At 63.6% G+C, this 56449-nt stretch carries 55 protein-coding genes (2 of these 55 running past the window's edge); 23 read left to right on the top strand and 32 right to left on the bottom strand.

Annotated elements, in window-relative coordinates; translation table 11 throughout:
- The 5 genes from DXH78_RS16615 to DXH78_RS16595 all read left to right on the top strand — a co-directional run.
- A protein-coding gene (locus tag DXH78_RS16615) for a branched-chain amino acid ABC transporter permease (protein ID WP_115518333.1) crosses the window boundary here: on the top strand, positions 1-686 show its 3' portion. 202 nt of this gene lie to the left of the window's left edge; 686 of the gene's 888 nt are visible here — the last part of the coding sequence; the start codon falls outside the window, past its left edge; the stop codon is at positions 684-686.
- A complete protein-coding gene (locus DXH78_RS16610; RefSeq protein WP_115518332.1) occupies positions 686-1663 on the top strand; it encodes a branched-chain amino acid ABC transporter permease in 978 nt (325 codons plus the stop codon). Before DXH78_RS16615 ends, DXH78_RS16610 begins: the two co-directional genes overlap by 1 nt.
- A gap of 220 nt (positions 1664-1883) precedes the next feature.
- Positions 1884-2150, top strand: a complete 267-nt coding sequence (locus tag DXH78_RS16605; RefSeq protein WP_115518331.1) for a TIGR03809 family protein — start codon at positions 1884-1886, stop codon at positions 2148-2150.
- A 44-nt stretch (positions 2151-2194) separates the two neighbouring features.
- Complete coding sequence (locus DXH78_RS16600; protein WP_245416909.1) at positions 2195-2512, top strand: c-type cytochrome; 318 nt, start codon at positions 2195-2197, stop codon at positions 2510-2512.
- 73 nt (positions 2513-2585) lie between these two features.
- Positions 2586-3683, top strand: coding sequence for an NADH:flavin oxidoreductase/NADH oxidase (locus DXH78_RS16595; protein WP_115518329.1), 1098 nt, complete (start codon positions 2586-2588; stop codon positions 3681-3683).
- A gap of 20 nt (positions 3684-3703) precedes the next feature.
- Here DXH78_RS16595 and DXH78_RS16590 read toward each other — a convergent pair whose 3' ends face one another.
- The 17 genes from DXH78_RS16590 to DXH78_RS16510 form a co-directional block, all read right to left on the bottom strand.
- Positions 3704-4471, bottom strand: coding sequence for a DUF3750 domain-containing protein (locus DXH78_RS16590; RefSeq protein ID WP_115518328.1), 768 nt, complete (start codon positions 4469-4471; stop codon positions 3704-3706).
- 104 nt (positions 4472-4575) lie between these two features.
- Positions 4576-5910, bottom strand: a complete 1335-nt coding sequence (locus DXH78_RS16585) for a TIGR03808 family TAT-translocated repetitive protein (protein ID WP_115518327.1) — start codon at positions 5908-5910, stop codon at positions 4576-4578.
- Between the two features lie 24 nt (positions 5911-5934).
- Entirely contained in the window at positions 5935-6555 is a 621-nt protein-coding gene (locus tag DXH78_RS16580) for a pyroglutamyl-peptidase I (RefSeq protein ID WP_115518326.1), read from the bottom strand.
- Positions 6556-6580: 25 nt separating this feature from the next.
- Complete coding sequence (locus DXH78_RS16575; RefSeq protein ID WP_115518325.1) at positions 6581-8056, bottom strand: methyl-accepting chemotaxis protein; 1476 nt, start codon at positions 8054-8056, stop codon at positions 6581-6583.
- 118 nt (positions 8057-8174) lie between these two features.
- Entirely contained in the window at positions 8175-9161 is a 987-nt protein-coding gene (gene meaB / locus DXH78_RS16570; RefSeq protein WP_115518324.1) for a methylmalonyl Co-A mutase-associated GTPase MeaB, read from the bottom strand.
- An 89-nt stretch (positions 9162-9250) separates the two neighbouring features.
- The gene (locus DXH78_RS16565; protein WP_115518323.1) at positions 9251-10771 is read right to left on the bottom strand and encodes a tripartite tricarboxylate transporter permease; all 1521 of its coding nucleotides are present in this window, start codon (positions 10769-10771) and stop codon (positions 9251-9253) included.
- Between the two features lie 7 nt (positions 10772-10778).
- Entirely contained in the window at positions 10779-11252 is a 474-nt protein-coding gene (locus tag DXH78_RS16560; RefSeq protein ID WP_115518322.1) for a tripartite tricarboxylate transporter TctB family protein, read from the bottom strand.
- A 118-nt stretch (positions 11253-11370) separates the two neighbouring features.
- A complete protein-coding gene (locus tag DXH78_RS16555; protein ID WP_115518321.1) occupies positions 11371-12363 on the bottom strand; it encodes a tripartite tricarboxylate transporter substrate binding protein in 993 nt (330 codons plus the stop codon).
- 169 nt (positions 12364-12532) lie between these two features.
- Positions 12533-13315: an RsiV family protein gene (locus DXH78_RS16550; protein ID WP_115518320.1), complete on the bottom strand. Its 783-nt coding sequence runs from the start codon at positions 13313-13315 to the stop codon at positions 12533-12535.
- Between the two features lie 19 nt (positions 13316-13334).
- Complete coding sequence (scpA, locus tag DXH78_RS16545) at positions 13335-15485, bottom strand: methylmalonyl-CoA mutase (protein WP_115518536.1); 2151 nt, start codon at positions 15483-15485, stop codon at positions 13335-13337.
- 69 nt (positions 15486-15554) lie between these two features.
- Positions 15555-17336 (bottom strand): hypothetical protein, encoded by a 1782-nt coding sequence (locus DXH78_RS16540; RefSeq protein ID WP_115518319.1) that lies wholly within the window; start codon positions 17334-17336, stop codon positions 15555-15557.
- 146 nt (positions 17337-17482) lie between these two features.
- On the bottom strand, positions 17483-19354 hold the full coding sequence (locus DXH78_RS16535; protein ID WP_115518318.1) for a methylmalonyl-CoA mutase family protein: 1872 nt from the start codon (positions 19352-19354) through the stop codon (positions 17483-17485).
- A gap of 74 nt (positions 19355-19428) precedes the next feature.
- Positions 19429-19932: a 2-amino-4-hydroxy-6-hydroxymethyldihydropteridine diphosphokinase gene (gene folK, locus DXH78_RS16530; RefSeq protein WP_115518317.1), complete on the bottom strand. Its 504-nt coding sequence runs from the start codon at positions 19930-19932 to the stop codon at positions 19429-19431.
- A complete protein-coding gene (gene folB, locus DXH78_RS16525) occupies positions 19929-20303 on the bottom strand; it encodes a dihydroneopterin aldolase (protein ID WP_115518316.1) in 375 nt (124 codons plus the stop codon). The genes folK and folB overlap by 4 nt, the downstream gene beginning before the upstream one ends.
- On the bottom strand, positions 20300-21160 hold the full coding sequence (gene folP, locus DXH78_RS16520) for a dihydropteroate synthase (RefSeq protein WP_115518315.1): 861 nt from the start codon (positions 21158-21160) through the stop codon (positions 20300-20302). The genes folB and folP overlap by 4 nt, the downstream gene beginning before the upstream one ends.
- Positions 21161-21226: 66 nt before the next feature.
- A complete protein-coding gene (locus DXH78_RS16515) occupies positions 21227-21640 on the bottom strand; it encodes a DUF4332 domain-containing protein (RefSeq protein WP_115518314.1) in 414 nt (137 codons plus the stop codon).
- Positions 21641-21704: 64 nt separating this feature from the next.
- On the bottom strand, positions 21705-22064 hold the full coding sequence (locus DXH78_RS16510; RefSeq protein WP_115518313.1) for a DUF2780 domain-containing protein: 360 nt from the start codon (positions 22062-22064) through the stop codon (positions 21705-21707).
- A gap of 443 nt (positions 22065-22507) precedes the next feature.
- Here DXH78_RS16510 and DXH78_RS16505 point away from each other — a divergent pair, with 443 nt between their 5' ends.
- The gene (locus DXH78_RS16505) at positions 22508-23893 is read left to right on the top strand and encodes a M20/M25/M40 family metallo-hydrolase (RefSeq protein WP_115518312.1); all 1386 of its coding nucleotides are present in this window, start codon (positions 22508-22510) and stop codon (positions 23891-23893) included.
- A 68-nt stretch (positions 23894-23961) separates the two neighbouring features.
- The gene (gene ppk2, locus DXH78_RS16500; RefSeq protein WP_115518311.1) at positions 23962-24894 is read left to right on the top strand and encodes a polyphosphate kinase 2; all 933 of its coding nucleotides are present in this window, start codon (positions 23962-23964) and stop codon (positions 24892-24894) included.
- A gap of 3 nt (positions 24895-24897) precedes the next feature.
- On the opposite strand, the gene mdoH is transcribed toward ppk2, so the two are convergent.
- The 7 genes from mdoH to DXH78_RS16465 form a co-directional block, all read right to left on the bottom strand.
- Positions 24898-27036, bottom strand: coding sequence for a glucans biosynthesis glucosyltransferase MdoH (gene mdoH, locus DXH78_RS16495; RefSeq protein ID WP_245416908.1), 2139 nt, complete (start codon positions 27034-27036; stop codon positions 24898-24900).
- A gap of 11 nt (positions 27037-27047) precedes the next feature.
- Complete coding sequence (locus tag DXH78_RS16490) at positions 27048-28586, bottom strand: glucan biosynthesis protein G (RefSeq protein ID WP_115518309.1); 1539 nt, start codon at positions 28584-28586, stop codon at positions 27048-27050.
- Between the two features lie 138 nt (positions 28587-28724).
- Positions 28725-29486, bottom strand: coding sequence for an ABC transporter permease (locus DXH78_RS16485; RefSeq protein ID WP_115518308.1), 762 nt, complete (start codon positions 29484-29486; stop codon positions 28725-28727).
- On the bottom strand, positions 29483-30436 hold the full coding sequence (locus DXH78_RS16480; RefSeq protein ID WP_115518307.1) for an ABC transporter ATP-binding protein: 954 nt from the start codon (positions 30434-30436) through the stop codon (positions 29483-29485). The genes DXH78_RS16485 and DXH78_RS16480 overlap by 4 nt, the downstream gene beginning before the upstream one ends.
- Before the next feature lie 87 nt (positions 30437-30523).
- A complete protein-coding gene (locus tag DXH78_RS16475) occupies positions 30524-31183 on the bottom strand; it encodes a haloacid dehalogenase type II (RefSeq protein WP_115518306.1) in 660 nt (219 codons plus the stop codon).
- A 57-nt stretch (positions 31184-31240) separates the two neighbouring features.
- Positions 31241-32491, bottom strand: a complete 1251-nt coding sequence (locus DXH78_RS16470; protein ID WP_115518305.1) for a flavin monoamine oxidase family protein — start codon at positions 32489-32491, stop codon at positions 31241-31243.
- 66 nt (positions 32492-32557) lie between these two features.
- Positions 32558-33160 (bottom strand): superoxide dismutase, encoded by a 603-nt coding sequence (locus DXH78_RS16465; RefSeq protein WP_115518304.1) that lies wholly within the window; start codon positions 33158-33160, stop codon positions 32558-32560.
- A 395-nt stretch (positions 33161-33555) separates the two neighbouring features.
- Here DXH78_RS16465 and DXH78_RS20015 point away from each other — a divergent pair, with 395 nt between their 5' ends.
- The 3 genes from DXH78_RS20015 (at position 33556) to DXH78_RS16450 (ending at position 36133) form a co-directional block, all read left to right on the top strand.
- Positions 33556-34533: a hypothetical protein gene (locus DXH78_RS20015; protein ID WP_210209602.1), complete on the top strand. Its 978-nt coding sequence runs from the start codon at positions 33556-33558 to the stop codon at positions 34531-34533.
- Positions 34534-34869: 336 nt separating this feature from the next.
- Positions 34870-35289: a Ros/MucR family transcriptional regulator gene (locus DXH78_RS16455; RefSeq protein ID WP_115518303.1), complete on the top strand. Its 420-nt coding sequence runs from the start codon at positions 34870-34872 to the stop codon at positions 35287-35289.
- A gap of 247 nt (positions 35290-35536) precedes the next feature.
- Positions 35537-36133: a DUF6456 domain-containing protein gene (locus DXH78_RS16450; protein ID WP_115518302.1), complete on the top strand. Its 597-nt coding sequence runs from the start codon at positions 35537-35539 to the stop codon at positions 36131-36133.
- Between the two features lie 9 nt (positions 36134-36142).
- On the opposite strand, the gene DXH78_RS16445 is transcribed toward DXH78_RS16450, so the two are convergent.
- Together DXH78_RS16445 and DXH78_RS16440 are read right to left on the bottom strand one after the other, a co-directional pair.
- Complete coding sequence (locus DXH78_RS16445; protein ID WP_115518301.1) at positions 36143-36571, bottom strand: SufE family protein; 429 nt, start codon at positions 36569-36571, stop codon at positions 36143-36145.
- A gap of 137 nt (positions 36572-36708) precedes the next feature.
- A complete protein-coding gene (locus DXH78_RS16440; RefSeq protein ID WP_115518300.1) occupies positions 36709-37155 on the bottom strand; it encodes a DUF5330 domain-containing protein in 447 nt (148 codons plus the stop codon).
- A 438-nt stretch (positions 37156-37593) separates the two neighbouring features.
- On the opposite strand from DXH78_RS16440, the gene DXH78_RS16435 reads away from it, so the two are divergent.
- The 3 genes from DXH78_RS16435 to DXH78_RS16425 all read left to right on the top strand — a co-directional run bounded on the left by DXH78_RS16435 (position 37594) and on the right by DXH78_RS16425 (position 40530).
- Positions 37594-39405: a sensor histidine kinase gene (locus DXH78_RS16435; protein WP_115518299.1), complete on the top strand. Its 1812-nt coding sequence runs from the start codon at positions 37594-37596 to the stop codon at positions 39403-39405.
- Positions 39406-39472: 67 nt separating this feature from the next.
- Complete coding sequence (locus DXH78_RS19960) at positions 39473-40141, top strand: peptidoglycan-binding domain-containing protein (protein ID WP_168192872.1); 669 nt, start codon at positions 39473-39475, stop codon at positions 40139-40141.
- 38 nt (positions 40142-40179) lie between these two features.
- On the top strand, positions 40180-40530 hold the full coding sequence (locus DXH78_RS16425) for a DUF1491 family protein (protein ID WP_115518298.1): 351 nt from the start codon (positions 40180-40182) through the stop codon (positions 40528-40530).
- Positions 40531-40538: 8 nt separating this feature from the next.
- Here the strand turns inward: DXH78_RS16425 and DXH78_RS16420 are convergent, their stop codons facing one another.
- On the bottom strand, positions 40539-41483 hold the full coding sequence (locus DXH78_RS16420; protein ID WP_115518297.1) for a DUF2336 domain-containing protein: 945 nt from the start codon (positions 41481-41483) through the stop codon (positions 40539-40541).
- Positions 41484-41686: 203 nt separating this feature from the next.
- Here DXH78_RS16420 and DXH78_RS16415 point away from each other — a divergent pair, with 203 nt between their 5' ends.
- Positions 41687-41884 carry a hypothetical protein gene (locus DXH78_RS16415; RefSeq protein WP_115518296.1) on the top strand — a complete coding sequence of 66 codons (198 nt, stop codon included), beginning with the start codon at positions 41687-41689 and terminating at the stop codon, positions 41882-41884.
- 39 nt (positions 41885-41923) lie between these two features.
- On the top strand, positions 41924-42667 hold the full coding sequence (locus DXH78_RS16410) for a hypothetical protein (protein ID WP_147292664.1): 744 nt from the start codon (positions 41924-41926) through the stop codon (positions 42665-42667).
- 16 nt (positions 42668-42683) lie between these two features.
- On the opposite strand, the gene DXH78_RS16405 is transcribed toward DXH78_RS16410, so the two are convergent.
- The 3 genes from DXH78_RS16405 to DXH78_RS16395 all read right to left on the bottom strand — a co-directional run bounded on the left by DXH78_RS16405 (position 42684) and on the right by DXH78_RS16395 (position 46202).
- The gene (locus DXH78_RS16405) at positions 42684-43259 is read right to left on the bottom strand and encodes a DUF1254 domain-containing protein (protein ID WP_115518294.1); all 576 of its coding nucleotides are present in this window, start codon (positions 43257-43259) and stop codon (positions 42684-42686) included.
- Positions 43256-43858: a DUF1214 domain-containing protein gene (locus tag DXH78_RS16400; RefSeq protein WP_115518293.1), complete on the bottom strand. Its 603-nt coding sequence runs from the start codon at positions 43856-43858 to the stop codon at positions 43256-43258. The genes DXH78_RS16405 and DXH78_RS16400 overlap by 4 nt, the downstream gene beginning before the upstream one ends.
- 76 nt (positions 43859-43934) lie before the next feature.
- Positions 43935-46202, bottom strand: a complete 2268-nt coding sequence (locus DXH78_RS16395) for a transglycosylase domain-containing protein (protein ID WP_115518292.1) — start codon at positions 46200-46202, stop codon at positions 43935-43937.
- Between the two features lie 295 nt (positions 46203-46497).
- On the opposite strand from DXH78_RS16395, the gene DXH78_RS16390 reads away from it, so the two are divergent.
- The 7 genes from DXH78_RS16390 to DXH78_RS16365 all read left to right on the top strand — a co-directional run bounded on the left by DXH78_RS16390 (position 46498) and on the right by DXH78_RS16365 (position 52377).
- The gene (locus DXH78_RS16390; protein ID WP_115518534.1) at positions 46498-46935 is read left to right on the top strand and encodes a very short patch repair endonuclease; all 438 of its coding nucleotides are present in this window, start codon (positions 46498-46500) and stop codon (positions 46933-46935) included.
- The gene (locus DXH78_RS16385) at positions 46919-48238 is read left to right on the top strand and encodes a DNA cytosine methyltransferase (protein WP_245416907.1); all 1320 of its coding nucleotides are present in this window, start codon (positions 46919-46921) and stop codon (positions 48236-48238) included. Before DXH78_RS16390 ends, DXH78_RS16385 begins: the two co-directional genes overlap by 17 nt.
- 4 nt (positions 48239-48242) lie before the next feature.
- Positions 48243-49040, top strand: a complete 798-nt coding sequence (locus DXH78_RS16380) for an endonuclease (protein WP_210209601.1) — start codon at positions 48243-48245, stop codon at positions 49038-49040.
- A 38-nt stretch (positions 49041-49078) separates the two neighbouring features.
- On the top strand, positions 49079-49210 hold the full coding sequence (locus tag DXH78_RS20285) for a hypothetical protein (protein ID WP_283805643.1): 132 nt from the start codon (positions 49079-49081) through the stop codon (positions 49208-49210).
- A 370-nt stretch (positions 49211-49580) separates the two neighbouring features.
- The gene (locus tag DXH78_RS16375; protein WP_115518290.1) at positions 49581-50231 is read left to right on the top strand and encodes a hypothetical protein; all 651 of its coding nucleotides are present in this window, start codon (positions 49581-49583) and stop codon (positions 50229-50231) included.
- A gap of 100 nt (positions 50232-50331) precedes the next feature.
- Positions 50332-50841 (top strand): YcgN family cysteine cluster protein, encoded by a 510-nt coding sequence (locus DXH78_RS16370; RefSeq protein ID WP_115518289.1) that lies wholly within the window; start codon positions 50332-50334, stop codon positions 50839-50841.
- 84 nt (positions 50842-50925) lie between these two features.
- Positions 50926-52377 (top strand): MDR family MFS transporter, encoded by a 1452-nt coding sequence (locus DXH78_RS16365; protein ID WP_115518288.1) that lies wholly within the window; start codon positions 50926-50928, stop codon positions 52375-52377.
- Between the two features lie 8 nt (positions 52378-52385).
- Here DXH78_RS16365 and DXH78_RS16360 read toward each other — a convergent pair whose 3' ends face one another.
- The gene (locus DXH78_RS16360) at positions 52386-55337 is read right to left on the bottom strand and encodes a PAS domain-containing protein (RefSeq protein ID WP_168192871.1); all 2952 of its coding nucleotides are present in this window, start codon (positions 55335-55337) and stop codon (positions 52386-52388) included.
- A gap of 306 nt (positions 55338-55643) precedes the next feature.
- Complete coding sequence (locus tag DXH78_RS16355; protein WP_115518286.1) at positions 55644-56198, bottom strand: NADPH-dependent FMN reductase; 555 nt, start codon at positions 56196-56198, stop codon at positions 55644-55646.
- 52 nt (positions 56199-56250) lie between these two features.
- Here DXH78_RS16355 and DXH78_RS16350 point away from each other — a divergent pair, with 52 nt between their 5' ends.
- On the top strand, positions 56251-56449 hold the start of the coding sequence (locus DXH78_RS16350) for a winged helix-turn-helix transcriptional regulator (RefSeq protein WP_115518285.1). 260 nt of this gene lie beyond the right edge of the window; 199 of the gene's 459 nt are visible here — the first part of the coding sequence; it begins with the start codon at positions 56251-56253; its stop codon lies beyond the right edge, outside the window.

Below are 56449 nucleotides of genomic sequence, written 5' to 3'. Positions count from 1 at the left end.
ACTACTGGGCAGCGCTGATCCTGGCGCCGGTGATCGTCGGTGCCATCGGCATCGTCATCGAGCGCACCTTCCTGCAGTGGTTGTACAAGCTCGATCATCTCTATGGCCTGCTGCTGACCTTCGGTCTGGCGCTGATCATCGAGGGTGTCTCCCGCAACTATCTCGGCTCGGCGGGCCTGCCTTACGCGCTGCCGGACTCGCTGCGCGGCGGCCAGAATCTCGGTTTCATGTTCCTGCCGAATTACCGCGCCTGGGTGATCGCGGTGTCGCTCGTTATCTGCTTCGGCACCTGGTACGCGATCGAGCGTACGCGGCTGGGCGCCTATCTGCGCGCCGCGACGGAGAACCCGACGCTCGTGCGCGCCTTCGGCATCAACGTGCCGGTGATGATCACGCTGACCTATGGTTTCGGCGTGGCGCTTGCGGCCTTCGCCGGCGTCATGGCGGCGCCGATCTATAACGTGTCGCCGCAAATGGGCGCCGAACTGATCATCGTCGTCTTCGCCGTGGTGGTGATCGGCGGCATGGGTTCGATCCTCGGCGCCATTCTCACCGGCTTCGGCCTCGGTGTCGTCGAAGGCCTGACCAAGGTGTTCTTCCCCGAAGCCTCCAACACGGTGATCTTCGTGATCATGGCTATCGTCCTGCTGGTGCGTCCGGCCGGTCTGTTCGGAAGGGGCACCTGATGCAGGCATCATCGTCATCCACGGCCGGCGTGGTTGTCGCGCGCGAGCCGTCATTTCTGCAGCGCCAGGGCGAGGTCATTGGTTTCGTCATTATGGTGGTGGCGCTCATCGTTGCGCCGTTTTTCACCTATCCGCTGTTCCTGATGCAGGCGATGTGCTTTGCGCTCTTCGCCTGCGCCTTCAACCTGCTGATCGGCTATGTCGGGCTGCTGAGCTTCGGCCACGCGCTGTATTTCGGCTGGGCGAGCTATCTGGCTGCGCATGCCGCCAAGGTCTGGGGCTTCAATCCCGAATTCGCGATTCTGACGGGCACGCTGACCGCGGCGGTCTGCGGCTTTCTTGCCGGCTCGCTGGCGATCCGCCGCCAAGGCATCTACTTCGCCATGATCACGCTGGCGCTGGCGCAGATGATGTATTTTGTGGCGCTGCGCATGAAGTTCACCGGCGGTGAGGACGGCATTCAGGCGGTGCCGCGCGGCAAGCTGTTCGGCTTCATCGACCTGTCCAATGACACCACCATGTACATCTTCGTCATGGTGGTTTTCCTGGCCGGCTTCCTGCTGATCTACCGCATCATCCATTCGCCATTCGGCGAGGTGCTGAAGGCGATCCGCGAGAACGAGCCGCGCGCCATCTCGCTCGGCTACAAGACCGACCGCTACAAACTGATCGCCTTCGTCCTGTCGGCGACGCTGGCCGGCGTTGCCGGGTCGACCAAGGCCATCACCCTGCAGATCGCCTCGCTGACCGACGTCAATTGGCCGATGTCGGGTGAGGTAGTGCTGATGACCCTGGTGGGCGGTCTCGGCACGATTTTCGGGCCGGTGGTCGGCGCCTTTGTCATCCTGGCGATGCAGTTCAAGCTATCGTCGGTCGGCGAATGGGTGCTGGTGATCCAGGGCGTGATCTTCGTATCCTGCGTGCTGCTGTTCCGGCGCGGCATCGTGGGCGAGATCGCGGCGCTGTTTAAGCGATAAACGGCAGTTTTATCGGTGGATGACGAGGACCGGCGGCCCGGCAAAATTAAACAAATCGTTAATGGCCGCCGTCGCTATGTTGTTTCAAACGCTGGCGAATCACTTTAAACAACACAGTGTTATCCACATCGTGCCGGAGTCGTCTTAGTCGCATTGTTCGTCGTTACGTTGCACGTAACGATCAGGGGGTAGACGAATCGGCACTTGCCAACGGCCTCCCATGCGGACTTTGCCCGGCAGTACTGATCTGGAGAGGATCGCGCGGCGCTGGCACGATCTCGCCGAACAGCGCCTCGCTTACTATACTGAACTGTACCGCAGCGGCCGCTGGAAGCATTACTACACGCAGGAAAGCTTTGCCGTCCGCATGCTCGACGTGATCGAGGACGCAAAGAAATGGCGTCAGTTGGCTGGCCGGCCCATGGCTCAAGAACCCGCGCAGGGCGAACCCGCGCGCGAGATGTCGGTCGTCCGCTCGGCGGCCTGAGCGCCCCGCGGCGCATCCTTTCCGATATTGCCAAGACTGCCGTTGTGCTTGCCGTTGCGGGGCTTGTCCTGATCGCAGGCGGCCCGGTATCGGCGGCGCCGGACGCCGAGCAGCTCAAGCGCGGCGAGGACCTGCTTATTACCTATTGCGGCAGCTGCCACGCCATCGGCCGCACCGGCGACAGCCGGCGGCCCGACGCGCCGCCGTTTCGGACATTGGGCAAGCGCTATCCCATCGATTCCCTGGAGGAGTCGCTCGGCGAGGGCATCATGTCCGGCCATCCGGACATGCCTGAACTGAGTTTCGACGGCGATGACGTCGGCGCCATTGTCGACTATCTCAAATCCATCCAGGTGCGCTGACTGGCGCATCGCTCTATCCTGCCGGCGAACTCCCGCCATTCGCCAAATCCCACCATTGCCAGCGAGTATTCTCATGAGCAGCGCGCTTTTCTCGTCCCTCCCGGTTGCCGGCGTTACGCTGGCCAACCGTCTCGTGGTTGCGCCGATGTGCCAGTATTCGGCCAATGACGGCTCGGCCTCCGACTGGCACATGATGCATCTCGGCATGCTGGCCAATTCCGGCGCCGGCCTGGTGATCGTCGAGGCGACCCATGTCGAGCGCCACGGCCGCATTACCCATGGCTGCGTCGGGCTCTATTCGGACGCCAACGAACTGGCGCTCGGCCACGTCATCGCCGCGGCGAAGACCTACGGCAAGGCCAAGTTCGGCGTGCAGCTGGCCCATGCCGGCCGCAAGGCGTCGTCGCAGCGGCCCTGGGAGGGCGGCACTTTCCTGCGCCCCAATGAGGATGCATGGGCGACCATCGCGCCGTCAGCTCTTCCTTTCGGCGACGGCTGGCACACGCCGCGCGAAATGACCGAGGCCGACATGGATCGCGTGCGCGACGCCTTCGTCAATTCGGCCAGGCGCGCGCTGCGCGCCGGCTTCGACGAAATCGAACTGCACATGGCGCATGGCTACCTGATGCACACCTTCCTGTCGCCGATCTCCAACAAGCGCACGGACCAGTATGGCGGCTCCCTCGAGAACCGCATGCGCTTCCCGCTATCGGTCGCCCAGGCCGTGCGCGCGGTGGTGCCGCAGGACGTGCCGCTCGGCGCCCGGATCACCGGCTCTGACTGGCAAGAGGGCGGTATCACACCGGATGAAGCCGTCGCCCTTGCCAAGGCGCTGAAGACGGCCGGCGTCGACTTCGTCTGTGTGTCGTCCGGCGGCGTTGCGGGCGGCATTCATAACCCGACGGGGCTCGGTTACAATGTGCCGCTCGCCGAGGCGGTCAAGAAGGGCGCCGGGATCAAGGTGCGCGCCGTCGGCCTCATCACCACGGCGGAGCAGGCCGAAGACATTGTCGCCTCCGGCAAGGCCGATCTTGTCGCCGCGGCGCGGGCCTTCCTCGACGATCCGCATTTCGGCTGGCACGCCGCCCGGACGCTCAATGCCGACGTGGCGATCCCGAACCAGTACCTGCGGGTCGGCCCGAAATTCTGGTCGCCGACGCCGAAGGCGTAACGCTTCACAATGACGGCTTGTTACCCCGCCAGCCCGATCTGTGTTGGCGGGGAAACGCCGATGCGGCCGAAGCCCGGCAGCTTGAGCGCCGGATAGCGCACATCGAAGCCGGCGACGAGGCCGAGCAGATTGACCTCGAAGCCCTCGATCCAGCCGACCTTGAGGCCGGCCAGCCCGTAGGCGGACAGCTCGACACCGGTGCCGGAGTCGGTGCGGCCGGCATAGAAGCCGTCGCGGAAGTCACGGCCGACGGCATTGGCGGGCAAGGTGGCCTTCAGTTCCGGCACGGCGCGCAGCACCGCGGCGGTGAAGCTGTTGGAGTTCGGGCCCGGCCAGATGCGGTAGTCGCCGGCCTGTGCATAGGCATAATCGCGCACCGCGGCCTCGACCTTCGGGATCAGGCGTTCCGCCTCAGCGCCGCCGACGTCGACAATGGCGACCGGCGCGTTGCCGTACCAGCGGCCGTCCGCCGGCCAGCCATTCATGCGCACCGGCGTGCCCCAGCCGACCACGTCGTAGCGCGTCCAGCGCGTCTCGCCGGCGCGCTTGAACACGATCCAGCTATGGACCGAGAAAATGCCCTTCCAGGCGCCGGTGGTGCCGGAGAACACGACCAGCCGCGCCGGCTGGAACTGGCGGGCCGGCGGCAAGGTGCCGGTCGAGGACCAGTCGGCCTCGCGCCAGGAGCGGGCGCCGTCGCCGGCGACGTAAAGGGCGGCGCGCGCAATCAGCGGCACCAGGAAGATTGCGAAGACAAGGAGCATGGTGAGGGCGCGGCGGCTGGGCATGAACGGAAAATAGAAGATGGGGCTTGGGTGAAGCCCTAAGGTGGGTTCGCGGCGCGGATGGAGCAAGGGCTTCGGCCGGCGGCGCCGGGCAGGAACGTCGGCGCTCAGGTCACTTTGTTGTCAGCGATCGTCAGCTGCGGGAACTTCTCCGCGCCGCCACGGGTGAGATCGCCGGTCGCCGCCTTGTCCCAGGCCATGCCGACCACGGCGCCGCGTTTGATGCCGGAAAACACATTGGCCGTGATCTCGGCGCGGCCGGCGCCCTCGACCACCGAGACGCCGACGCCGATCCCGGCGTCGCGCACCGTGTTTGCGGTGACCTTGCAGTCGCGCAGATATTTGCCCGATCCGACCTCGATGCCCATCGTCGGCGCGTTCTCGATGACATTGCCGGACACGGTGGTGTCGGCCTCGACGCCGATGCCGACGCCGGCCGAATCCGGCCCGCCCTGCGGCCGCTTGTTGATCAGATTGCGCACGACATTGCCGCGCACCACGGCGAGATGACCGCCCTGGTCCATGTTGGTGACGGCAATGCCGACCGCGGCGGTGTCGATGGTGTTGTCGACGATGGTGGCATCGACGAAATCGAACTCGGAATAGATCGCGACCTCGCCCAAGGCGAAACACTGATTGTTGCGAATGACGATGTGCGAGGCGGCGTTGCCGCGCACCGCGGTGAAGGCGGCGCGGCGGATGGTGTTGCCGCGCACGATGACGCCCTCGGCGCGATAGACGTTGATGGCGTTGCCGTTCTGGCCGTCGCCGCCGCCGCGCGCCTGCGTGTCCTCGATGGTGTTGTTCTCGATGACGCTGCCGTCATGGCGCTTGGCGCTCTGCCAGACGCGGATGCCGCCATTGCCGGACTTTGCAATCGCGTTGCCGCGGATCATGAGGCGGCCGTCGAGACTGAACAGGGCGTTGTCGGCGCTGTTGGTGATGCTGTTGCCTTCGATGGCGCCGGTGCATCGCGTCAGTGCCACGGCATTGCCGCCGGCATTGACGATAGTGCAATCGGTGAGGCGCAGATCCGGGATCGCGATGAAGCTGATGAGCGCGCTGTCGCCGAGCTTGATGTTGCCGCCGTCGAGGCTCAGCGCCTCGAGCGTCACGGCGCGGGCATCCTGCGCCAGGAACAACGCCGGACCTTGCACAAGCTGAAGGTGAGTGGCGCCGCGCGCGCCGACGATGCGGGCGCCGGAGCCGAGCCGCAGCGGCCCGCTGCGATAACGGCCGGGTGCCAGCCACAAAGGCTGCTGCGCGCGCGTGGCCTCGTCGATGGCTTTCTGCAGCGCGCGCGTCTGGTCGCTGTCGGCATTGGCGCGCACGCCGAAGCGCGCGGCGTCGAGGCCTTTGGGCTCTTGCGCGCGCGCAGCAACGGGCGCGGCAAGCACCGAGGCGACAGAACCGGCGATCAGGTCGCGGCGGGTGAACGGCATGGCACCAGAATGCGCGGGACCGGCTTAGGTCCGGTTAACGGCGGCGTGTAAAGCCACCAGCATTGTCTCGCCAACACGGGCGAGATCGGTCGCAGTGAAGGGCCTGTTCGAGCCCGCCCTGGATGGCCGCGCAAAGCGCGCCACCTTCGGTACGTGGACGAAGGCGGCGAGCCGCACGCCGCTGTCCACCGCACGCCAGCACAGATAGTTGCACAGATAGCGCCCGGCATCACGCGACAGGACAGCAGGCAAGCGCGTCTCGCGCGCCGCGGCAAGCAGGCGTTGCGCCGGCATAGGCATCCTGCGTGCGGACGGAGCTTCCGGTGCGATGACGCCCCGCCCTAGTACCTTGCCGGAGGCGTCCGGCAGCAAGGCGAGCGCGTTGCGCGCCCGCGTCTCGATGCGGATGGCTCGGGCCCGGCCATGCAGCCCGAACATCAGCAACGCATCGGGCTTGTACTCTGCGATCAGCGCCGGCAGGTCGCGATCGACGGCGGCATAGCTGGTCGTGAAAATGTGCGTGACGATGGTCGTGCCCGCCAGCGCCGGTCGCCTCAGGCGGGCCAGCGCGCGCACCAGCTTCACCGTCGGATTATATGGCGCGCCGGGAAAGGGGCCGAAGCCGGTGATGAGGAGGGTGGGCATCAAGGCAGCTTAGCCGAACGCGTCGTTACATCGCCACCTTGATCAGGAAGCGTTCGACTTCGCTCTTCAAATTGGCGCTGGCCTTCTCGACCGCTTCGGAGGCCGTCAGCACCGTCTGCGCCGAATGCTGCGTGCCGCTGGCGGCATCGACCACCTCGCCGAGCACGGTGTCGATGATCTTCGAGCCGCGCGCGGTGCTCGTTACATTGTGCGAGATCGAGCCGGTGGCGCTCGCCTGCTGCTGCACCGACGCCGAGATCGACGTGGTGTGGCTGTTGATTTCGTCGATGCGGTTGGCAATGCGGCCGATGGCCTCGACCGAATCCTGCGTGGATTTCTGGATTTCGAGGATCTGCGCTGAGATATCCTCGGTGGCGCTGGCGGTCTGCACGGCGAGCGCCTTGACCTCGCTGGCGACCACCGCGAAGCCGCGGCCGGCGGCGCCGGAGCGCGCCGCCTCGATGGTGGCGTTTAGGGCCAGCAGGTTGGTCTGTCCGGCAATGTTGCGGATCAGCTTGACCACGTCGCCGATCTTGTCCGCGGCGCGCGCCAGCCGCTTGATGTCTTCATTGGTGACGTAAGCTTCATCGAGCGTGACGCGCACGATCTGCGTGGCGCGCATGAGCCGCTCATCCACTTCCGATGCCGACGCCGACAGTTGCTCCACCGCGGCCGCCACCGTCTCGACATTGGTCACCGCTTCCTGCGACGTGCGCTGGGCATCTTCGGCGCGCAAGGTGGTGCGGCCGGAAGCCTCGAGCAGCGCCGCGGCGGTGGCGTGCATCTCGGTGGCGCTGTCGGCAACGGTTTTCAGCAGCGTCTCGGCGCCCTGACGGAATTCGTTGATCGCCGCTTCGGTGGCGGACCGGCGCCTTTCCTGATGTTCGCTGGCGATGCGGCTCTTCTCGGCGGCGCGGCGTTCGGTGATATCCTCGTGCGTTGTAATCCAGCCGCCGCCCTGGATCGGGTGATTGGTGATGAGGTAGAGGCGGCCCCGGCCGGCGTCGATCTCGGCGGTGGTGGTGCGGCCTTCGCGATAGGCCTTGAGAAACTTCTCGCGGTATTCCTGCGGATCGAGCTTGAACAGGCCTTTGGCAACGCGGCGCGCCAGCACCTGCGACAAGGTGGAGCCGACCTTCACGTCGTCCGGCGACAGGTCGTACATGCTGTAATAGAGCTGATTGCAGACAACGAGTTGTTCGTTGTCATCGAACATGCTCAGGCCATGCGGCATACTGTTGAGCGCGCGGCGGATCTGCTCGCTGGTGCGGCGCTGGCGGCGCGTGAAACGTGCTGCTGTTGCGGTGGCGGTTAATTGTCCGACGACGGCAGCGAGCACTGCGCAAAGGACAATCACGACTTCACGCGATATGCCGACAGGCGGAATGATGGACGCGATGGTCAGTACAAGGGCGAAAGTTGCGCTGAAGGCAACGAGCCCGACGGCCGTAATTTTGGCCAAACCGCTTTTGAGCGCGGCGAAGAAAGTTCCGATCCGCATTGGCTGATCCCGGCTTTCATCGGACCGTAGAGTCCATGCGTTTAAAGGGTGTTAAGCCGGAGTTAATGCGAGTTTATCGAGGGTAGAAAAGCGCCGCATTTCGCACTGCGATAGCGGCTTACAAACCCAGCAGCCCGGCGATTTCCTCGACCGCCAGGGTCGGAGACAGTGCGCCGGCAGCAACCGCGCTTTCGGCCTGGCGGAGTTTGGCGCGCACGGCGGGATCGCTGCGCAGCCGCGCGGTGAGACGCTCCTCGAGCATGGTCCACATCCATTTGACCTGCTGCTCGCGTCGCCGCGCCGCAAACTCGCCCGACGCGGTCATCTTGTTCCGGTAGTCGGTGACATGGTTCCACAACGTGTCGATACCGCCGCCGGTCAGGGCCGAGTAGGTGATGGCCGGCACCGTCCAGGTTGGCGAGCGGGGACTGAGGATGTGCAGCGCGCTGCGCAGGTCCGCAGCGGCGATATTGGCGCGGGCGATGTTGTCGCCGTCGGCCTTGTTGACCGCGATCATGTCGGCGAGTTCGACAATGCCCTTCTTGATGCCCTGCAGTTCGTCGCCGGTTCCGGCGACCATCAGCACCAGGAAGAAGTCGGTCATGTCGGCGACCGCGGTCTCGGACTGGCCGACGCCGACGGTCTCGACAATGACGACGTCGTAGCCGGCGGCCTCGCAGAGCAGCATGGTCTCGCGGGTCTTGGCCGCGACTCCGCCGAGGGTGCCCGAGGACGGCGAGGGGCGGATGAAGGCGTTGGCGTCGATGGCGAGCCGCGCCATGCGCGTCTTGTCGCCGAGGATCGAACCGCCGGTGCGCGACGACGACGGATCGACCGCCAGCACCGCAACCTTGTGGCCTTGTCCGGTGAGGTAGCTGCCGAGCGCGTCGATGGTGGTCGATTTGCCGGCGCCCGGCGCGCCGGTAATGCCAAGGCGGATGGCCTTTCCGGTCGACGGCAGCAGCTCCTGCACCAGCCGATGCGCCGTCTGCCGGTGGTCGGCGCGCGTGCTCTCGACCAGCGTGATGGCGCGGGCGAGCGTGGCGCGGTCGCCGGCGCGGATCGCTGTGGATAGGACTTTGGAATCAAGGCTGCGGGCGGACATGCGCCCTTTTTATAGCGTTTTCGCGCGACGGGGGTACCGGCGGCGCGAAGAAAACGGTCGGGACTGAAGACGTAGCCGAGGGCGCCGCCTCACGTCCCCGGCGTCGGGTCCGGCTCCGTCGGCGCCAGGGTCGCCTTGCGCCCCATCATGCCGCGCCAGATCATCGTCCCCCAGATCAGGGCGGTGACGACGCCAAGCACGCCGGCGATCGGCCGCTCGAAGAATATCATCGCGTTGCCGTCGGCCTTGATCATCGAGGTCATGAAGTTCTGCTCCAGCATCTCGCCGAGCACGAGGCCGAGAATTGCCGGCGCGATCGGGAAGCCGTTCTCCTCCATCAGCCAGCCGATCAGGCCGAGCACCAGCATGACGATGATGCCGTAGGGCGAGTTGGTCATGGCGTAGGCGCCGACCACACAGAACAGCAGGATGATCGGCAGCAGCACGTTGCGCGGCACGCGCAGGATCTGCTTGGCCGATTTGATCGCGGCCCAGCCGAGCGGCAGCATCAGGATATTGGCGAGCACGAAGATGATGAACACCGCATAGATGAATTGCGGGTTCTGCAGGAACACGGTCGGCCCCGGGTTCATGCCCTTCATATACAGCACGCCGATGACGATGGCGGTGATCGAGTCGCCGGGAATGCCGAACACCAGCGCCGGAATCCAGGCGCCGCCGAGCGCCGAATTGTTGGCCGAGGTGGCGTCGACAATGCCTTCGATGTGGCCGGTGCCGAATTTCTCCGGCGTCTTGGAGAAGCGCTTGGAGACGGCGAACGAAATCCAGGCGGCGATGTCGGCGCCGGCGCCCGGCAGGGCGCCGATGGCGACACCGAGCGCCGAGCCGCGCAGGAAGTTGAACCAGTATTTCTTGAAAACGGCCCAGACGCCGGTGAAAATGTTGCCAATCTTCTGCGCCAGCACCGCGCCCTGCTGATCGACGCTGACCGCGCCGCGCAGCAGTTCCGACAGTGCGAACATGCCGATCATTGCCGGGATGAAGCTGATGCCCTGCAACAGCTCGACGCTGCCGAAGGTGAAGCGCGGATGGCCGGCGGTCGGGTCGATGCCGATGCAGTTGATGAGCAGCCCGAAGATCAGCGACGTCAGCCCCTTCAAGGGGTCGCCCGCCGTCATGAAGATCGCGCAGGTGAGGCCAAGCAGCGCCAGCCAGAAATATTCGAACGACGAGAAGTTGATCGCCGCTTCGGCGAGGATGGGCGCGCAGAAAATGAGAATAACGACGCCGATCAGGCCGCCGAGTACGGAGAAGACGAGGTTGACGCCGAGATTGAGGTCGAGCTCGCCCTTCTTCGACATCGCATAGCTTTCGTCGGTGTAGGCGGCGGAAGCCGGCGTGCCAGGAATGCGCAGCATTGCGGCGGGAATGTCGCCGGCGAAGATCGCCATCGCCGTCGCGGTGACGATGGCGCCGAGCGCCGGCACCGGCGCCATGAAGAAAGTGACCGGCACCAGAAGCGCGGTCGCCATCGTGGCGGTCAGCCCCGGCATGGCGCCGACGAACATGCCGAAGGCGGCGGAGGCGACGATGACCCAGAGCACACTCGGATCGAAAACGAGGCCCGCGGCGGTGATCAATGCGTCCATGGCGGCCTCACAGAATTCGGTCGAGCAGGCCGCGCGGCAGCGGCACGCGCAGCAGCGTGGCGAAGAACCAGTGGATCAGAAGCGTGGCGACTACGGCGGTGACGATCGCCACCACCGGCCGCACGCCGAACCACAGAAACAGCGCCAGCAACATAACGAAGGCGGTCGGGATGAAGCCGATGGTCTCGGCAAACAGGATGTAGGCAATGAGCGAGACGATCATGAGGAAGAAGCTGCCGACGCGCCACGGATCGCGCGTCCACGGCGCCATCTCGACCCAGCGCGCGCCGGCGAGGCGCGCGGCGAGCCCGCGCCACATCAGCAGCGCGCCGCAAATGACCAGCAGCGTGGCGAGAACGCGGGGAAACAGTGAGGGGCCGTATGGCTGACCGGGAAAGGCCGGAAAGGTCGCCGTCATGGCGAACATCGCGACCGAGAGAAGAATGAGGATCAGTCCGTTGATCGCGTCATTCGCACGCATTGCAACTCCAGAGAACTTGCGGGATTTCAGGTCAGGCCAAAAATTTTGCCGGCCGCCTTGCACGGCCGGCGACAACGGCGCGCGGGGCGTAACACCCCGCGCGCCGTGATGCTTCCTGTCAGCTCTTGGCGAGGCCGGCGGCTTTCATCGCCGTGCCCATCTGCTTGTCCGACTTGTCCATGAAGTCGGCATAGCCCTTGGCATCGGCCCAGACCACGCCGAAGCCGCGCGAGCTCATGAAGTCGTTGTACTCCTTGGAGTCGTAGATCTTCTTGAGCGAGGCGGTGAGCTTGGTGGCCATGTCGGCCGGCAGGCCCTTCGGCCCGACGAAGCCGCGCCAGGCGCCGGTGGTGAAGTCGATGCCCATCGCTTCCTTCAGCGTCGGGATGTCCTTGAAGGCGGCCGCGCGCTGCGGCGCCATCAAGGCGAGGCTGCGCGCCTTGCCGGCCTCGATCATGGCGCGGGCTTCCGGCACCGAGCAGGTGGTGAAGTCGATGCCGCCGGCGGCGAGATCCTGCATGGCCGGCGCCGCGCCGTTGGACGGCACCCATGTCACATGATTGGCGGGCAGGCCGAGCGCCTGCAGCCAGCCGACCAGGGCCAGATGCCAGATGCCGCCCTGGCCGGTGCCGGAGGCCTTGAACTTGCCGGCCGGCGCCTTCTTGACGGCCTCGGCGAGGTCCTTGACGGTCTTGTACTCGCTGTCGGCCTTGACCTGGATGCCCGGCGGGTCCTCGTTCATCAGGGCCAGCGGCGTGAAGTCCTTCGGCGTGAGCTGGGTAAGGCCCTGCCAGTGCATCATCGCGATTTCGACGGTGATGATGCCGAGCGTGTAGCCGTCCGGCGCCGCGGTGGCGATCGCCGAGTGGCCGACGACGCCGGACCCGCCGGTGCGGTTGACGACGTTGATCGGCTGGCCGAGGTCCTTTTCAAGCAGGGCGGCGACGATGCGCGCGGTCGCGTCGGTGCCGCCGCCGGCACCCCACGGGCAGATCATCTGGATCGGACGGTTCGGATAATTCTGCGCGAAAGAGGGCTTGGCTCCGGCCGCCAGTCCGGCGCCGGCGATGGCTGTTGCAGCCATGAAGTCGCGTCGTGTCAGCTTCGTCATGCGTGTCGCTCCCTGTTCGCCGGTCTATGCGCCGGCTTTGTATGATGATGTGATGTTAGGGCCGCGCGCGCCGCCCGGTCAATCGCGGAGGCGCGCCGCATATGGTGCGATGCAAACGGACTATTTCTTGGCTGCGTTGTCGCCCGAGCGCGCCGCAGGACGCGACGCGCTAACGCTCGTCGAAGGCTTCGTCGCTCTTGGGTCGCGTGCCGCCGAACAAGGCCAACCCCGCCGGCGACAGCGCCGATTGAAATGCGGTGTACGGAATGAAAACGATGAATTCGCCCTCGGCATAAGGTCCGACGGCGTAGGGCGAGAAATAGACAACGAAACCGGAACTCCTGCCGGCCTCGGTTGACGGCGCCAGAGCGATACCGCCGATATCGGTAATCTTCGGCTTGACCGCCGAGATCCATTGATCCGTGTCGGGATTGGCAACCTCGATGTCACGCGCCTTCTTCTCGACGGCCAGCGCGGCGCGGATCAGACGCGCGAGGCGTTCGAGCGTCGGCCCGCCATCCGTCATTTCCTTGAAGAACGGTTTGATGTTGACGAAGCGCGCTGCCTTCATGTCCCAGAGAAGCGTATCGATCACATGGTTGGGATGGGCGCCGCCCTCAAAGGTGTCATCGCTGCGCAGGACACTGATGTAGGAGCCGATGGCGCTGCGGAGCTTGTCGGTGCGCCTGTAGAAGAACTTGCGGCCATCGCCGAACAGGTCGGGCGTCGATTTGAATTCCGCCGCCGCCCCGGCGCGCGCCTTGTCGTATTCGCGCTTGCCGCTGGCGAGCAGCTTGTCGTAAAGCGCCGGATAAGACTTCAACGCCGGATCGATGACGACGCTCGCCTCGATGGTCTTGTCGTCCGTGGCGATGACCGGTTTCGGTTCGTCGGCCGCCATCGCGGCGCCGGCGAAAACGAGAAAGCCGAGAAGCGCAAGATGCGTTCTCATCAGAAACCTTGTCTTCAATTTATTCCGCCGCCTGCTGGTCGTGGCCGAGGCGGTGGTGCAGCGTCTTCAGCAGCTTCAGCGCCGCTTCGGAGATCACCGTGCCCGGCGGGAAGATGGCTTCGCAGCCCGACTTCATCAGCGCGTCGTAATCCTGCGGCGGCACCACGCCGCCGACCACGATCATGATGTCCTCGCGGCCTTGGGCCGCGAGCGCCTTCTTGAGTTCCGGCACCAAAGTGAGATGCGCGGCGGCCAGCGACGACACGCCGAGAATGTGGACGTCGTTCTCCACCGCCTGACGGGCGGCTTCATCGGGCGTCGCGAACAGCGGCCCGATATCGACGTCGAAGCCGAGATCGGCGAAGGCCGAGGCGATGACCTTCTGGCCGCGGTCGTGGCCGTCCTGGCCGATCTTGGCAACGAGCAGGCGAGGGCGGCGGCCTTCCGCGGCCTCGAACCGTTCGACGGCTTCGCGCACCTTATCGACTGTCGGGGTCATGCCGACCTCCCGCTTGTAGACGCCGGTGATCGACTTGATCGACGCAACGTGCCGGCCAAAGACTTTTTCCAGTGCGTCCGAAATCTCGCCGACCGTGGCCTTGGCGCGGGCGGCATCGACGGCTAGCTCCAGGAGGTTGCCGTTGCCGGTGGCGGCGCGGGTGAGCGCATCGAGCGCGTCCTTGAGAGCGACCGGATCGCGTTCGGCTTTCAGGCGCGCCAGCTTCTCGAGTTGCTTCTGGCGAACCTCGGAGTTGTTGACCTTGAGAACCTCGATCGGGTCTTCGTCGACCGGCTGGTACTTGTTGACGCCGATCACGGACTGCACGCCGGCGTCGATGCGGGCCTGCGTTTTGGCCGAGGCCTCCTCAATGCGCAGCTTGGGGATGCCGGCTTCGATGGCCTTCGCCATGCCGCCCAGGCTTTCGACTTCCTCGATATGCGCCCAGGCCTTGGCGGCAAGATCGGCGGTCAGCTTCTCGATGTAATAGGAGCCGCCCCACGGATCGACGATGCGCGTGGTGCCGCTTTCCTGTTGCAGCAGGATCTGCGTGTTGCGGGCGATGCGCGCCGAGAAGTCGGTCGGCAGCGCGAGGGCCTCATCCAGCGAGTTGGTGTGCAGCGACTGGGTGTGTCCCTGCGTCGCCGCCATGGCCTCGATCATGGTGCGGGCGACGTTGTTGAATACGTCCTGAGCCGCAAGCGACCAGCCCGAGGTCTGCGAATGCGTGCGCAAGGACAGCGAGCGGGCATCTTCCGGCTTGAACGGCTTCATCAGCTTCGCCCAGATCATGCGCGCGGCACGCAGCTTGGCGATCTCCATGAAGTAGTTCATGCCGATCGCCCAGAAGAACGACACGCGCGGCGCGAACTGGTCGATGGTCAGACCGGCCTTGATGCCGGCGCGAACATATTCGAGACCGTCGGCGAGGGTGTAGGCAAGCTCAAGGTCCTGCGTCGCGCCGGCTTCCTGCATGTGATAGCCGGACACCGAGATCGAATTGAACTTCGGCATCTCGGCCGAGGTGTAAGCGAAGATGTCGGAGATGATGCGCAGCGAGGGGCCCGGCGGGTAGATATAGGTGTTGCGCACCATGAATTCTTTGAGGATGTCGTTCTGGATCGTGCCCGACAATTTGTTGTGCGGCACGCCCTGTTCCTCGGCGGCGACGATATAGAGCGCGAGCACCGGCAGCACCGCGCCGTTCATGGTCATCGACACGCTCATCTGGTCGAGCGGAATGCCGGAGAACAGCGTGCGCATGTCGTAGATGGAGTCGATGGCGACGCCCGCCATGCCGACGTCGCCGGCAACACGCGGATGATCCGAGTCATAGCCGCGATGGGTGGCGAGATCGAAGGCGATGGAGAGGCCCTTCTGGCCGGCGGCGAGGTTGCGCCGGTAGAAGGCATTGGAATCCTCGGCGGTCGAGAAGCCGGCATATTGCCGGATGGTCCAGGGCTGCGCCGCGTACATCGCAGGATAAGGCCCGCGCAGGAACGGCGCCTTGCCGGGATAGGTGTCGAGGAAGTCGAGGCCCGCGACATCCTTCTCGCCATAGACCGGCGATACCGGAATGCCTTCCGGGGTCATCCACGGCGCGGCAGAACTGTGGACCTCAATAGGCGTTTCTGTGAAGGGGGCCGTCGAGAAGTTGGGGATACCGGTCATCGGCGCTGCCTGAAAATTGTAGTGCAGTGCACAAGATACCATGTGGAGTCTGGCTTCCGCTAGAGCGGCCTACAAGAAATCCCTGCAGCGGTTAGGCGTAAAATTTGCTTCGAAGGTGTCAAGACGCTTTTGAGCATTGTCTTGATCTCTGGTGAGGAGGCGCGCGAGCGCCTCCAAGGCGAGCGTTTTCTTTCCGAAGCGCACCAAAGCCAGAATCAACTTTCGATCGTCATCGTGAAGTTTGTCGCTCGGCTTAGATTCGGCCAGGTGCGCTAGAGCAATTGGTTCAAGTGTTGCCCAAGCGTCTACGCCAGCCCGACAAACAGCAAGCGCTGCGAAGCGGCGCACGTCGCTTGATTTCGACTTGAGCTGCTCCTCGATGCGAGCCGTAGCATCACTTATCCCAAGTTCACCGACGCGTGCCAGCAACGGTCCAGTAGTGCCGTTCTGCTCATTGTCTAGTATCCGAAGAATTTGTTCGCGGTGCGGGCGCAGCGCTTCAGCAGGGAAGGCTAACAACGACCAAGCCAATGCACCTCGGTATTGGCCGGTACTCTGCAAGGCCGGCGTCTCAATTCTGTCGAGCATCAAAGGAATAGCTAGCGTGAATCGCGCGGGTTCGTCCCGAATGGCGCCCTGGATGGCAGCGCCGATTGGCAACTCGCTGATCCGAGAGTCCTGCAGTATCCGCATGACAAAGTCGATGTCGGCTGATGTCAGTCTGAACTTCCTGACTCTGTCTTTCAGGTCGTCCGCCAGAACTTGCTGCTGTTGCGATGAAAGTGCAGGGTTTGTGTCAGGTGGCAGAGAAAGAATACGATCTGTCAACTTTGCCACGTCGTCTTTCGAAAACGGCTGTATGGGAGCAACGATAAAGCCGAATGTCTCGCGCAGGATCAACGCCATGTCGCTGGAGTTATGGGTTATCTCTACGCGCCCGAGAACTGGTCCGTTGTAGCCGCCTTGCATGTGAAACTCGGAGCCGATGTAAAACGGCAATGCGATCGGATTGGCAGTCGTCTGCGTGCGGATCAGAACAGGCGTAGGACTGCTGCTTTCTTCGACTCGCAATTCTTTGACGGATTCTATGGTGCTTGGCCGGTCGGTAACTGGACGTCGGGGGTGCTCCTGCTTCCTGTAAAGGGTGAGGAAGCTCATTGTGACGTCCGGTTTCGCCGCGCCGGCGACATCCATAACGATGCAATCGCCGCCAGCCACGCGATCGCGCACCGCTTTGTCGATGTCGGTACCGGTCGGATAGAGTTGCGGGCAGGATTCGCGATGCTCAAGCCGGTAGTCGACTTGAAAAGTGGGGCCGTGGCGTCGGCCGGCATCGACTTGCGGAACGGATGTCATCCGAACCCATTCGACCTCGCCACCGAACAGCAGGCGGCGGCATATCTCTGGGCAGGGTGCGCGCTTGTCGCCGACTTCTTCGCCGTATTTGTACAAACCTGAACTGATGTCGCCGATCAACTCGATTGTCTTGGGTTTTGACTTGGCATTGCCAATGATGTCGTTGGCGCTTACTTTGTCGGCAAAGTTCTTCACGTCCCATCGCGTCTTCAGTCCGGGTCCGACAGCGAGCGCGATCGCTGCCAGTACAACAATCGAAATTGCCACGTAATTGCGCTTTGGCTCGGTGGCGGCAACGAACACGGCGAACGCAGCCGTCGAGTATATGAAAATTGTCGGCGCAGCGGCCGTGAGCAGGCCGGGAATGCCAAACAACGGCAGACCCATCATTGTCACAATCAGCATGAGCAGCGTGCCGCCGGGGATAATGGCGATCAACGCCAGCATGCCAATAACGATAAAATACGCGGCAATGAATTTCTGAAAGCGCTGCATGGCCCGACCTCTGAACTCGAGCCTAGCGGTAAAGTTGTGCGATGAGATTAATTCGATCGGAACATTTGAAGCAGTGATATCATGGTGAAGATTTGCCGAACGTCGTTTTTTTTTGGTGCTCTCGCGCGGGGCGGGCTGTCGGCTCGTTAAGATGCGAGGCTGCTATAGGTGGCCTCCAGTATCGAAAGCACGTCGCAGCCGACATAAATAAACGTCGTTACGCCCGCGTCTTTGAGCGCGGCCTCAAGATCGCCCGGGCGGCCGGCGAGATGCACGATGGCGCCGGCGGCGATGAGATCCTTCGCGGCCTCGACAGCTTCCGCCTCATAGACCTTGTCCGTCGAACAGAGGCAGGCGAGCTTCGTTCCCGATTTCCTGAACGCGGCGAGCATCTCGGCGCGATCCTTGAAACCATCCGCCGCGATCGCCTCGATGCCGCCGGCCTCAAAAAAATTCTTGGCAAAGCCGGCGCGGGCGGAGAACTCGGATAGTTTGCCGAGCGTCGCCAGAAACACTTTCGGCCGCGAGCCGGTCTTGCGGGCAAGATCGTCGGACTTGTCGCGCAGCGCCTCGAACGGCGCGGCAAGGCGCATCGCCTCCAGGGCGTCAAAAGTGAGCGCGGCCGGCAGCGGCGCGATCTTGACGCGCGGCACGGCGAGCACCTTCACCTCGGCCTCGCCGAGATTGGGGAATTCGCTGGCGCCGGTGAGCGGGTCCTTGCGGCGCGCAACATTGGCTTGCCGCGCCTTGCGCGTCTCGGCGACTTTTTTCTGGATGACGCCCTGCGCGATGGCGTCGGCCGCGCCGCCGGCCTTTTCGATCTCCTGGAACAGCGCCCAAGCGGTCTGCGCCAGTTGCGTCGTCAGCGTCTCGATGCCGCCGGCGCCGGCCGCCGGATCGGCAACGCGATAGAGGTTGGACTCTTCGAGCAGGATGAGTTGCTGGTTGCGCGCGACGCGGCGGGCAAAGGCGTCGGGCAGGCCGCGTGCGGCGGTGAACGGCAGCACCGTAATCGCGTCCGCGCCGCCGACACCGGCAGCGGTAATGGCAATCGTCGTGCGCAGCATGTTCACGTAAGGGTCGCGCTGCGTCATCATGCGCCACGCCGTTTCGGCGGAGACGAAGGCGGGCTTTGCCGTCAGGCCGCTGGCTTCCTCGACCCGCGCCCACAATTTCCGCAGGGCGCGGAATTTAGCGATGGTCATGAATTCGTCGGCGTCGGCTGCGAGGCGGAAGAAGATCAGCGCGCGCGCCTGATCGAGCGGCACACCGCTGTCCGCGAACATGCGCAGATAGGTCACGGCATTGCCAAGCGCGAAGGCCAGCTCCTGCGCTTCCGAGCCGCCAGCGGCATGGACGGCGCGGCCGTCGGCCACCGCGAACGGTCCCTTGAAACCCTGCGCCGCCAGATCGGCGGCAAAGCCGGCGAGCATTTTGGCGGTCTCGGCCCAGGGCCGCGGCGCGGCGCCATTGCGCGCCATCAGCCCAAGCGGGTCGTGGGCAAAGCGGATCTGCGTCTTGGCCGGCTCGATGCCGCGCGCCTTCACGGCCTTGGCGAGGTTCAGCCCGGCTTCCTTTTCCTGCGCGCTGAAATCGGTTTCGATCGCCACGGCGTCGAGCCAGACATTGTCGAGCGCGCGGGCGATTGTTTGTTCCGAACCGCTGAGGCCGTAGCCGTAGCCGCCGATCGAGCCGGCAAACACCAGCGACAGGGCGGTGGCGCCGTTCTCGAGGTCGGTCAGCGCCTGATTGTTCGCCTCGACGGCGTCGGGATGGTCAACCCGCTGCACCACCTGCCACGGCGCGCCGGGGGCGCGGCCGGCAACGGGACGAGCGTCTCGTGCGCGCGGATAAAGCGGCTCGACGCGCAGGTCGTCATAAGTCCGGGTGACGAGGCGCTTGTCGAAATCGGCGCCTTTGAGGGCCGCATCGACCAGTTTGCGCCACTCGGCGGCGTCGGTCGGCGGGAATTCGGCGGCGAGGGACAGGGTCTTGGTGTTGGGATTGGCGGTGCTCATGGGCGGCAAACTGCCATAGAAGAAGCCATCTCGCTATTGCGATATGACAAGCCAGGGCAGGCCTCGCCGGCCGGTCAGGACCGCCGTGGCAGGCGCTCGATCCCGGCGGTATCGACGCCCTGTAGCGCCTCCTGGAGGTCGCGGCCGGCGATCCGGCGGCGGCCGGCGATCTCGGCCAGCGGCATGAGCACGAAGGCGCGCTCGAACAGGCGCGGATGCGGCAGCACCAGCCCGGGCTCGTCCAGGCTCAGGTCGCCATAGGCGATGATGTCGATGTCGACGGTGCGCGGCCCCCAGCGCTGCTCCTTGGCCCGGTCGCGGCCGAGCGCCCGCTCGATCTCCTGCCCACGCGCGAGCAGGTCCAGCGGCGCCAGCGTTGTGTCGATCCCGACGCAGAGATTGATGAAAGGCGCCTGGTCGGTCACGCCCCAGGGCGGCGTCTTGTAGTCGGACGAGCGGGCCGCGAGCCTCACGCCCGGTGTCTCCGCCAGCATCGCCACGGCGCGGTCGAGCGTGGCGCGGCTGTCGCCGACATTGCCGCCGAAGGCGAGGAAGGCGCGCGTCGGGTCGGTCGTCATTTGGCCTTGGCGCGGCTGCGCGTCAGCGTGACGCCGACATCGCTGAAAGTCGCGGCGATCGGCGCATGCGGCTTGTGGATCGTCACCGCGATCGAAAGCACCCGCGGAAACGCGGCCAGCACGGCATCGGCCACCGTACCGCCGGCCGCTTCAATGAGCCGGAAGCGCTGGCCGGTGAAGGCCTTCTCCACGCACTGCGCGACGTCGGCGTAGGAGACCGTGTCCTTGACCTTGTCGGAGCGGGCGGCGTCCGACAGGTCGACGTCGAGATCGAGGTCGAGCGTGAAGGTCTGGCCGACCTTGCCCTCGTGCGGCATCACGCCGTGATAGGCGTGCAGCGCCAGCCCGCGAATGAAAATACGATCGGTCACAGCGCGCTTCCTTTCTCGATGGCGGCGAGCACACGCAGCGCCTGCACCGTCTCCGCGACATCATGCACGCGCACGATCGCCGCGCCCTGCTGCACGGCGTAGACGTGGCTGGTGATGGAGCCGCCAATGCGCTCGGTCGGCGGCGCCGGGCTCACCGAATTGATGAAGCGCTTGCGCGAGGCGCCGACCAGCAGCGGCAGCCCGAAGCTGCGGAACGCGGCGGTATGCGCCAAAGTGATGATGCTCTGTTCCGGCGTCTTGCCGAAGCCGATGCCGGGATCGAGCACGATATTGTCGCGGGTGATGCCGGCTTCGGAGGCGATGGCGATCGAGCGCGCGAAGAAGGCTTCGACGTCGGCGACGATGTCGATCCGGGGATCGGCCTCGTCGCGGTTGTGCATGACGATGACCGGAACGCCGCGCGCCGCCACCACCTCGGCCATGTGGGCGTCGCGCTGCAGGCCCCAGACGTCGTTGGCGATGGTGGCGCCGTTGTCGAGCGCCCAGGCCGCCACTTCCGATTTGAGCGAGTCGATGGAAATCGGCACGCCCAGTTGCGCGACGGCGGGCAGCACGGGCTTGAGCCGCGCCATTTCGTCGGCGGCCGTGACCGGCTGCATGCCGTCATAGGGCCGTGTCGACTCCGCGCCGATGTCGATGATGTCGGCGCCCTGCGCCACCATCTGTTCGGCATGGGCGATGGCGCGCCGCGGATCGAGAAACCTGCCGCCGTCGGAGAAGGAGTCCGGCGTGACGTTGAGAATGCCCATGACCAGGGGCCGGCCGTGCTTCAGCAGCGCGGAAAGAGAATCCGGTGCCGTGGGTGTGGCCGGAGCGGCGGTGCTGGCGTGCGTCATAGCGCTTGGCATGGCGCGGCCCACGGCAGGCTGTCAAGCAGGCGGGGTGAGATTGGGAGGCTCAGTCTAGCGCCGATAGGAAATCTTCAGCGGCAGCTTCTTGGCGTGCTCGATCCAGCGCTCGACCACCTTCTCGGAAGGCAGGAACCGCACGATCTGATGCTCTTCATTGGCCTTGACCATCGCTGCCGTGAGATTCCGGGCGTTGCGGTGCGCCAGTTCCTTGACGGTATCGACGCCGGCGTGATGCAGCAGCGCCGCATATTCCTTGCTGACACCCTTGATCCGCATGCGGTCGGCGACGTTTGCCCAGCACAAGAGCTGCTTCTCGTCGAACCGGGTCTTCTCGGCCAACAGCTTGCGGCCTTTTACGGTGCTGGCTTTGTCGAGTAGCGCTCCGGTTGAGCGGATCCCCGCCGACTTGAGGGCGGCGGCAATGTCGCCGTCGACCCCATGTATGTCGGTGATGGGATAGGACATGCGAAACTCCGGACTTCGAACGAAATGTGCTTGGTGTGTGGATGCGAGGAGAGGGCAGATAGCCTCAGACGAACTGGCCGAGGCCAGGGATCGTGCCGACGATTTCGCCGATAGCGTCCTCGCCGATCTTCTCGCGGGCGAAGGAGATGGTTTCCTTCGTAACCGACTGCACCTGACCCATGCTCAGACCCGCCGCCATCATGCGGCTGCCGGCGCCCATGAGGCCGCCCATGGAAAACAGACCGCCGCCGCCTTGCTCCGCCTTCAACAGCGCATCGGCGCCGGGAAGACTGTCGATCAAGGCCTGGACCTTGTCGGCTGGTCCTTCTTTTTGCAGGAAGTCGAGAATGATGCCGACGGCTTTCTCGGCGGTCGCCTGGTCGATACCGACATTGGCGACAAGACGTGCAACCAGATCGTTCATGGTCCCCTCACTCTCCACACAAAAGGTGGAGTTGAAAAATCATATTGAACGTTTTGCCGACGTTGACAAGCATGATGCGTTGTCCGCGATGCGAATGTCGTTGCGACGCGCGGTGGTAAAACAGATAGGCTACAGACTATCGGAGCGATGTGACGCCCATCACATCAGCGCTGTGTGCGCGTTGACGGGTATTTGCCTCAAATCCGATGCAACATCGAGGCTTTGCAGTGGCTTCGTGGCGCCCATGGCAGCATCATTTTGTCCGATACGGATTTTTTATGTGACGCGCCTTCGCGCGGGACGCACGTCTTGACCGACATCACTTAAGAGTATCTGAATGTCGCGCCGCAAAGGCTTGGCGACGAATGTCGTAGGCCTAAATTTTTTGCAGCCCGCCCGTCCCGGTGCGATGACCGATCAAATGGCTTAAAAGGAATGTATCGATGAGCACGCTCGACGCCGTTCTGGCCCATATCGACCGGGATATCGACCATAGCGTCGAGCGGCTGTTCGCGTTGTTGCGCATCGCCTCGGTATCGACCGATCCGGCCTTTGCGGGTCAGTGCCGCGCCGCGGCGGAACATGTGGCCGCCGACCTTGGAACTATCGGTTTTGACGCCAGCGTCCGGCCGACGGCGGGCCATCCGGTTGTCGTCGGCAAGTCGAACGGGGTGAAGGCCCCGCATGTGCTGTTTTACGGCCACTACGACGTTCAGCCGGTCGACCCGCTCAACCTCTGGAAGACGCCGCCTTTCGAACCGCGCATCGACACGCTGCCCGACGGCCGCAAGATCATCGTTGCGCGCGGTTCCTGCGACGACAAAGGCCAGTTCATGACCTTTATCGAGGCGTGCCGCGCCTACAAGACCGTCACCGGCAAGTTGCCGCTCAACGTCACCGCCATGATAGAGGGCGAGGAGGAGTGCGGTTCGAAAAACCTGCCCGGTTTCGTCCGCGACAACGCTGCCGAACTCAAGGCGGACCTCGCGCTCGTGTGCGATACGGCGATGTGGGACGCTAATACGCCGGCCATCACCACCTCGCTGCGTGGCCTCATCTATGAAGAGGTCAAGATCACCTGCGCCGATCGCGACCTGCATTCGGGCCAGTTCGGCGGCGCGGCACAGAACCCGATTCGCCTGCTTGCCAAGGTGCTGGGCGCGATGTGGGACGACAACAACCGCGTCACCATCCCGGGCTTCTACGACGGCGTCGACGATCTGCCGGCGGACATTAAGGCCGACCTCGCCGCGCTTGGCCTCACGGAAGAGACGTTCCTTGGTCCGATCGGCCTCAAGCATTCGGCCGGCGAAAAGGGTCGCCTGCTGATCGAGCAGATCACGACGCGGCCGACTGCGGAGATCAACGGTATCATCGGCGGCTATACCGGCGAGGGCGCCAAGACCGTCATTCCGGGCGAAGCCTCGGCCAAGGTTTCTTTCCGTCTCGTCGGACGGCAGGACCCCGGCAAGATCAAGGAGGCCTTCCGCCAATTTGTCCGCGCCCGGCTGCCCGACGACTGCAAGGTCGAGTTCGGCAATTTCGGCGCCGGCGCGGCGCTGCAACTGTCGTTCGACAATCCGGCGCTGACCAAGGCGCGCGAGGTGCTGGGCGAGGAGTGGGGCAAGAAGGCAGTGACCGTCGGCGCCGGCGGCTCGATCCCGATCGTCTCCGACTTCAAGAGTGTGCTCGGCATGGACGCGCTGATGGTCGGCTTCGCGCTGGACGACGACCGCGTGCATTCGCCGAACGAGAAGTTCGACCTCAAGTGCTTCCACAAGGGCATTCGCTCCTGGGCCCGTATTATCGACGCACTGGCGCAAGGCTAAAAGCCCTGCGGCGCAAAGCCCCACCGCCGTCATGAAACTGTCGTAAGGCGACGGCATTGTCCGCCGCCATGACGGACAAAAATGAACCCGATGCCCCCAGCCACGGCAGCGATTCTTGGCTGGAGGCCGAACTCGCCGATACGCTCGATGAAGACTTCGAGCTTGAGTTATCCGAGCCGGCGCTGACCGACGAATTGCGCAAGGTCTACAAGGGCACGCACCCGCCCGGGATCGACCGCCGCTATTATTTCCAGAACTTGCTGCGCCTGCAGGGTGAGCTGATCAAGCTGCAGGACTGGGTAGTCGCCACCAAAAAGAAGATCGTCGTGGTCTTCGAGGGCCGCGATTCAGCCGGCAAGGGCGGCGTCATTAAACGCATCACCCAGCGGCTCAATCCGCGTGTCTGCCGCACCGTGGCTCTGCCGGCGCCGACCGACCGCGAGAAGACTCAGTGGTATTTCCAGCGCTATGTGCCGCATCTGCCGGCGGCTGGCGAGATCGTGCTGTTCGATCGCTCCTGGTACAATCGTGCCGGCGTCGAGCGCGTCATGGACTTCGCTTTGGCCGATCAGGTCGAGCAGTTCTTCCAGGACGTGCCGGAGTTCGAGCGGATGCTCGTCCGCTCCGGCATCACACTCGTCAAATACTGGTTCTCCATCACCGACGAAGAGCAGCAGATGCGCTTCCTCATGCGCATTCACGATCCGCTCAAGCAGTGGAAGCTGTCGCCGATGGACCTGCAATCGCGCGTGCGCTGGGAGGACTATACCAAGGCGAAGGAAGATATGTTCGCGCGCACCAATATTGAGGAAGCCCCGTGGTACATCGTCGAAGGCAACGACAAGAAGCGGGCGCGGCTCAATTGCATCGACCACCTGCTGTCGCTCATTCCCTACGAGCCCGTGCCGCATAAGGGCATCTCCTTGCCGGAGCGCGTCTTCAACCCGGACTACGAGCGCAAGACGCTGCCGGTGGAGCTGTATGTGCCGGAGAAATACTGAGCGCTATTTGCGCGCCAGCGCCATCAGGCTGCGAAAAGCGTCTGGGTCGGACAGGATCGAGCGCTTTTCGCGCGCGCTGAGCAGGGCCATTGCCTGATCGAGGCTGTCGAACTCGGCGAGCCGGGCCTTGGCGATAACGAGGTCGCGGTCGATATCGCCCGGCCGGTGTGGCGGCGGTGGCGCCAACTGGCTGAGATGCGCGTCGGTGACCTCGGTGCGCCGGCGCAGCATCTCGGCAATCGGCGTTTCGGTCGCGCCAAGCTCGGTTGCCAGCGTATTGGCGCGAACCAGCACGGCGGGCGGCGTACGCTCTTCCGGCGCCACCATGACGGGACCGAGGCCCTTGCGTGCGGTGAGGGCCGCTAGCGGCATCGCGAGCGACAAACCGATCGTCACCGGCGTCATCCAGAGAAACAACGAGAACGACACCGCGTATGCGGCAGCAGCTAGGATCAGTCCTACCAAAGTCAGCGGACCATAGCGGTGCATCAGTTCGGCGAAGGGCAGGCTGCCGTCGTCACGGCGCTGCACCTGCCAGCCGGAGTCGCGGCCGGCGAGCACGCTGAACACTGCGGATGACTGGAACACCATCATCGATGGTGCGATCAGTGCGGAGAGAACGATCTCGACGATGACGCCGGCGATCAGGCGGATGCCTCCGCCGAAGCTGCGGCGTTCGCCGCCGCGGACCAGCGTCGCGATCATCGCCAGCAGTTTCGGCAGGATCAGCATGCCCATGGTGGCGCCGAACACGTAAGCGGCGCGGATCGGATCTTCCGCCGGCCACACCGGGAACAGCGTGAAGCCCTTCGGGAAGTACTCTGGCCGGATGAAATGCGCCTGCAGCGAAATCAAAATGCCGATGATCAGGAACACGAGCCACATCGGCGCGGTGATGTAGGCGCCGATGCCGATGAGGAAATGCAGCCGCGACACGGGGTGCAGGCCGCGCGCTGGCAGCACTTTGAGATGCTGCAAATTGCCCTGACACCAGCGCCGGTCGCGCGCAGCGAATTCGGTGATCGACGGCGGCGTTTCCTCGTAGGAGCCCGGCAGGCTCGGAGCCATGACGACGGCCCAGCCGCCCCGGCGCATCAGCGCCGCTTCGACGAAGTCATGCGACAGGATATGGCCCCCGAACGGCTTGCGGCCGGTCAGTTCGGGCAGGCCGGCATGGGCGGCGAAGGCCTTGACGCGGATCGCGGCGTTGTGGCCCCAGTAATTGCTCTCGGTACCGAACCACCAGGCGATGCCGCGCGCCAGCATCGGGCCGTACAGCCTTCCGGCGAACTGCTGCAGCCGCGCGAATACGCTGGTGCCATTGACGATCACCGGCAGCGTTTGCACCAGCGCCACCTCCGGGTGCCGCTCGAGCGCTGACGCGAGCCTCACGACGGCGTCGCCGGTCATCAGGCTGTCGGCGTCGAGGATGACCATGCTCTCATAGGCGCCGCCGAAGCGTGTCACCCAGTCGCCGATATTGCCGGCCTTGCGCGCGACATTGTCGCGGCGGTGGCGATAGAAGATGCGGCCGCTTGGTATGCGCGCGATCAGCGCGAGATACTGTTCTTCCTCATTGATCCAGATCGCCGGATCGGTGGTGTCACTGAGCACGAAAACGTCGAAGCCATTGCCCTGTCGGGTGTCGGCAATCGACTCCCATGTCGCCTGCAGCCGTGCGAACAGCCGCGCCGGGTTCTCGTTATAGGTCGGCACCAGCAGCGCGTGACGATGATGTAATTCGGGCAGCGGCGCGCGCGGATCGATGCCAAGCGACGTGTCCGGGCCGGACAAAGTCAGGACGAAGCCCGTGAAAGCATTGGCGAAGGAGAACGCGATCCAGGCGAACATCGCCACGAATAGCACGAGGATGGCGCCTTCCAGCAGCGTCAGCGACGACACCGACAGCACCAGGTACATCTGATCGGCGGCGATCGCGGTCATTGCCAGCGTGGCAAGCAGGATGAAAGCGCGGCGCAACAGAAGGTAACGAGGCCGCGATGCCTCGGGCGGGTCTTTGCGCGCATCGCCCTTGAGCGCCTGACCCGGCATGTCGAGCCGCGACTCGCGCGGCAGGAACGGCGGCGCGGATGGCGGCATCTCGGTGCCTGGCGAAAGCGGCGGCGCGTTGCGCCTCGGCATGTCCGCGCCGCTCACGGCGTCCATCGATAAACCCAGATTTCGGACAGCGGCGTGTCGCCATCGAACAGGCTGGCACGCAATTCCACCACCGGGGCCTTTTCAGGGTCGAGGTTGAACGACAGTCGCCAGCCGCCGGTCTCCTTGTTCGGCTGGCTCACGACATTGCTGATTTTGCCGAAATTGGCGCTGACGTTGCCGCGCACCGCGTCGGGCTTGATGTCCTTGAGCTTGTCGCCGGCGATATCGAGCACGAATAGCCGGCCGCTGCCGGCGGCACCTGTTGCTGTCTTGACGAAGCGCGCGAGCCCGGCGCCGGGCTTTCCTTCGCCCCAGTGCAGACGGTAGGTGAAGTTGTATTCGCCCTTGGCTTTCAGTGGATCTTTCGGCCGCCAGAAGGCGACGATGTTGTCGTGCACTTCCTCGCGCGTCGGGATTTCGATCAGCCGCACCTCGCCGCTGCTCCAGTCACCGATCGGCTCGACCCGCAGGCTCGGCCGCGTTTGGAAATGCGACTCCAGGTCTTGATAGGCGGCAAAGTCGCGCTGGCGCTGGATCAGTCCGAAGTTGCGCGGATTGGTGTCGAAGAAACTCGAGATCTGCAGATCGATCGGATTGGTGAGGACCCGCCACAGCTGCTCGCCACGGCCGTTGAGGATGGCGAGGCCGTCGGAATCGTGTACGGCCGGGCGGAAGTCGTCGACGCCGTCGCGGTCGTTAGGACCGAAGAAGAACATGCTCGTCATCGGCGCAATGCCGGGCTCGGCGATATCGACGCGCGGATAGACCGCCATTTCCACGTCGTAGATCGTCGCCTCGCCGGGCCTGATGGTGAAGCGATAAGCCGCAGCCGCGCTTTTCGAATCGAGCAGGGCATGCACCACGATCGAGGTCGCATGCTTCTGCGGCTTTTCGATCCAGAAGGAACGGAAGGCAGGGAATTCCTCACCCTTCGGATCGGCCGTGTTGATGGCGAGCCCGCGTGCCGACAGGCCATAGGTCTCGCCCTTGGCGACAGCGCGGAAGTAGCTGGCGCCGAGGAAAACGCTGACTTCGTCGTAATAGTCCGGCCGGTTGATCGGCGCGTGAATCCGGAAGCCTGCAAAGCCGAGATCGGAGCCGGGATCCGGCGGCTTCACGTCTTCAAAGGTAAACAGGTCCGGCGCATAGACGATGGCACTGGCTTTGCCGTCGACGACTTCGTGGAGATCGACGCGCCCGCTGTACATGAAACCGCGGTGGAACATCTGCAGTTGGAACGGCAAGCCCTCATTGCGCCACAGGGCGCGGTCTGGAGCGAAGCGGATCTTGCGATAGCCGTCATAGCCGATGTCCTTGAGCCCCGCCGGAATGTTCTGGTCCTGCGCGGTAAATGGCTTTTGCGCCAGATCCTTGGCCATCTGCCGCACGCTCGAAGGATCGAACGGCACCGGCCCGCGTTTCGGCGGCGCCGCAGCCGAGGGCTGCGGCGCGCCGCTCGCAACATGACGCAAGGGCAGGGCGGCCGCCGCCGAAACGATGGCTGTTGTCGCCAGAAATTGCCGACGATTCACGAAACACTCTCTCCCAATGTGGAGGCGCGCGGTCCCGGCAGGGGGCGCCTGAGGCCACAATCCAGGACGTTCAATGCCGGGGAAAGGCTAGAGTTCCATCCGACCTTGGTCGTGGAACAGGCGAAATTTCCGGTGCGGCTACTTCTTCAGTCGGTATCCGGTTCTGAATATCCACCAGATGATCGCAAGACAGGCGACGAGAAATACCAGCGTCATGCCGAGGCTGATTGCCGGACTGACATCGGCGACTTCAAAGAAGCTCCAGCGGAAGCCGCTGACGAGATAGACCACGGGGTTCAGCAGCGCGATCTTCTGCCAGAGCGGCGGCAGTACATGCGTCGAATAGAACGTACCGCCGAGGAAGGTCAGCGGCATGATGATGAGCATGGGCACGATCTGGAGCTGTTCGAAGCCGTCCGCCCAGATACCGATAATGAAGCCGAGCAGGCTGAAGGTGACGGCGGTGAGCACCAGGAAGCCGATCATCCATAGCGGATGCGCGATCTGGATCGGCACGAACAGCCAGGACGTGGCGAGAATGATGAGGCCGAGAATGATCGACTTGGTCGCCGCCGCGCCGACATAGCCGCAGGCAATCTCGAAGGCCGACACCGGCGCCGACAGAATTTCGTAGATCGTCCCGGTGAAGCGGGGGAAGTAGATGCCGAACGAGGCGTTCATCGTGCTTTGCGTGAGGAGCGTCAGCATGATGAGGCCGGGCACGATGAAGGCGCCATAGGCGACGCCCTCGATCTCGGTGATGCGCGAGCCGATGGCGGCGCCGAACACCACGAAATAGAGCGAGGTCGAAATGACCGGCGAGACGATGCTCTGCCAGACGGTACGGAAGGTGCGTGCCATCTCGAATTTGTAGATCGCCAGAATCGCGTGGACGTTCATGACCGGGCTCCCGCGGCGGCGCTCTCGCTTTGCTTTACCAGGTCGATGAAAATCTCTTCGAGCGAACTCTGCGTTGTCTGCAAATCGCGCAGCCGGATGTCGAGCCGGTTGAGGTCGGCGAGCAGGCCGGTGACGCCCGTGCGCTCGCCCTGGGTGTCATAGGTGAAGATCAGATCCTTGCCGTCATTGCCGAGCACTAGATTGCGATCGCCGGCAAGATCGGCAGGAATGGCGGCGAGCGGCTTCTGCAGATGCAGCACGAGCTGCTTCTTGCCGAGCTTGCGCATCAGCTCTGCCTTGCGCTCGACCAGGATGATCTCGCCTTTGCTGATCACGCCGATGCGATCGGCCATATCCTCAGCTTCTTCGATGTAATGCGTGGTCAGGATGATGGTGACGCCGGAGGCGCGCAGATCGCGGACTACCTGCCACATGTCCTTGCGCAATTCGACATCGACGCCCGCGGTCGGTTCGTCGAGGAACAAGACCTGCGGCTCATGCGACAGCGCCTTGGCGATCAGCACGCGGCGCTTCATGCCACCCGACAGGGTGCGGATCTTGTCGTCCTTCTTGTCCCACAGCGACAGATCCTTGAGGACTTTCTCGATATGGGCGGGATTGGCCGGTTTGCCGAACAGGCCGCGGGTGAAGCTCACCGTGTCCCAGACCGATTCGAAGGCATCGGTGGTGAGCTCCTGCGGCACCAGCCCGATCATGGCGCGCGCGGCGCGAAAATCCTTAACGATGTCATGGCCGCCGACGGTCACCGTGCCGGTCGAGGCATTGAGGATGCCGCAGATGATCCCGATCAGAGTCGTCTTGCCGGCGCCGTTCGGGCCGAGCAGCGCAAAGATTTCGCCGCGTTCGATGTCGAGATTGATGGTCTTGAGCGCGGTGAAGCCCGACGCATAAGTCTTGGACAGATTAGTGATGGAAATGATCGACGGCATGAATGAGTCGCGCGCGGAGGGAAGGGGACGATAGCGGATATAGGAGCATGGAATTGTTTGCGCCAGCCCTCGCGGGGCAAATAGTTCTCAGGTCAGCGCCGCCAAATCCGAGAGACTGCTTAAAATCTTCTGCGGCGGAAAGTCGGGATACTCGTCCGGCATGCGCGTGCGGTTGATCCACAAGCCGCGGAATCCAACCGACACACCGGCCATCACGTCCCAGCGATTCGAGGATACGAAGGTGACGTCGCCTGGCTTGCACCGAAAGTGGTCGGTCACTAGGCCATAGACCTCGGGACGCGGCTTGAACATCTTGAGAGCATCGACCGACAGCACGGCATCGAGTTCGCCGCCCAGCTTCGCGCCGTCGACCGCGCCGTCGAGCATCTTCGGCGAGCCGTTCGAGAGAATGCCGGTCTTGTGACCGGCGGCCTTGAGTGCCTGCAGCGCAAGCCGCGCATCGGGAAAAGCGTCGAGCTGGAAGTAGGAGTCCATCAGCCGCGGCTTCAGCGCCTTGGGCACATTCGGCACGCGCGCCAGTGCATAGTCGAGCGCTCGCTCGGTCAGCATCCAGAACTCGGTGTAGTGGCCGGCGAGCGTTAGCGTCCAGGTGTATTCGAGCTGCTTGGTGCGCCAGATGTCGGACAGACGCGCGATGTCGGGACCTGCTTCTTTTTCAAAGCGCGCGATACAGGCATGGACGTCGAACAACGTGCCATAGGCATCGAAGATGAAAAGGCCCGGCATCGTCCACCTCCGTTTGCTGCGCGATCGTGCAAACCATACCCGACGCGCCAGGCAAAATCACGATTTGCGGCGCGCAGCGAGAATGCGTTCGGCGGCCTCGTGGCCCGTGACATAGGCGCCGTGGGCGGTCGAAAAATCGAATCGTGAACAGGCCTCGCCGGCAAAGAACAGCCGGTTGTCGACCGGAGCGGCGAGCGCGGCGCGCTGATCGGCAGCGCCGGGCACGGCGTAGGAATAGGCGCCGCCGGCGAAAGGATCTGCGCCCCACAAATGGATGCCGATCGGCTTGAGGCGGCGCGCAAAGGCCGAGCCGAACAGGCCGGTCAATTCCGTCACGGCGAAGTCGAAGAAGGCTGCCTCGCCACCGGCTTCGAGTTCGCGGGCGCAAGCGCCGCCGAAATAGGCTTCGATCATCGGCCGGTCGAAGGGGCGGAATTGGTAGCTTGCTGTCGCACTGGTATCGAGGCGGCCGAGTACCCGGCTGTCGCTGCCGAACTCCTCAGCACCTTCAAGCGCGAGGAACAGTTTGTCGTCGAGCCCGAGCGGAAGGCGCCGCGCGATGGCGGTCTTGTCGGGCAGAGCGGGCAGGAACAGGTCGGCGCGTTCGCCAAGAATGCTGGTCGGCAACGTGACGATTGCTTGGTCTGCTTCGATGACGCCTTTCTTGGTTTCGATGCGCAGCCGCTTGCCGCGATGGTCGATGCGCGTGACCTCGCAATCGAGCGCAACGGGAATTCCATGGCCGTGCGACGCAATGAGGGTGCCGTAGCCATCGAATAGCCGCCAGTCCACTTCACTGTCGCTTTCGCCGTAGCGATCGAAGTCGACCGCCGACATGTGCTCGAGCTCGACGCCCGAGATGAAGGTCGCAACGGCGTTGAGCGTGCCGTTCCATTTATTGCCGGGTTCGAGAAATTCGGAGGCCGCGGCGTCGTGTCCGGCATTGGCGGCTTCCGCCATGCGCCCGAACAGGGCGTTCATTGCGCGTGCGTAGTCCTCTTGCACGGCGAGAGGCACGACATGCGTCATCATCGGCCGGTCCCACGGCGGTGGTGCCTTGTTGAAGGCGCGACCTTGAGCCGTGGCAATGGCAGTCCAGGGATTGCGGTCAGCGGAATGCAACCAGCCGCAACCCATGTCGAGGGCATGGCCTGCAGGATGGCTCAACAAGGTGTATGCGCGCCCGCCAAGGCGGTCGCGCGCTTCCACGATCAGGCAATCGATCCCGTGCTTGGTGAGTTTGCGCGCGGCGGCGATGCCGGCGGCGCCGCCACCAATGACGGCCACTTCAACACTGTTGCTGCTCATAAGTCTGCACCCAAAGGAAAAGGGCGGCGCCTGTGTTGCGCCGCCCCTTGTGTCATTCGCCGCGCCTTACTTGGTGGCGGCGGTGTACATTTCTTCGACGTATTCCCAGTTCACGAGGTGGTCGAGGAACGCCTTGAGATAGTCGGGACGACGGTTGCGATAGTCGATGTAGTAGGAGTGTTCCCACACGTCGCAGCCGAGGATCGGCGACGCGCCATTGACCAGCGGGTTTTCGCCGTTCGGGGTCTTCGAGATGGCGAGCTTGCCGCCTTTAACCTCGATCCAGGCCCAGCCCGAACCGAACTGGGTGGCGCCGGCCTGGGCGAAATCGGCCTTCATCTTCTCGAGACCACCAAGGTCGCTGTCGATCGCGGCTTTCAGTTTGCCGGGAAGCTTGTCGCCGCCGCCGTTCGGCTTCATCCACTTCCAGAAATGGATGTGGTTGTAGTGCTGGCCGGCATTGTTGAAGAGGCCGGCATTCTTGCCGTGCGAACCTTTCACGACGTCTTCGAGCGACTTGCCCTCAAGGCCCGAGCCCTCGAGCAGCTTGTTGCCGTTATCGACATAGGCCTTGTGGTGCTTGTCGTGGTGATATTCGAGCGTTTCGCGCGACATGTAAGGCGCCAGCGCATCGTAGGAATAGGGCAGTTCGGGCAGCGTGAATGACATCAAATCCTCCTCGGTCCACGACGTTTGAACGCGGAATTTTTAGCCGGTTCCAGGGTGGCAACCGGTTTGTCCCGTTCGAGTTCCTCAATGGGGTTAATTAGGCCGGGTCGCGGTCCGGGGCAACGCCTGCGGTTCGATCATTTGTGCAGACGGGTCATGAAGCGGGCATGACGGTTAGCAGGGGCGGCCATGAGCGAGCTTGGGAGAACAGGATTATTTTAACATTCGATCTTGCCGTTGCCCGCTAAAAAGGTCAGAATTCCTCATCAGTTGAATAGTTTAGCTAGAATTGAAGCGGTCGCTCATCGGAGGGCCGCGTTTTTCGAGGATCGCAGCCGGCCATGTCGATTCTGCTTTACGTTGCAGGTGCCCTCGTTGTCGCGGCGGGCGCGGCCTTGATCGGCTTCGGCGTTCCGATCAGTGAATTCAGTTTCGGGAATACGCTGATTATTGCCGGCACCGTCGCCATGGTCGGCGGCCTGATCGTGCTCGCGCTCGGCGTTGTGGTGCGCGAACTGCAGCATCTGGCCGACGTGTCTGGCCGGTCTGGCACGCGGAACGCGCGCCCCCCCGAGACAGACGCCCAGGTGCCGACACGTCCTGTGCCAGCAACTGCCGCGGCTCGGGTGCCGTTTCCGCCGAAGCCAAAAGTCGCGCCCCCGGCTGACACCATGCCGCGCGAGGCCAGCCAGCCCTTGGCACACGAGGCACCGGATGAACTGCCGCCGGCGTTCACAATGCGCAGGCCGATACGCGCCCCGGTAACGTCGCCGATGGTTACGCAGGCGTCATCGCCGCGACCGGAGGAAGAGCTTTTCGGAGCGCCGACGCTGCCCAATCCGGACGAAGAGCCCGCATTCGATCGGGACGAGACGCCCACAAAGACCGCCGCTGCAGCCCCCCGCGATGTCCCCGAAGTGGCGCAGAAGACAGAAAGCACGGAGTGGGAGAAGGCTGAAGCCGAAGAGTGGGATGACGCCGCAAAGGCAGATGAAACGGTTCGGGTGTCTGAAGGCGCAGATAGGGCTGACGAGTCTGAGCTGTTCGGGAAGGTGGCTGTGACCCGCGCGCCGCGGGCGCTAGCGCCTTCGGCCGAAAAAGCGGAGCGCAGCTATTTCGACGCGATGTGGCCAGTTGAATCAGAATCCGCAAAGCCGGCGGAGATAACTTCGGCCCCACTGGAGGAGCCGGATATCGATCGCGAACCGCCGATCGAAGAGCCTCGCACGGTGCCGATCCTCAAATCGGGGGTGGTCGATGGCATGGGCTATACGCTCTATGTCGACGGCTCGATCGAGGCCGAATTGCCGCAAGGCACCTTGCGCTTTGCCTCGATCAACGAATTGCGCGCCCATCTTGAGCGGACCGCCTGATCGCGGTCCGGCTGCTCCGTGAACTTATTTCTTCTATAGGTTGTGGACGGAATAAGGGCCGCGTCTCTCCGTTCCGCCGCTGCGGGAGGTAATAATCCTGCATATATTCAATAACATCGCGGCGAAGACTTGGTTCTATTAGCTGGTCGGGCTGATCGACTTGCAATGCTTGGGGCCAGCTAGTAGATACTAAATATACAAAAAATAGCCCGAAATGGGTGCGATCCGAGGGACGGGGGTCCGAAACACTCTCGTTATGTCTGTTGCCGGCTTGTTTAGGGATAAGCGGCGAGTGGAGTGGCGGCGAGCGCCACGCGCGGGGGTGAGACATCGACCATGAGCGAAACGAGCAATCCCGGTAACTTCATCGAGCTGACGGCCTCGATTGTTTCAGCGTATGTAAGCAACAACAGCGTCGCCGCTGCCGATATTCCCGCGCTGATCAATCAGGTGCATGCCGCGTTGTCGGGTGTGTCGGGCAAAGCTGGCGAAGCGCCTGCCGAGCCTCTGAAACCGGCGGTTTCGGTAAAGAAGTCGATCACGCCCGAGCACATCGTGTGCCTCGAAGACGGCAAGAAGTTCAAGTCGCTCAAGCGTCACCTGCGCACGCAGTACAACATGACCCCGGAGCAGTATCGCGAGAAGTGGGGTCTTGGGCCGGACTATCCGATGGTGGCGCCGAACTACGCTGCCGCGCGCTCTCAACTGGCGAAGGACATGGGCCTCGGCCAGCAGCGCCGGCGCCGCACCAAATAGTGTGCGCACTTGTTTTGGCCGGCCGGATCACCGGTCCTGAGTGAAAATTCAAAGTGCACAGACCCGCGGACTACACCGCGGGTTTTTGTTTGCACGCATATAAGAAGATAATCCTTGCGTCATTTGGTGCGTCCAGGTATGGGTAAAGTATCCTAGAGAGGGCGCCATGGCCAACCCGGCACCAAACCCACCAATCAACGGAACCTCAAAGTCATCCAGGCCGGATGCCGATAAAGCGGCCGGCACAATGCGAGCCGACGCAGCGGCGAATGGGCCCAGTGTCGGGCCGTTGCGGGCGCAGCACATGGAGCTCGGCGAGCGTGTTATTGATACGCCGACTGGTATGCGGCGCGTCACCGTGGACGAATCGGAAAGCCCACTGACCTGGCTGGCGCGGCGCCGGGGGCGCGACGGACGGGCGCTGATTGCCCCACATCAGTTGCAGGCCGGCGAGCGCCTGCGAGTCGATTTCACGCGGGCGCAATTGATGCCGCGGACTACCGCGGATTGGTCGAGCCCGATGTCGTCGGGCCGTCGCGGGCCTTCGGGCGGTGCGGCCGCCGCGACCGATGGCACTATCGCGGCGCGCCAGCGCGTCAACGCGGCGCTGGAGGCCGTGGGGCCGGAGTTTTCCGGCCTGCTGGTCGACCTATGCTGCTTTCTCAAAGGCCTTGAAGATCTCGAACGCGCCCGCGGCTGGCCGGCACGCTCGGCCAAGGTGGTGCTGCAACTCGCGCTCGACCGGCTGGCGCGTCATTATGGATTTATGGCGCAAGTCCGGGGTCGCAGCCATACGCCGGTTCGCGCCTGGCTGGCCGAAGATGCAACCTTTCGCGTCGAATGATGCCGTGGCCTAAGCCGCGGCAAGCGCCGCGCCCGCCTCGGCGCGGACGCGTTCCACCATGGAGCGCAGGCCGTTGGAGCGCTGTGGCGTCAGATTCTCACGCAAGCCAATACGATCGAACAAGGCCAAGGCATCAGTCGCGAGAATGTCGCGTGCGGACTTGCCTGAATAAAGCGCGATCAGGATGGCGACGAGACCGCGCACGATATGAGCATCACTGTCGCCCTGGAAGGTCAGGATCGGCCCCTCGGCGCCATCGGTCGCGACTTTGGTCGTGAGCCAGACCTGACTGGCGCAGCCTTGGACCTTGTTGGTCTCGGTGCGATCCGCCTCGGCCATCGGCGGCAATTCGCGGCCAAGCTCGATGACATAGCGATAGCGGTCGTCCCACTCGTCGAGCAGGCCGAAATTCTCAACAATGTCGTCGATCTTGCTCATGATCCGCGATCGGCTTCGACCGCACGGGTTTTCGATGCGGTTCCTCGCGCCCGGTATATAGGCTTGCGGAGCCAAAGGCCAAACGGGGCGGCACGACGTTGCGTACCACCCCGCCGAAGATTGGACCGAACGTGGCTCTATGCCGCCGGGCGACCGGCGCGGGCTTCACGGCGCGGCGGCAGCGGCACCGGTGCGTGCCAGCCCGGCTTCATGTCGGAGGCCGTCAGCGTGCCGTGGCTGGCCGGCGTGCCGAGCGCGCCGGTGGCCGAGACGCCGACGACACGGGCCGGTTCGTCGGCAGGCGCCGGCTTATTGTCAGCCATCTTGTTGCTGACGAAATCGATGATGGTGCGGGCGCCGGCCTCGGCGCGATGGCCGATCGCGGTCGCGACCTTACCGCCGGCGACGCAGGCGTTCGGATTGCGGTCGCAGAAACCGCGCATGTCGGATACCGCGGCGCTTGCGAGCGTCACTGCTTGCACCGCATCGAGCTGCGCTTCAGGCGACTGCGACTTTTCGCCGGTTCCCGGCAAAAGCACGCATACGATCGTCAGCCAGAAGGCCATCCGCAAGAGGAAGAACATGACCCACCTATTATCGTCCCCGACGGCTTTTGCGCCGCCTTGTATTCAAATTTAGCAGACAGGCTTGAACCTGTCCTTGGCGTTGAAGCACGCATTTAGGGCAAACTTTACGAGAGTTCGACTCGAATTTGATGAAACTTGTAATGATCCGGATTTGACTAAAGTTTTAGAGAATTGCGATCGGTGTCGATTGCGCAGCATTTAGCGAAAATCCCGCATGGTTACCGCGCCGGTAACAATTGGATCGCCAAACGCGGCTTTGAGCCCTCGCGGCAACCGAAATTTCACCATGAGAGCCGAATGGCGGTGATGTCCGTGCCGTAGCACCGGCGTGAAAACGCTCCGGGGCGGTTCCCTTAGCTTTCGCTTAAGCGACCGCCGCCTAAGGTCGCAGCTCGAAAAAGGGGCGCGTTCTTCAAAGGGCGTGTGGCAGGGACGGTGAGCCTTCTCACTCCACTGTGGCAGTATGTTGATGCGTTGGTGTATCCGGCCGCCCGGCAGGACGCGCTGACGGCCGCGCGCCACCGTGCCTTCATTGCGCCGCGCCTCATCGGCAGCTTCGTGGCACTGGCGAGCTTTCCCGTCTTCATCGCATTCCGCGGCGTGCCGAGCGCGCTTGAGCTCGGAGTGTTTGCCTGGCTCGTGGCGCCGATCCTGATCGCCTATTTCCTGTCGCGCACGGGGCGCTACGAAGCCGCGCATGTGTTGTCGTCGCTCGCTTTGACGGGCTTGGTGACGGCGGTCGCGCTCTTTAATGGCGGCATCGCCTCTTTCGCTGCGATCTGGCTCGTCGTGGTACCGCTCGAGGCGTCGCTGTCGGCGTCGCGTCGTGTGGTCGCGCTCGCCTCGATATTCGCACTCAGCGCAGCCGGATTGATGCTGCTCGCCAATGCCTACAATCTGCTGCCGCCGGCGGCTTCTGCAAGCGAGCCCGGCGCGCTGGCCGCGCTGGGCGTGGTCTCCGCCGCGCTTTACGCCACCGGTCTTGCGCTCGGTGCCGAACAGCTGGCGCGAACCAGCGTCTGGCTGCGCTATGCCGAAGAGGACCGCTACCGGTTGCTCGCGCGCAACATGACCGACGTCATCGCACGCCATGACCGGAACGGCGCCGTGCTGTTCATCTCGCCCGCGGCCGAGACATTGTTTGGCACGCCGTCCGGCGCGTTGATCGGCCACGGCTTGTTCGATCATGTCCATGTCGCCGACCGCCCCGCATTCCTGACAGCGCTTGCCGACGCGTCCGCCCACGGCGATGATCGCTCGGTGGAATTCCGCATCCGCCGTGGTGGCGATGTCAATCAGGGCACCCGCTTCATCTGGGTTGAAATGCGCTGCCGTCCGCTGGACGAAGCGAATGAGACACCCGCCGCCGAGCGCGAAGTCGTTGCCGTGATGCGCGACATCAGCGAGCGCAAGGTTCACGAACAAGCGATGGAGATGGCGCGGGCCGAGCAGGAACGCGCCAGCCTGTCCAAGAGCCGCTTCCTGGCCACGATGAGCCATGAGTTGCGCACGCCGCTCAATGCGATCATTGGCTTTTCCGAAATGCTGACCCGGCAGGATCTGGTGGTCCAGCCGGAGCGGCAGATTGAATATGCGCGGTTGATCAACGAGTCCGGCCACCACCTCCTGTCGGTGGTCAATGGCATCCTCGACATGTCCAAGATGGAGACCGGCAATTTCGAGATCACGCCGGAGCCCTTCGCGCCGGCGCCGGTCGTGACCGGCTGTTGCGACCTCTTGGCGCTCAAGGCGCGCGATGCCGGTGTGGAAATCCGCGCGAAGCTTGCGGTCGATCTGCCGGAAATTGTTGGCGACCGTCGCGCCTTCAATCAGATCCTGATCAATCTGGTGTCGAACGCCATCAAGTTCACGCCGCGCGGCGGCAGCGTCACCATCAGCGCGCAACGCGACGGTACCAACATCGCCGTGGCGGTCGAAGATACCGGTGTCGGGATCGGAGAAGCCGACCTGCCGCGTCTTGGCGAAGCTTTTTTCCAGGCGCGCGGCACTTATGACCGCCGCCACGACGGTACCGGCCTCGGCCTGTCGATCGTCAAGGGGCTGGTCAAGCTGCACAACGGTGACATCGAAATTCGCAGCCGGCTCGGTGAAGGTACGCGCGTCACTGTGCGTCTGCCGATCGATTGCGAAGGGCATAGAACGCCGGCCGATCCGATTCGGCTGGTCACAGAGCGGGCGGGCGATCTTGCCACGGCCGCCAAAGTACTGGTGAAGAAAAGTGCGTAAGCGGAAAAGCCGGGCGGCCGTGGCCGCCATCGAAGAACCTGGGTCCAGTGGCATCGGCCGCCTGATTATGTCGCATCCGCGTGAGTTCGTGGGCGTGCTGCTCGGCGGCACCGCGACTGTCATTATCTTCTTCAACGCGCTGGTTATGCAGAAGGGCCCGCATCCCGCGCCGTTTTTTGCAGCGCGGCCGACTTTGGTTGTGGCAGCGCCTGCGCCGGTCGTCGCCCAGCCAACCCGTGTGCCCGCCGTGCAGGCCCTGCCGCCAGTTGCGCAGTCGGGGGCGCCGGCGCTCAATCGCGTGCAGACGATTGCCGAAATTCAGCGTGAGCTAACAAGGCGCGGTTTTTACGAAGGCACAGCCGACGGCATCTGGGGTGCCAAGACCGATGCCGGCGCGCGCGACTTCGCGCAGGCCGCCGGCGTGAAAGTCGATCCCAACGCGCCGGAGGAACTGCTGCGCATCATGCAGGCTTCGGCTGCCACGGTGTCATCGCCGCAACCGGCTCGCCGCGATCCCATCGCCGAACTGATTGCGCCGTCGCCGCGCGTGCTGGCCATCCAGCGGGCGCTGGCTGATTTCGGCTACGGCCAGATCAAACCGACCGGTAATTTCGACGCGGCGACGCGCGTGGCGATCGAGAAGTTCGAGCGCGACCGTAAACTGCCGGTGACCGGGCAGATATCGGAGCGCTTCGTGCGGGAGCTGTCGGCGATGACGGGCAGGCCGCTGGAATAACGGTCGATTGTTCGCGCCGTGGCGTGGTAGTCAGGCGTATGCGGCTGAAATCGAGCATCTGGGTCGCGGCTTACGTGCGCCGCTGCAACATCGAGGGTGCCTTCGCCGTCGTGCGCAAGCGCGGCGCCGAAGAGGCAGGCGCGATTTTCATCGTTGTCAATCGGCTGGACGGCACCGCAACGCTGTACGGCCCGGCGCCGCAAACCGTTTTTACCGACGATACGCCGGCCGACCGCGCCTTCAGCATCGCCGTCGGCCGCGATGGCCCGGCACCGGAAGCGGATATCGACGCCAGGCTGCAGAAGGAAATGCGCTTCGATCCCGACCTCTGGATCGTCGAAAGCGAGGACCGCGCCGGACGGCACTTTCTTGATAAGATCGTCGCCTGATCGCGACGTCAGCGCGTCGCCTTGTAGGGCATGGTGGATTCGCGCGTATCCGTGCGGCGGTTCTCGCGCCCCGACGGGCGGCGTACCGTGCGGGCGTCTTCCTGATAGACTGGTTCGTGGCGAGCCTTTTGCTGTGCCTGCGCGGCCGGCGCATCGTGCCGCCACAGCGTGACCATGTGGCAGGCGGTGGCCAGCGAAATCTCGTCATGGAGCATGGCGAGATCGAACACGCGTTCAACCGACCGGCCGATGGCGGGATTGAGGAACAGCAGAATTCGCTGAAGGACGGCGGCCTTGATGCCGAGCGCGCGCGCCATAATGACGATGGGCTCGCCCGAAGAGTCTTCGGTGATGCGATGGGCAAGGTCGCGGTTGACGCCGAGCGCGTTTTCGATGACGCGGGCAAATGTAGCGGGCTCGCGTTTGAATGCGGCCTGCTCCAGACGTTCGGCCGTGTCGTTCGATGCCGGCGACACGAGCGCTGCCGGATCGGCCACGATATCGAGATTGGCCAGGATCAGCCGGCGGTCGGCAGCCGGTGCGTCAAAGAAGACGTCGGTCAGGGTGCCGATGGCGACCGGTTCCGCCGCCACCGGTTCGGGGGCAGGGACAAGGGGCGGCGCTGCAGTTTCAGGCACGAAGGCGATTTCGGGCAGGGGCGCGTGCGCGGCCGGTGCATTGTCCGCCAAACCGAGCTTTGCGAGGACGGCGGTCGGTGCGGCCGGATAGTGCGACAGGCTGGCGGCGACCGCGGCCTTAGTGGCGCTGTCGACCGTATCGATCAGGCCGAGCGCCAGTTCGACATATTGCGTGGTTTCGTCGGCGCTGTGCACCGGCTTCTGCACGTAGAGGTCCGTGAGGACGCGCAACAGGGTCGGGCGCACGTCGACCCCATCGCGGCAGGCGAGGTCGACGAGGCCGTCGATCGGAGAAATGCTAGGCGGCTTTATCATGATACTTGAGACAAACTCGGCGGCTGGGCCGGACATTAGAACGACCGCGTTAGCAGACCGTTAACCTTGCAGCCTCTTTAATCATAAGCACCGACCCGGCAGGTCCGTGGGTATCAAGTATCGTTTGGTGAGCGAGGTTTTGGGTTCGACAGCACATTGATGCCGTAGCGAGACGGTAGGCCGGGACGGAATAGGGGACTGCAATGGGCGAAGTCATCCGTTTTCCCGAAGACGCCGGCCAAGGCCGCAACTTTGGCCGGGGCCGTTACATCGACGCGAGCTCGGAACCTGCAACGGTCATCATTCTGCCGGTCATCCGGATTGAGCGAGCACCGGACGGGCTGGAGCCCGACCAGGGCAACAGTTCGGGCCGCCGCCGGCGCCGCCGGTTGGCGCGCTGAACCGTTTCGATTTTTTTTCAAAGGGTTGCGATGCGCGCAATGCCACGGACGCTGCCGCTTGTCGTCGCGCTTCTGATCGCGCCCGCGCTGGCGGGTTGCGGCCTCGGCGGCGACTTCGATGAAATCAATCCAAGCCTCGTTCGCGACAATATTCACGACTGGGTCGGCCGCGACAACGCCAAGGGCGAACCGATCTCCCCGTCGACGTTTGAAATGACCGATGAGGAGCGCCGCCTACGCGACCTCGCTTATCCGTTGATCGAGCCGCCTTATCTGCGGCACAAGTTCTATTCAGTGGCCAACGAATACGGATTGAATCCGGCCATTCAGAAGCAGATGGTGAACCCGGCCGCTTATTACGAGCACATGATGGACGACAAGGTGCGGTCACCCACCTCGCGCTATGCACAGCTCACCCAGGATATTCGTAACGACAGTGAGCGGCTGCCGGGGTTCTTTTCGACGGCCACGCGCGTGATCGATCTCGACTCCAAGCGCAACAAGAGCCTTGCCTTCATTCCCGGCCTCACACAGGCCGAGCGCATCAACACAGTCAACCGCATCAAGGAAAACGATCGCGTCATTGCACAAGTGCGCACGAGCCTCGGGCGGCGCGTCGCCAATTACCGATATGCGCTGGAGCGACTGGTAATATCGTCACCGTCGCAGGAGGCGGTAACAGTGGAGCAGGTACTCAACCGGCTGCATGCCGAAGTGTCGCATTATCGCGTCCAGACCGCGCCACCTTACGAGCGCGGCCCTAGCCTCGCTTTCCAGCGATAAATATCGATCCTGATAGTCAGCGCCGCCCGCCTGCCGGCGTAGTCGACGCCATTTGCACGACGCAGCGCGCATTAGCGATGGTGGCCTGCGCCATCGGCATCAGGCCAGGCTCAGGTGCCAGCGCACGAATGGCGATAAGACCCGATACGGTCGGCGATTCCACAATCAACCGGTCGGCGGCGGTGACGTCCTCTTCTTCCGGCATCGCACTCTTTTGCTCTGGTGTCATCAGATCGAGTTCGATGACGCGCCGGCCGGCGGCGCGGTCGTTGATGGCGTAGTAGGCGACGTCGTAGCGCGTGTAGAACGACACCGAGGTATAGGCGAGGCTGACCGGGACCGTCAGCTTGAGCGGCCCGCTCGACAGGTCGTAGCGGCAAATGCCGGCGGCGAAGGCCGGGTCCATGAAGGGCATCGCCGCCTTTTCCGGTCGCGGCTGCGGCAGCGCGGCAACGGTATTAATCGGAGTATCATTCGTAAGGCGCGCAAAGGCGTCTTGCGTCGCGGTGCGTGGGAGTATGATGATGGTGGCAAGATGGACGACGCCGCCGAGCAGCGCGCCGCCAAGTAGCAGGAGCAACCAGCGGATCATGGTTTGCTCCGTGTCGGGTCTTCAGGGCAGGTGCGCGTTTCGATGGCGGGCATCGGCACTTCGCGGCCAGCCTTGGTGGCGACGCCGACCGCAGTGTCATAAAGGCGCAGCACAAGCGTATAGTGATCAATGCCACCGGTCGGCAGCCAATTGCCGGAATTGGCGCGCGGCGACACGGTGATTTCGAAACTGCCATCGGCGCGCCGCAGGATCTCCTGGCTCGAGAAGCCGTAGCGGTCGACCGAATTGGCGATCAGTTCGCCGTCATTATTGTAGAGCGAGAGGGTCCAGAACCGGGCCGCCGGCGTCACGCCGGACAGAACGACATCGCAGCGGCCGTCGAGGGGCTTGCCTGTGTCATCGTTCTTGGCCGTGAAGGAGACGCCGTCGCCGAGCGCGACGGGCAATTGCCCGGTGCGTGCGATGCTGGCGCGTGCATAAGGATCGGCATCTGCCGTGCCGGTTTTCGGCCAGGCAGTCCAGCTGCCGATCGTCAGCGCACCAAAGGCAGCGCCGCGCGTCAGCGCAAAATAGGTCAGCCCGAGGCCAACCGCGCCGGCGATGATCAGAGCAAAAAGAGTGGAAGTCAGAAGCCGCACGGCAAATCCGCTGGCAGGGGAGGACAGTTGAGTCGCATGAGGCCGGAGATTACGCCGCCGAAGGCGCGGCGGCTATTCAGTTGCGGACGCCGAGCGCCTCGTTTTCCAGGACGGCGGCCAGCGAGCCGCCAGATCCAACAGGCGCCGGCGGGCCGCTATCAGCACGTTTTCCGGCGTCATTGGCGACGGTGGGGCGCAGCGGCGTCATGGCGCGGCTGGCCTCATCCATGAGCTTTTCCACCCGCACCAGCGCTTCGGCGCCGCGCTTCGACAGCAGCGTGGGGCGCCGTGCCGCCGGGGCCTTGTCATTGGTCCGTGTCGTACGCGCTGCGACCTGTTGCGGCCGCTCCGGCACTGCAACCCCCGGCAGTTGCCGCAGTTCGATGCCCTGATGCGCGTAATCCATGATCGTATGCCAGGTTATGGCTGGCAGCGCACCGCCGGTCATGCGATTGGTCGAGGTATAATCGTCGTTGCCGAACCAGACACCGCAGACGAAGTTTCCAGTGTAGCCCATGAACCAGGCATCGCGATAATCGTTGGTTGTGCCGGTCTTGCCGGCTGCGGCGATGCCGTCGAGACGTGCGCGCCGGGCAGTGCCGTTCTCGACGACGCTGTTCATCATCTTGATCATGCCGGCGGCCACATTGGCCGGCAGCGCGCGCCTTGGCTTCGGCCCGTCGCGGTCGAAACGCCAGATCAGGTTGCCATCGCCGGTACGTACTTCGAGGATGGCATGCGGCTTCACCGCCATGCCGAGGTTAGGGAATGTCGCATAGGCGCCGACATGTTCCAACATCGTCACGGCATCGGAGCCGATCGGCAATGACGGCGTATCTGGGAGCGGGGTGGTTATTCCCATCTTGCGCGCAGTTTCGACGATGCGGTTGCGGCCGAGTTTCGGGTTGCCATCGCCGACGGCGATGGATAGGCGTACGGCGATCGTGTTGATCGAGCGGGTCAACGCCGAGATCAGCGTCATCGAGCCTGAGTAGCCACCGCCGTAATTGCGCGGACACCAGTTACCGAGACAGATCGGCGCATCGACCACGATCGATTCCGGCTTGAAGCCATGTTCGAGTGCGGTGGCGTAGACATAAGGCTTGAACGATGAGCCGGGCTGGCGCATCGCATCGGTGGCGCGGTTGAACTGGCTGGCGCCATAGTCGCGGCCGCCAACCATGGCGCGCACGGCGCCATCGACTTCCATGACCACAGTGTTGGCCTGTCCGGCGTGATATTCTTGGCCGTATTGCCGCAGAATGGATTCGACGGCCTGATCGGCGACCGACTGGATGCCGGTGTCGAGCGCGGTGCGCACGATGAACACGCGCTCCGTCATCGACTTGGGAAACGTGTCGACAAGCTTCTTCATCTCGTCGAACGCCCAATCGAGATAATAATTCGGCGCGTGCTCGGCGCGGCGGTCGACGGCCGTGGCGGGGTGGCGGCGGGCGCCGAACACCTGACCCTCGGTCATGAATCCGGCCTCGACGAGATTGTCGAGCACGACGTTGGCGCGGGCGCGCGCCGCCGGCAAATTGACGTGCGGGGCGAACTTGGTCGGCGCCTTGAACAGGCCGGCCAGCATCGCCGCTTCCGACAGGTTCACGTCGCGCGCCGACTTGTTGAAATAATACTGCGCCGCCGCGTCCACGCCGAAGGCGCCGCCGCCCATATAGGCGCGGTCGAGATACAGCTTCAGAATCTCGTTCTTGGTGAGGCGCGACTCCAGCCACATCGCCAGGAACGCTTCCTTGATCTTGCGGTCGAGCGTGCGCTCGTTCGACAGGAACAGGTTCTTGGCGAGCTGCTGCGACAGCGACGAGCCGCCCTGGACGACGCCGCCGGCGCGCGCATTGGTCACCACGGCGCGCAAGGTGCCGCCGATATCGATGCCGAAATGCTCGTAGAAGCGGCGGTCTTCGGTGGCGAGCACGGCCTTGATCAGGTGATCGGGGAACTGGTCGAGCGGGATGGAGTCGTTGTGGCGGATGCCGCGGGTGCCGACCTCGTTGCCGTAGCGGTCGAGGAAGGTGACGGCGAGCTCGGATTTCTTGAGCCAGTCGTCGTCCTGCGTCATCTGGAAGGCGGGGACGGCGAGCGCCAGCATGAGGACGCCGCCGGCGAGCCCGAGCGTGGCGCCCTCGGAGGCGAATTCGACGCCCCAGCGCCGCCAGCCGGCGACATGGAAGCGGTCCATGAAGGTGGAAAAGCGCTCGTAGCTTTCGCGGATGCCGGCGGCCGAGCGGAACACGCTGAAATCGACCCAGGCGTCGATCGCCAGCATGGCGCGCCGGAGCTTCTGGCGCGGGGTCTCGGGAGGCAGGTCGTCGAGAGCCATAAGATCAGACTTTTCAAACGGTTACGGGCATCGTGCCGGCCGGCGCCCGGGCCGGCTGCGGGCCGGGCCGGCGGCCGCGGCCGGATGCGCCGCTGCGCGCCCGTACCAATTTAGTGCATCGGGGCCGGTTTCTCTATCCAAACGAGGCGGTTATCGGGCCGAAAGGTGAACGGGAATTGGGGCAGGAATGGGGGGGGGTCTCTGTTGACTTTTGGAACAAATAGAGAACAATAGGCTTGTGAATGATCTGCGCTTTGGTGTGGACCTTTGTGGCTTAGCACTCTGTATTGCCTCGATGGACACCCGCTCAAAGGCCCAGCGCAGTTTCATCATGAAAAGCGTTCGGAGCCGAAATACCGGCCCTGAGCTGGTCGTTCGCAGAACGCTTCACGCTTTAGGGTATCGCTACGGTTTGCATCGGAAGGATCTGCCCGGTCGTCCAGATATCGTAATGCCGAAGCACAAGGCTGTGGTCTTCGTTCACGGTTGTTTCTGGCACGGTCATGGCTGCCCAAAAGGGCGATTGCCGAAGAGCCGGCTCGATTTTTGGGTGCCTAAGATCGACAGAAATCGGCAGCGGGATCGAGAATCTGTCAGGTTGCTAAGAAAGAGCGGCTGGCGAGTGCTGACGATTTGGCAATGCCAAACGAAGGACGTCGAAAGTCTAAGTCGCAAACTTGCGAAGTTTCTGACTTTGCGGAATAGGAAGAATTCTCGTGGCTCGCACCAATAAGAAAAGCGGCGCAGTTCGCCCGATTGCCGTCGATTTGTTCTCGGGCGCGGGCGGAATGAGCCTCGGTTTCGAGCAAGCCGGTTTCGACGTCGTTGCGGCGGTTGAAGTCGATCCAGTCCATGCGGCCGTCCACGAATTTAATTTCCCAACCTGCGCAACGTTGTGCCGAGACATTTCAAAATTGTCAGGTGCAGAGATCCGAGCCGCAGCCGGAATTGGGCGCCGCAAGGTCGATTTGGTAGTCGGCGGGGCACCCTGTCAGGGATTTTCCTTGATAGGCCATCGCGTGCTTGACGATCCCAGAAATTCACTCGTTCTCGATTTTGTACGGATTGTTTGCGAGCTAGATGCGAACTACTTCGTCTTCGAAAATGTCAAAGGACTTACTGTCGGCAAACATAAGGTGTTTCTTGAGGAGCTTGTTTCTACGTTCCAACATAAAGGATATGATGTTCGGATACCGTGGCAGGTTCTGAACGCAGCGGATTTCGGCGTGCCGCAAAGCCGAGAGCGGTTGATTTTATTAGGCGCAAAAAAGGGGCTTCGTATTCCAGATTACCCGCTTCCCGCGGTTGCTACGCCGACGTGCGAAGATGCTTTAGGCGATCTACCGAATGCCGACGATTTTCCCGGTTTGACCGAAAGCGACGAAATTCGCTTGCCGGCTCGAGCTTGGAAATACCCGTCGTCCTATGGACGAGAGATGCGATGTCAGTCTAACGACGCTTGGCATTTCGGTTACATTCGGGAGTGGGACCCAAGCATTCTGACCTCCAGTATGCGCACGGGACATTCCGATATTTCCAAAAGACGGTTCGCTGCGACCGAATGTGGCGACGTTGAGCCGATTTCGCGTTTCTTCAAGCTTTCTCCCGGCGGGATTTCGAATACGCTGCGCGCCGGTACGGATGCTGCGCGCGGTGCGTTCACGTCCCCGCGTCCGATACATTTTCGCTATCCAAGGTGTGTGACGGTTAGGGAAATGGCTCGGCTTCACGGTTTCCCCGATTGGTTTCGTTTTCAAGAGACGAAGTGGCATGGTGCGCGACAAATTGGAAATGCGGTACCTCCGCCGATGGCAAGGGCGGTCGGTGCAGCTGTGATTGCGGCCATCGGCTGCGTGCCGGAGCGCGTCGGTAAGGCTATTAAACTAGGCGACCCGTCTTTGCTAAAGATGGATGTTAGTGCTGCGTCTAGTTATTGGGGTATTCAGCGCCCAAGTGGGAAGCGTGATCGTAAAAGCGGCGCGAGAAAACGCTCCCAGGCTGAAACGGAGGCTTTGCGGTTATCGGCTGGGGGCTAGCTTCGTGGCAAAGACTCAAGATGTGTCCAACCGTTATTTGGCGCTTATAGAGAAGATTTTCGAAACTCACTTTCGCAAGGGCTCTTCTCGCTTCGAATTTGAGCGCGATGAGCTTGTCGACATTGCCAATAAGCTTGAAATCCCTGTTCCGAAAAATCTTGGCGATATAATTTATTCTCTTCGATATCGCACGGCAATGCCGGCAGTTGTTTTGAAGAACCAACCCTCCGGGATGGAGTGGATCATTGAGGGGGCTGGGCGTGCGAAATACGCGTTCGTTTTGGTCAAGCTCAATCGGATTGTCCCGCGAGAGAATTTGCTCACGATTGCTATTCCGGATGCAACCCCGGAGATTATTCGCGCCTATAAGTTGGATGACGAGCAGGCGTTGCTGGCTATCGTTCGCTATAATCGTCTCCTCGACACTTTTCTTAGTCTTACGACTTACTCAATTCAGAACCATTTGAGGACAACGGTTAAGGGTGTCGGTCAGATAGAGATCGATGAATTGTATTTTGGTATTGATACTCGGGGGTGCCACTATGTCATACCGGTTCAAGCGAAGGGTGGTAACGATCAGATTAGCGTTGTGCAGACAAAACAAGATATAGCGTGGTGCGATCAGCGTTATCCAGGCATGAGGTGTCGCGCGATTTCAGCGCAATTCATGTCCGACGACCGTGTGGCGATGTTTGAACTGTCGGTCCAAGGGGATATGGTCAAAGTGGTTGAGGAAAGGCATTACAAACTCGTTCCGGCAGCCTCGCTGGACGCGGCCGCGGTCAGAAATTATTCGGATTGATGGAGCGCAGGCACACGGGCTTTCCTCGGGAGGCTGACATGAACCATGTCGAGCTTTGGTCCATCCTCTGGATTCCGGTGTCGTTGACGCTCGTTGTGCTGTTTGCCTTCAATGTCGAGCGCATCGAAGGCTTCATCGCTAGACGCAAGCGTCACCGCCCCGCCGAATAAGCCAAGCTTATGGAATATAATCCTTGACAGCGTGACGCTGCTCCGCTAGCTTTCCGGCATTCTCCACACTTGCATCTCTCAATCACGGGGTCCGGCCATGACGCCGCGGACATCCCTGCGCGCGGCGGCGCGCCGGCATTATCTCGCCATGCGCGGGCGCGAACTGGTGTTTGATTTGGCGCCGGAGGCGGGGCAGGGCCTGCCGAGGAAAGTGGATGTCGCGGGAGTGAATGACTCTTTGGCTCAGGGTCCCCCTCTCCCTAACCCTCTCCCCCCTAGCTCGCCGGACGGCGAGCGTCCGCTCGCCTATGGGGAGAGGGAACAAGCAGAGCAAGGGGAGCGGGGATCTGCCGCGTTTGCGGAGCCGGCCATGCCAGACAATACCGCCGAAGCCCCCGACCTCATGGCCCGCGTGCGCGCGCTCTATGAGGACAGCGCCGTGCCGGTGCGCGAGATTGCGCGGCTCTGCGGCGTCACCGAGCGCACCTTGTACAAATATGTCCGGCGCGGCGCGTGGAAGCGGCGTTACGTCCGCGCGCCGGCGGATGATGCATCGACAGGTTCCGTCTCCGGGGCCGAGCGGGGCGCGCGCTGGCTGCGCGCGTCCGGCCGGGAGCCGGTCAAGGGCGCCGGCGGCCGCTTCATCCCGCGCGACGAGGCGGGGCGGCCGGTCGCGCAAGGAATCGCACAAGAAATCGCACAAGGGATCAAGGCGCTCGATCCCGCCGCGCGGCAGCGGGCGGCCACGGCCTGCGCCGCCGCAGCGGCGCGTGCCGCCAGAGCGCGCGCCAAGGCCGATGCCGCGCAGGTCTGGGAGGCGCGCCGGCGCGCCATCGATTCGGTGTCCGCCGCCATGGCGGCCTACAGCCGCTGGCGTCTGGGCCGCGCCCGGCGCGCCGCCAAGTTCTTCTACGAAGGCGGGCCGAACCATGCCGAGCGGGCCGACGATGCCCGCACGGAAGCGCTGTATGTCGCGCAGATCGAGGCGGCGATGGCCTGCCTGCGCCAGCTCAAGCGGTGAGGCGGCCGCATCTTGTGCGGCCTCCGGGCCATCGCCTTTCGAAGAACGAGTTTCCAAGAATGCCTCTTGTGCCGGCCGCGCCAATGCGGGAATGAGGGACATGCCCGACGACAAGACCTTGAAGGATACGGCGCTTCCCTTCTGGCGCACCAAGAAGATGAGCGAGATGACCCCGCGCGAGTGGGAAAGTCTCTGCGACGGCTGCGGCCGCTGCTGCCTCAACAAGCTCACCGACATCGACAGCGGCGAGACGGTCTATACCGATGTCGGCTGCAAGCTGCTCGACACCGCGAGCTGCCGCTGCGCCGACTACAAGAACCGGCAGAAGAAGGTTCACGATTGCGTGCGGCTGTCCTGGCGCAACATCCGCCGCCTGACCTGGCTGCCGCCGACCTGCGGCTATGTGCTGGTGGCCGAGGGCAAGGACCTGCCGTGGTGGCATCCCTTGATCTCGGGCCGGGCGGACACCGTGCACGAGGCCGGCATTTCGGTGCGCGGCAAGGTTTCGGCCAATGAGGTCGATGTGCCGGACCGCGATCTCGTCGATTACATCGTCAAGTGGCCGGTGCGCTGGCCGAAGGGTTCGCGCGGCAAGGTGCCGCCGAAATAGGAACGCCCGCCGGGCCGGGAACATGGCACCCCAGCACAGGCAACGCTTGCGCTTTGCCCGCGCGCTTGGCATGTCCGCACGTCCATGACCCAACAGCTGACGCACCGGCAGATCTCGCGCATCGTCCAGGGCATCACGCTGGCGATGTTCCTTGGCGCGCTCGACCAGACCATTGTCGCCACCGCGCTGCCGACCATCGGCCGGCATTTCCACAATCTGGAAGACCTGGCCTGGGTGGTGACGGCCTATCTGCTCACCGGCACCGCGGCGACGCCGCTGCTCGGCAAATTGTCGGACATGTATGGCCGCCGCGCCGTGATGCTGAGCGCGGTCGCGATCTTCATCGTCGGCTCGATCGCCTGCGCGCTGGCGCCGAGCATGACCGCGCTGATCCTGGCGCGTGCCTTCCAGGGCTTCGGCGGCGGCGCGCTGATCGCGCTGGCGCAGACGGTGATCGCCGATATCGTTTCGCCGCGCGAGCGCGGCCGCTATCAGGGCTACATCGCCGCGGTGTTCGCGCTGTCCTCGGTCGGCGGCCCGGTGCTCGGCGGTTTCCTCACCGAACATATCGACTGGTCGCTGATCTTCTGGATCAACGTGCCGCTCGGCGCGCTGGCGCTGGGCATGACCTGGCACATGCTCAAGCTGGTGCCGTTCCACAAGCGCGAGCACAAACTCGACGGCATCGGCGCCGTGCTGATGATGCTGGCCTCGGTGGCGCTGCTGCTGGCGCTGTCGTCCGGCGGCGCGCGCTATCCGTGGCTGTCGCCGCAAATCGCCGCGCTGGTGGCCGCCTCGGCGGTGCTGTGGGCGCTGTTCGCCTGGCGGCTGGCGCGCGCCGAAGAGCCGTTCCTGCCGCTCAATATTCTCGGCAACAAGGTGGTGCGCGCGGCGACGCTCGCCGGCGCCTGCACCATGGGCACGCTGGTCGGCATGACCATCTTCGTGCCGCTGTATTTCGAGGGCGTGATGGGCCTGTCGGCGACGCAGTCCGGCCTGGCGCTGATCCCGATGCTCGCTGCGGTCACGGCGGCGTCGCTGGCGGCCGGGCAGGCGCTGATGCGCATGACGCACTACAAGCGCATTCCGATTGTCGGCAATATCGCCTCCATCGCCGCGCTCGCGGTGCTGGCGATCTGGCCCGCCGGCTTGTCGCTCCTGGCGGTGCTGGCGCTGATGTCGGTCGTGGGCCTTGGCTTCGGCATGGTGTTTCCGGTGTCGACCGTATGCATGCAGAATGCGGTCGAGCGGCCGCAAATGGGCATCGCCACCGGCGCCGCCAATTTCTTCCGCGCGCTGTTCGCGGCGCTGGTGGTGGCGATCCTCGGCGCCATCGTGCTCGGCGGTCTCGGCAGCGCCAGCGGCTCGTCGGTGGAGATGCTGGCGCGCTCGGCCTCGGCGCAGGATCTGGCCTTTGCCTTCCGGCTGGTGTTCATCGCCTGCGCCGTGGTCGTGGCCTGCGGTCTGGGCTTCATCATCGCGCTGGACGAATTGCCGCTGCGCGGCCCCAGCGGCCCGGCGGTCGAGCCGCACTGATCCGCGCGCTAGTGCGCGACCGCCGCTTCGAGCGCCTGGCCGAGCTTCTGGGTGTTGAACGGCTTTTCCAGAAACGTGATGTTCTGCTGGCTCAGCCATTTGCGGTGCTTCTGCGCCGGGTCGTAGCCCGACATGCAGACAATGCCCATGCCGGGCCGCGCCGCCATCGCTTCCCGGATCAGCGCCACGCCGTCGAGGCCGCCCGGCAGCACCACATCGGTGAGCAGCATGTCGATCTTGGCTGGTGACACGAGCAGGTCGAGCGCTTCCATGCCGTTGCCGACGGCGTGAACCTTGAAACCGAGATGACGCAGCTGCGCGCCGGCGACGATGCGGACATCGGCATCGTCCTCAACCAGCAGCACGGTCTTTTCCCGTTCGGCGTCGGCGCCGGCGGTCGGGCTGTCGACTTCCTCTGCCGCGCAAGGCGAAACGACGCGCGGCAGGCGGATCGTCACCGACGTGCCGGAACGCGGCGCGCTCTCGATCTTGAGCTGTCCGCCGGACTGTTCGGTGAAACCCTGCACCATCGACAGTCCGAGACCGCTGCCGAGACCGTCGGCCTTGGTGGTGAAGAACGGCTCGGCGGCGCGCGCCAGCACCTCTTCGGTCATGCCGGAGCCGGTATCGCTGATGGTGATGCGGACTTCCTCGCCGGTGGGCCAGCGCGACGACTTGGCCAGCGCGGGATCGCACGGGCGGCATTCGGTGGCGATGGTGATCTGACCGCCATCCGGCATGGCATCGCGCGCGTTGATAGCGAGATTGAGCAGCGCATTGGCAAGCTGATTGCGATCGACGGAGATCACGGCGCCCTTGGCATTAAGCTTGGTGACCAGATCGATGTTCTGGCCGAGCGTCCGCTGCAGAAGACGCAAGGTGTCGAGCACCATCTGGTCGATCGGCGTCGGTTCGGCGCGCAGCGGCGTCTGTCGGGAGAACGCCAGAAGGCGCCGGACGAGCTCGCGGCCGCGCCGTGTCGCGCGCATTGCGGCATCGACCAGTTCGGGATCGGCGGTCAATCCGCGCGCGGCGGCGTAGTCGACGAATTCGAGACTGCCGGCGATGACGGCGAGCAGATTGTTGAAGTCGTGGGCGACGCCGGCGGTGAGCTGGCCGACCGCTTCCATCTTCTGCATCTGCCCGAGCGTCATCTGCGCTTCCTCGCGCCGGCGCATTTCCTGCGCCAGCTCCGCGGTGTGCGCGCTGACGCGGGCCTCGAGCTCCTGATTGGCACGCGCCAGCAATTCTTCGGCGCGGCGGCGCAAGGTGACATCCTGGATCGTGCCGAACACGCCGGTGATCGCGCCGCTGCCGTCGCGCACCGGAGTCATCCAGAGTTCAAGGTCGACGATGGCGCCGTCGTTCCGGCGCGCGCGCAGGACGAAGTTGGGCACCTCGCGTCCGGCGACGGCGTCGATGCCGGCTTTCTTCAGGGTCGGCCGGTCTTCCGGCAGAACCAGTTCATAGAAGCCGCGCAGCGTCAGCGCGTGTTCGGGCGAGAAGCCGAACATGGCGAAGATGCCGTCGGACCAGGTGATAGTTCTCGAGGCGAGGTCGTTCTTGAAGTGGCCGAGGAGGGCAAGCCGCTCGGCGCGCGCGAGGTTGTTGCGGCTTTCCTTGAGCGTCGCCTCCGCCTGCATGCGATCGGTGATGTCGGTGAGCGTACCGACCATACGCACCGGCTCGCCTTTGGCGTTGCGCTGCGCCATGCCGCGGGTCTGCACCCACACGCAACGGCCGTCAGGACGATTGACCCGGAATTCGACCGAATAGGGCCTGCCGTCCTCAAGATGCGCGCGCAGTGCTTCCCGGACGAGCGCACGGTCGTCGGGATAGACGGAATCAATGAAGCTATCGAGGGAGGGAGACGGCGCGTCCTGCGCCAATCCCACGATATTCTTCCAGTGCGGCGACTTGTAATGCTCGTCGGTTTCCAGGTTCCAGTCCCAGATGCCGTCATTGACCGCTTCCTCGACCAGACGATAGCGCTCCTGACTGCGGCGCAGATCGTCCTGCGCCGCCATCAGCTTCTGCTCGCGGGCAATGCCCCATCTGATGCCGAGGAAGATCGCGACGGTGACCAGAAGCGCGATGATCCAATAGATCTGCGCCCGCTGATCGGCGTGCCGGTAGATATGCTCATCCGTAACCGACACCGCAGCGATCAAGGGGTAGTCGCCGATGACACGATAGGCGACCAGCCGCTTGTAATTGTCCAGGTTGCGGGTGCTGAAGAAGTGACCATTCCGCGCGGTAATAACGTGACTTAACAGAGAGGAGGTTGGCCCGAGACTGGCGCCGACCTTGTCGCTTTGAGGTTTGCCGTTGACGGCACGGGCTCGCACGATGCCATCGATTCCGATCAGACCGAAGGCGCCGTCGGTCCCCAGATCGAGATCGATGCCGACCTGAACCAACGCTTCCGGCGTGACGATGGCGGCAACAACGCCGGCAAAGGTGCCATCCGGCGCGACCAGCCTGCGCGTGACAACGATGGTGGATCGATTGTTGAGCTTCGATTGGAGCGGTTCGCTGAAGACCAACTCGTCGGCGGAGGCTTCTTTTTGTCGCCGGAAATATTCCCGGTCGGCAAAGCTCTGGCCGCGCGGCATCATTGTCAAACCGTCGCCGATGCCAGTCGAAGCGGCAATGGCAACGCCATCTTTGTCAAGGATCGCGTACCTGTATTCAAGTTCGGTTCGTGCGGCCTTGTCATTGAGCCATGCCTGAAGCTCGTCGGGCCTTTTCGATAGCTGAGAGGCGCGCCGCAGAAGCTGAAGCGTGGTGTCGACGTTCTGAAAAATATGGGAGTAGGACTGCTCGACGATGCGAACGAGATTTTCGCTCGCTCGTGTGGCATTGGCGAGGGCCTCCTGCCGATCGTTGGTGATCAGCAGCGTGAGGGCGCCATAAACGACCGCGAGCATGCAGAGACCGAGGAAGGTCACCGGTTGCATCCAGGCGCGCCAGCCTGGAAGGCCGCCAGAGCGGTTTTCTGATACCCCCCGCACATGATCTGGCCGGGCCGGCTTCTCAAGGATGGTCGCTGGGACCATCGGCTGATCTGTCACGGCTGCGCGCCTCCAGTGGGTGGCAGGTAACCCACGGTGGCATTCTTATCGTGCGTGCTTTGTATGGAGTAAGATCGCGCCGACGTTATGCACATGCTTTGTGCGTAAAGCGTTCGGCCCCGATTGTCCGGAACTTGTTGAGCGGTCGCGTGCAGCAGCCTTATGCCACGGCACGCGACCGTGCGTGAACAATTATGCCTTGGCCAACTTTCCGGCGAAGACCGCGAAGCGGTCCATCAGTGCCTTGAGGAAGTCGCGCACGCTGGCGTCGGTAACGTTGTGGTCGGCGTCGATCAGTTCGGGTTTGTATAAAATATACGCCTCGCCGCCGAGGAGGTGCAGGCCCTGGTCGCCGAGGACGGCGCGGAGGTGCTGTTGTACGACGGCCGTCGAAATTACGCCCCCGGAGGCACCGGTTACCGCCGCGGGTTTGTTGGGCCAGGAGGTTTTGCCCCAGGGCCGCGCACCCCAGTCGATGGCATTCTTGAGGACGGCCGGAATGGAGCGGCTGTGTTCGGGCGATACGAACAGCAGCGCGTCGGACGCTTCGACCTCATTCTTGAACCGAGCGACCGGCGCGGGCACCGGCTGCTCGTGGTCCTGATTGTACATCGGCAGGTCGTCGATCTGGATGAGCTTGGCTTCGAACGCATCGCCACCGAGCTTGGCCAGCGCCAGCGCGAGATTACGGTTGATGGACTCCTTGCGGTTCGAACCGACGATGAGCCCCAGTTTAAGCTTAGCCATTGAAACCTCTATTTCTTAGCCTAAGTTACGATCTGTAACCGAGGATAAATAGATGACTGTTCAAAACACTCAAGAAGGCACAATTTCCATACCCGGTACCCTTCATGTGGCCGAGGACTGCCGTGCCGTCAGCGAGGTGCTGGCCAGGGTCGGCGATAAGTGGACGGTCCTCGTCGTTTCCACCCTCGGGGACGGGCCCAGGCGTTTCAACGAGCTGCGCCGGGCCCTGGGCTCGATCTCTCAGCGGATGT

It is taken from the genome of Undibacter mobilis, from assembly GCF_003367195.1.
Taxonomy (GTDB): Bacteria; Pseudomonadota; Alphaproteobacteria; order Rhizobiales; family Xanthobacteraceae; genus Pseudolabrys; species Pseudolabrys mobilis.
This window is presented reverse-complemented; position numbering and strand designations above follow the sequence as displayed.

Excerpts from the sequence above, each read along its gene's own strand:
- DXH78_RS16610 (WP_115518332.1), top strand. The coding sequence starts at position 686 with ATGCAGGCATCATCGTCATCCACGGCCGGCGTGGTTGTCGCGCGCGAG.
- DXH78_RS16605 (WP_115518331.1), top strand. The coding sequence starts at position 1,884 with ATGCGGACTTTGCCCGGCAGTACTGATCTGGAGAGGATCGCGCGGCGC.
- DXH78_RS16595 (WP_115518329.1), top strand. The coding sequence starts at position 2,586 with ATGAGCAGCGCGCTTTTCTCGTCCCTCCCGGTTGCCGGCGTTACGCTG.
- DXH78_RS16590 (WP_115518328.1), bottom strand. The coding sequence starts at position 4,471 with ATGCCCAGCCGCCGCGCCCTCACCATGCTCCTTGTCTTCGCAATCTTC.
- DXH78_RS16585 (WP_115518327.1), bottom strand. The coding sequence starts at position 5,910 with ATGCCGTTCACCCGCCGCGACCTGATCGCCGGTTCTGTCGCCTCGGTG.
- DXH78_RS16580 (WP_115518326.1), bottom strand. The coding sequence starts at position 6,555 with ATGCCCACCCTCCTCATCACCGGCTTCGGCCCCTTTCCCGGCGCGCCA.
- DXH78_RS16575 (WP_115518325.1), bottom strand. The coding sequence starts at position 8,056 with ATGCGGATCGGAACTTTCTTCGCCGCGCTCAAAAGCGGTTTGGCCAAA.
- meaB (WP_115518324.1), bottom strand. The coding sequence starts at position 9,161 with ATGTCCGCCCGCAGCCTTGATTCCAAAGTCCTATCCACAGCGATCCGC.
- DXH78_RS16565 (WP_115518323.1), bottom strand. The coding sequence starts at position 10,771 with ATGGACGCATTGATCACCGCCGCGGGCCTCGTTTTCGATCCGAGTGTG.
- DXH78_RS16560 (WP_115518322.1), bottom strand. The coding sequence starts at position 11,252 with ATGCGTGCGAATGACGCGATCAACGGACTGATCCTCATTCTTCTCTCG.
- DXH78_RS16555 (WP_115518321.1), bottom strand. The coding sequence starts at position 12,363 with ATGACGAAGCTGACACGACGCGACTTCATGGCTGCAACAGCCATCGCC.
- DXH78_RS16550 (WP_115518320.1), bottom strand. The coding sequence starts at position 13,315 with ATGAGAACGCATCTTGCGCTTCTCGGCTTTCTCGTTTTCGCCGGCGCC.
- scpA (WP_115518536.1), bottom strand. The coding sequence starts at position 15,485 with ATGACCGGTATCCCCAACTTCTCGACGGCCCCCTTCACAGAAACGCCT.
- DXH78_RS16540 (WP_115518319.1), bottom strand. The coding sequence starts at position 17,336 with ATGCAGCGCTTTCAGAAATTCATTGCCGCGTATTTTATCGTTATTGGC.
- DXH78_RS16535 (WP_115518318.1), bottom strand. The coding sequence starts at position 19,354 with ATGAGCACCGCCAATCCCAACACCAAGACCCTGTCCCTCGCCGCCGAA.
- folK (WP_115518317.1), bottom strand. The coding sequence starts at position 19,932 with ATGACGACCGACCCGACGCGCGCCTTCCTCGCCTTCGGCGGCAATGTC.
- folP (WP_115518315.1), bottom strand. The coding sequence starts at position 21,160 with ATGACGCACGCCAGCACCGCCGCTCCGGCCACACCCACGGCACCGGAT.
- DXH78_RS16515 (WP_115518314.1), bottom strand. The coding sequence starts at position 21,640 with ATGTCCTATCCCATCACCGACATACATGGGGTCGACGGCGACATTGCC.
- DXH78_RS16510 (WP_115518313.1), bottom strand. The coding sequence starts at position 22,064 with ATGAACGATCTGGTTGCACGTCTTGTCGCCAATGTCGGTATCGACCAG.
- DXH78_RS16505 (WP_115518312.1), top strand. The coding sequence starts at position 22,508 with ATGAGCACGCTCGACGCCGTTCTGGCCCATATCGACCGGGATATCGAC.
- ppk2 (WP_115518311.1), top strand. The coding sequence starts at position 23,962 with ATGACGGACAAAAATGAACCCGATGCCCCCAGCCACGGCAGCGATTCT.
- mdoH (WP_245416908.1), bottom strand. The coding sequence starts at position 27,036 with ATGCCGAGGCGCAACGCGCCGCCGCTTTCGCCAGGCACCGAGATGCCG.
- DXH78_RS16485 (WP_115518308.1), bottom strand. The coding sequence starts at position 29,486 with ATGAACGTCCACGCGATTCTGGCGATCTACAAATTCGAGATGGCACGC.
- DXH78_RS16480 (WP_115518307.1), bottom strand. The coding sequence starts at position 30,436 with ATGCCGTCGATCATTTCCATCACTAATCTGTCCAAGACTTATGCGTCG.
- DXH78_RS16475 (WP_115518306.1), bottom strand. The coding sequence starts at position 31,183 with ATGCCGGGCCTTTTCATCTTCGATGCCTATGGCACGTTGTTCGACGTC.
- DXH78_RS16470 (WP_115518305.1), bottom strand. The coding sequence starts at position 32,491 with ATGAGCAGCAACAGTGTTGAAGTGGCCGTCATTGGTGGCGGCGCCGCC.
- DXH78_RS16465 (WP_115518304.1), bottom strand. The coding sequence starts at position 33,160 with ATGTCATTCACGCTGCCCGAACTGCCCTATTCCTACGATGCGCTGGCG.
- DXH78_RS16455 (WP_115518303.1), top strand. The coding sequence starts at position 34,870 with ATGAGCGAAACGAGCAATCCCGGTAACTTCATCGAGCTGACGGCCTCG.
- DXH78_RS16450 (WP_115518302.1), top strand. The coding sequence starts at position 35,537 with ATGCGAGCCGACGCAGCGGCGAATGGGCCCAGTGTCGGGCCGTTGCGG.
- DXH78_RS16445 (WP_115518301.1), bottom strand. The coding sequence starts at position 36,571 with ATGAGCAAGATCGACGACATTGTTGAGAATTTCGGCCTGCTCGACGAG.
- DXH78_RS16440 (WP_115518300.1), bottom strand. The coding sequence starts at position 37,155 with ATGTTCTTCCTCTTGCGGATGGCCTTCTGGCTGACGATCGTATGCGTG.
- DXH78_RS19960 (WP_168192872.1), top strand. The coding sequence starts at position 39,473 with ATGTCGCATCCGCGTGAGTTCGTGGGCGTGCTGCTCGGCGGCACCGCG.
- DXH78_RS16425 (WP_115518298.1), top strand. The coding sequence starts at position 40,180 with ATGCGGCTGAAATCGAGCATCTGGGTCGCGGCTTACGTGCGCCGCTGC.
- DXH78_RS16420 (WP_115518297.1), bottom strand. The coding sequence starts at position 41,483 with ATGATAAAGCCGCCTAGCATTTCTCCGATCGACGGCCTCGTCGACCTC.
- DXH78_RS16415 (WP_115518296.1), top strand. The coding sequence starts at position 41,687 with ATGGGCGAAGTCATCCGTTTTCCCGAAGACGCCGGCCAAGGCCGCAAC.
- DXH78_RS16410 (WP_147292664.1), top strand. The coding sequence starts at position 41,924 with ATGCCACGGACGCTGCCGCTTGTCGTCGCGCTTCTGATCGCGCCCGCG.
- DXH78_RS16405 (WP_115518294.1), bottom strand. The coding sequence starts at position 43,259 with ATGATCCGCTGGTTGCTCCTGCTACTTGGCGGCGCGCTGCTCGGCGGC.
- DXH78_RS16395 (WP_115518292.1), bottom strand. The coding sequence starts at position 46,202 with ATGGCTCTCGACGACCTGCCTCCCGAGACCCCGCGCCAGAAGCTCCGG.
- DXH78_RS16390 (WP_115518534.1), top strand. The coding sequence starts at position 46,498 with ATGGACACCCGCTCAAAGGCCCAGCGCAGTTTCATCATGAAAAGCGTT.
- DXH78_RS20285 (WP_283805643.1), top strand. The coding sequence starts at position 49,079 with ATGAACCATGTCGAGCTTTGGTCCATCCTCTGGATTCCGGTGTCGTTG.
- DXH78_RS16375 (WP_115518290.1), top strand. The coding sequence starts at position 49,581 with ATGCCAGACAATACCGCCGAAGCCCCCGACCTCATGGCCCGCGTGCGC.
- DXH78_RS16370 (WP_115518289.1), top strand. The coding sequence starts at position 50,332 with ATGCCCGACGACAAGACCTTGAAGGATACGGCGCTTCCCTTCTGGCGC.
- DXH78_RS16365 (WP_115518288.1), top strand. The coding sequence starts at position 50,926 with ATGACCCAACAGCTGACGCACCGGCAGATCTCGCGCATCGTCCAGGGC.
- DXH78_RS16360 (WP_168192871.1), bottom strand. The coding sequence starts at position 55,337 with ATGCAACCGGTGACCTTCCTCGGTCTCTGCATGCTCGCGGTCGTTTAT.
- DXH78_RS16355 (WP_115518286.1), bottom strand. The coding sequence starts at position 56,198 with ATGGCTAAGCTTAAACTGGGGCTCATCGTCGGTTCGAACCGCAAGGAG.